46 protein-coding genes and 3 tRNA genes (2 of these 49 running past the window's edge) are annotated in these 57,671 nt (G+C 44.0%); 27 read left to right on the top strand and 22 right to left on the bottom strand.

Going from position 1 to position 57,671, the window contains the following annotated elements:
* Window positions 1-2,297, top strand: partial view of a hybrid sensor histidine kinase/response regulator gene (locus GD630_RS05240; protein WP_143864567.1) — the 3' portion only. The gene continues 370 nt to the left of window position 1, outside the view; 2,297 of the gene's 2,667 nt are visible here — the last part of the coding sequence; the start codon falls outside the window, past its left edge; its stop codon occupies window positions 2,295-2,297.
* Window positions 2,298-2,367: 70 nt separating this feature from the next.
* Entirely contained in the window at window positions 2,368-3,516 is a 1,149-nt protein-coding gene (locus GD630_RS05235) for an endonuclease/exonuclease/phosphatase family protein (protein ID WP_143864568.1), read from the top strand.
* 59 nt (window positions 3,517-3,575) lie between these two features.
* On the opposite strand, the gene GD630_RS05230 is transcribed toward GD630_RS05235, so the two are convergent.
* Both GD630_RS05230 and ettA read right to left on the bottom strand, forming a co-directional pair.
* Window positions 3,576-6,740 carry a TonB-dependent receptor gene (locus GD630_RS05230; RefSeq protein ID WP_143864569.1) on the bottom strand — a complete coding sequence of 1,055 codons (3,165 nt, stop codon included), beginning with the start codon at window positions 6,738-6,740 and terminating at the stop codon, window positions 3,576-3,578.
* Window positions 6,741-6,952: 212 nt separating this feature from the next.
* The gene (ettA, locus tag GD630_RS05225; protein WP_007753297.1) at window positions 6,953-8,644 is read right to left on the bottom strand and encodes an energy-dependent translational throttle protein EttA; all 1,692 of its coding nucleotides are present in this window, start codon (window positions 8,642-8,644) and stop codon (window positions 6,953-6,955) included.
* Between the two features lie 121 nt (window positions 8,645-8,765).
* On the opposite strand from ettA, the gene GD630_RS05220 reads away from it, so the two are divergent.
* Window positions 8,766-8,838 (top strand) — tRNA-Lys (locus GD630_RS05220).
* A gap of 88 nt (window positions 8,839-8,926) precedes the next feature.
* Here GD630_RS05220 and GD630_RS05215 read toward each other — a convergent pair.
* The gene (locus GD630_RS05215) at window positions 8,927-10,312 is read right to left on the bottom strand and encodes a GDSL-type esterase/lipase family protein (protein ID WP_143864570.1); all 1,386 of its coding nucleotides are present in this window, start codon (window positions 10,310-10,312) and stop codon (window positions 8,927-8,929) included.
* 90 nt (window positions 10,313-10,402) lie between these two features.
* On the opposite strand from GD630_RS05215, the gene GD630_RS05210 reads away from it, so the two are divergent.
* From GD630_RS05210 to mtgA, 3 genes are all read left to right on the top strand, one after another.
* The gene (locus tag GD630_RS05210; protein ID WP_143864571.1) at window positions 10,403-11,755 is read left to right on the top strand and encodes an MATE family efflux transporter; all 1,353 of its coding nucleotides are present in this window, start codon (window positions 10,403-10,405) and stop codon (window positions 11,753-11,755) included.
* 159 nt (window positions 11,756-11,914) lie between these two features.
* Window positions 11,915-12,631: an OmpA family protein gene (locus GD630_RS05205; protein WP_182505711.1), complete on the top strand. Its 717-nt coding sequence runs from the start codon at window positions 11,915-11,917 to the stop codon at window positions 12,629-12,631.
* On the top strand, window positions 12,609-13,361 hold the full coding sequence (gene mtgA, locus GD630_RS05200) for a monofunctional biosynthetic peptidoglycan transglycosylase (protein ID WP_143864573.1): 753 nt from the start codon (window positions 12,609-12,611) through the stop codon (window positions 13,359-13,361). The genes GD630_RS05205 and mtgA overlap by 23 nt, the downstream gene beginning before the upstream one ends.
* Before the next feature lie 56 nt (window positions 13,362-13,417).
* Here the strand turns inward: mtgA and GD630_RS05195 are convergent, their stop codons facing one another.
* Entirely contained in the window at window positions 13,418-13,921 is a 504-nt protein-coding gene (locus tag GD630_RS05195; RefSeq protein ID WP_007754006.1) for an RNA polymerase sigma factor, read from the bottom strand.
* A 268-nt stretch (window positions 13,922-14,189) separates the two neighbouring features.
* On the opposite strand from GD630_RS05195, the gene GD630_RS05190 reads away from it, so the two are divergent.
* Entirely contained in the window at window positions 14,190-14,681 is a 492-nt protein-coding gene (locus GD630_RS05190) for a DUF4251 domain-containing protein (RefSeq protein WP_143864574.1), read from the top strand.
* A 1-nt stretch (window position 14,682) separates the two neighbouring features.
* On the opposite strand, the gene GD630_RS05185 is transcribed toward GD630_RS05190, so the two are convergent.
* Window positions 14,683-15,306, bottom strand: coding sequence for a trimeric intracellular cation channel family protein (locus GD630_RS05185; protein WP_007759793.1), 624 nt, complete (start codon window positions 15,304-15,306; stop codon window positions 14,683-14,685).
* 92 nt (window positions 15,307-15,398) lie between these two features.
* Here GD630_RS05185 and wecB point away from each other — a divergent pair, with 92 nt between their 5' ends.
* The 4 genes from wecB to GD630_RS05165 all read left to right on the top strand — a co-directional run bounded on the left by wecB (window position 15,399) and on the right by GD630_RS05165 (window position 21,404).
* The gene (gene wecB, locus GD630_RS05180) at window positions 15,399-16,484 is read left to right on the top strand and encodes a non-hydrolyzing UDP-N-acetylglucosamine 2-epimerase (protein WP_007759792.1); all 1,086 of its coding nucleotides are present in this window, start codon (window positions 15,399-15,401) and stop codon (window positions 16,482-16,484) included.
* Window positions 16,485-16,567: 83 nt separating this feature from the next.
* Entirely contained in the window at window positions 16,568-19,144 is a 2,577-nt protein-coding gene (locus GD630_RS05175) for a DUF5686 and carboxypeptidase-like regulatory domain-containing protein (RefSeq protein WP_143864575.1), read from the top strand.
* A gap of 5 nt (window positions 19,145-19,149) precedes the next feature.
* Window positions 19,150-20,427, top strand: a complete 1,278-nt coding sequence (locus tag GD630_RS05170; protein WP_143864576.1) for a replication-associated recombination protein A — start codon at window positions 19,150-19,152, stop codon at window positions 20,425-20,427.
* Between the two features lie 23 nt (window positions 20,428-20,450).
* A complete protein-coding gene (locus tag GD630_RS05165) occupies window positions 20,451-21,404 on the top strand; it encodes a D-2-hydroxyacid dehydrogenase (RefSeq protein ID WP_143864577.1) in 954 nt (317 codons plus the stop codon).
* 114 nt (window positions 21,405-21,518) lie between these two features.
* Here the strand turns inward: GD630_RS05165 and cydB are convergent, their stop codons facing one another.
* From cydB to GD630_RS05150, 3 genes are read right to left on the bottom strand one after another with little or no spacing between them, the layout of a single operon-like run.
* Entirely contained in the window at window positions 21,519-22,661 is a 1,143-nt protein-coding gene (gene cydB, locus GD630_RS05160) for a cytochrome d ubiquinol oxidase subunit II (protein ID WP_143864578.1), read from the bottom strand.
* An 11-nt stretch (window positions 22,662-22,672) separates the two neighbouring features.
* Window positions 22,673-24,244, bottom strand: a complete 1,572-nt coding sequence (locus GD630_RS05155) for a cytochrome ubiquinol oxidase subunit I (protein WP_143864579.1) — start codon at window positions 24,242-24,244, stop codon at window positions 22,673-22,675.
* Between the two features lie 20 nt (window positions 24,245-24,264).
* Complete coding sequence (locus tag GD630_RS05150; RefSeq protein WP_007759778.1) at window positions 24,265-24,501, bottom strand: DUF4492 domain-containing protein; 237 nt, start codon at window positions 24,499-24,501, stop codon at window positions 24,265-24,267.
* A gap of 218 nt (window positions 24,502-24,719) precedes the next feature.
* Between GD630_RS05150 and GD630_RS05145 the strand changes: the two genes are divergently transcribed.
* The 6 genes from GD630_RS05145 to GD630_RS05120 are packed head-to-tail and all read left to right on the top strand — an operon-like array spanning window position 24,720 to window position 31,219.
* Complete coding sequence (locus GD630_RS05145; protein WP_182505710.1) at window positions 24,720-26,117, top strand: TolC family protein; 1,398 nt, start codon at window positions 24,720-24,722, stop codon at window positions 26,115-26,117.
* 38 nt (window positions 26,118-26,155) lie between these two features.
* On the top strand, window positions 26,156-27,385 hold the full coding sequence (locus GD630_RS05140) for an efflux RND transporter periplasmic adaptor subunit (protein WP_143864580.1): 1,230 nt from the start codon (window positions 26,156-26,158) through the stop codon (window positions 27,383-27,385).
* A gap of 8 nt (window positions 27,386-27,393) precedes the next feature.
* Complete coding sequence (locus GD630_RS05135) at window positions 27,394-28,140, top strand: ABC transporter ATP-binding protein (protein WP_007753972.1); 747 nt, start codon at window positions 27,394-27,396, stop codon at window positions 28,138-28,140.
* Window positions 28,141-28,174: 34 nt separating this feature from the next.
* Complete coding sequence (locus GD630_RS05130) at window positions 28,175-29,395, top strand: ABC transporter permease (protein WP_143864581.1); 1,221 nt, start codon at window positions 28,175-28,177, stop codon at window positions 29,393-29,395.
* A gap of 18 nt (window positions 29,396-29,413) precedes the next feature.
* Window positions 29,414-30,475 carry a sensor histidine kinase gene (locus tag GD630_RS05125; RefSeq protein ID WP_143864582.1) on the top strand — a complete coding sequence of 354 codons (1,062 nt, stop codon included), beginning with the start codon at window positions 29,414-29,416 and terminating at the stop codon, window positions 30,473-30,475.
* 45 nt (window positions 30,476-30,520) lie between these two features.
* The gene (locus GD630_RS05120; RefSeq protein ID WP_143864583.1) at window positions 30,521-31,219 is read left to right on the top strand and encodes a LytR/AlgR family response regulator transcription factor; all 699 of its coding nucleotides are present in this window, start codon (window positions 30,521-30,523) and stop codon (window positions 31,217-31,219) included.
* 444 nt (window positions 31,220-31,663) lie between these two features.
* On the opposite strand, the gene GD630_RS05115 is transcribed toward GD630_RS05120, so the two are convergent.
* The 3 genes from GD630_RS05115 to GD630_RS05105 all read right to left on the bottom strand — a co-directional run bounded on the left by GD630_RS05115 (window position 31,664) and on the right by GD630_RS05105 (window position 32,940).
* Complete coding sequence (locus tag GD630_RS05115; RefSeq protein ID WP_238482967.1) at window positions 31,664-32,065, bottom strand: type II toxin-antitoxin system HicB family antitoxin; 402 nt, start codon at window positions 32,063-32,065, stop codon at window positions 31,664-31,666.
* 89 nt (window positions 32,066-32,154) lie between these two features.
* On the bottom strand, window positions 32,155-32,340 hold the full coding sequence (locus GD630_RS05110; protein WP_143864585.1) for a type II toxin-antitoxin system HicA family toxin: 186 nt from the start codon (window positions 32,338-32,340) through the stop codon (window positions 32,155-32,157).
* A 126-nt stretch (window positions 32,341-32,466) separates the two neighbouring features.
* On the bottom strand, window positions 32,467-32,940 hold the full coding sequence (locus GD630_RS05105) for an RNA polymerase sigma factor (protein ID WP_143864586.1): 474 nt from the start codon (window positions 32,938-32,940) through the stop codon (window positions 32,467-32,469).
* Between the two features lie 77 nt (window positions 32,941-33,017).
* Between GD630_RS05105 and GD630_RS05100 the strand changes: the two genes are divergently transcribed.
* The gene (locus GD630_RS05100; protein ID WP_007753948.1) at window positions 33,018-33,230 is read left to right on the top strand and encodes a hypothetical protein; all 213 of its coding nucleotides are present in this window, start codon (window positions 33,018-33,020) and stop codon (window positions 33,228-33,230) included.
* Between the two features lie 19 nt (window positions 33,231-33,249).
* Here the strand turns inward: GD630_RS05100 and pgl are convergent, their stop codons facing one another.
* Genes pgl through gnd form a run of 3 tightly spaced genes read right to left on the bottom strand, consistent with a single transcriptional unit; the run spans window position 33,250 to window position 36,996 of the window.
* Window positions 33,250-33,969, bottom strand: a complete 720-nt coding sequence (gene pgl / locus GD630_RS05095) for a 6-phosphogluconolactonase (protein ID WP_182505709.1) — start codon at window positions 33,967-33,969, stop codon at window positions 33,250-33,252.
* Window positions 33,966-35,462, bottom strand: a complete 1,497-nt coding sequence (gene zwf / locus GD630_RS05090) for a glucose-6-phosphate dehydrogenase (protein WP_143864587.1) — start codon at window positions 35,460-35,462, stop codon at window positions 33,966-33,968. Before zwf ends, pgl begins: the two co-directional genes overlap by 4 nt.
* A 58-nt stretch (window positions 35,463-35,520) precedes the next feature.
* Window positions 35,521-36,996, bottom strand: a complete 1,476-nt coding sequence (gene gnd, locus GD630_RS05085; protein WP_143864588.1) for a decarboxylating NADP(+)-dependent phosphogluconate dehydrogenase — start codon at window positions 36,994-36,996, stop codon at window positions 35,521-35,523.
* A gap of 110 nt (window positions 36,997-37,106) precedes the next feature.
* Here gnd and GD630_RS05080 point away from each other — a divergent pair, with 110 nt between their 5' ends.
* From GD630_RS05080 to GD630_RS05060, 5 genes are all read left to right on the top strand, one after another.
* Complete coding sequence (locus GD630_RS05080; RefSeq protein ID WP_143864589.1) at window positions 37,107-38,291, top strand: dicarboxylate/amino acid:cation symporter; 1,185 nt, start codon at window positions 37,107-37,109, stop codon at window positions 38,289-38,291.
* Window positions 38,292-38,367: 76 nt separating this feature from the next.
* Complete coding sequence (gene gmd, locus GD630_RS05075) at window positions 38,368-39,438, top strand: GDP-mannose 4,6-dehydratase (protein WP_007753935.1); 1,071 nt, start codon at window positions 38,368-38,370, stop codon at window positions 39,436-39,438.
* 100 nt (window positions 39,439-39,538) lie between these two features.
* The gene (locus GD630_RS05070; protein ID WP_143864590.1) at window positions 39,539-40,609 is read left to right on the top strand and encodes a GDP-L-fucose synthase family protein; all 1,071 of its coding nucleotides are present in this window, start codon (window positions 39,539-39,541) and stop codon (window positions 40,607-40,609) included.
* A 234-nt stretch (window positions 40,610-40,843) separates the two neighbouring features.
* Window positions 40,844-42,502: an AMP-binding protein gene (locus tag GD630_RS05065; protein ID WP_143864591.1), complete on the top strand. Its 1,659-nt coding sequence runs from the start codon at window positions 40,844-40,846 to the stop codon at window positions 42,500-42,502.
* The gene (locus GD630_RS05060; RefSeq protein ID WP_143864592.1) at window positions 42,499-43,647 is read left to right on the top strand and encodes an LA_2272 family surface repeat-containing protein; all 1,149 of its coding nucleotides are present in this window, start codon (window positions 42,499-42,501) and stop codon (window positions 43,645-43,647) included. The genes GD630_RS05065 and GD630_RS05060 overlap by 4 nt, the downstream gene beginning before the upstream one ends.
* 194 nt (window positions 43,648-43,841) lie before the next feature.
* Here the strand turns inward: GD630_RS05060 and GD630_RS05055 are convergent, their stop codons facing one another.
* From GD630_RS05055 to GD630_RS05045, 3 genes are all read right to left on the bottom strand, one after another.
* Window positions 43,842-45,836: a fructose-bisphosphatase class III gene (locus GD630_RS05055; RefSeq protein WP_007753923.1), complete on the bottom strand. Its 1,995-nt coding sequence runs from the start codon at window positions 45,834-45,836 to the stop codon at window positions 43,842-43,844.
* Window positions 45,837-45,990: 154 nt separating this feature from the next.
* Window positions 45,991-47,655 (bottom strand): putative transporter, encoded by a 1,665-nt coding sequence (locus tag GD630_RS05050; protein ID WP_143864593.1) that lies wholly within the window; start codon window positions 47,653-47,655, stop codon window positions 45,991-45,993.
* Window positions 47,656-47,771: 116 nt separating this feature from the next.
* Window positions 47,772-48,218 carry a hypothetical protein gene (locus GD630_RS05045; protein ID WP_143864594.1) on the bottom strand — a complete coding sequence of 149 codons (447 nt, stop codon included), beginning with the start codon at window positions 48,216-48,218 and terminating at the stop codon, window positions 47,772-47,774.
* A gap of 632 nt (window positions 48,219-48,850) precedes the next feature.
* Here GD630_RS05045 and GD630_RS05040 point away from each other — a divergent pair.
* Window positions 48,851-48,937, top strand: a tRNA-Ser gene (locus GD630_RS05040).
* Window positions 48,938-49,003: 66 nt separating this feature from the next.
* Window positions 49,004-49,075: transfer RNA gene (locus GD630_RS05035), tRNA-Glu, on the top strand.
* A gap of 17 nt (window positions 49,076-49,092) precedes the next feature.
* Here the strand turns inward: GD630_RS05035 and GD630_RS05030 are convergent.
* Window positions 49,093-49,914: a DUF3845 domain-containing protein gene (locus tag GD630_RS05030; protein ID WP_182505708.1), complete on the bottom strand. Its 822-nt coding sequence runs from the start codon at window positions 49,912-49,914 to the stop codon at window positions 49,093-49,095.
* A 15-nt stretch (window positions 49,915-49,929) separates the two neighbouring features.
* Between GD630_RS05030 and GD630_RS05025 the strand changes: the two genes are divergently transcribed.
* Window positions 49,930-50,514: a Crp/Fnr family transcriptional regulator gene (locus tag GD630_RS05025; RefSeq protein WP_007759620.1), complete on the top strand. Its 585-nt coding sequence runs from the start codon at window positions 49,930-49,932 to the stop codon at window positions 50,512-50,514.
* Window positions 50,515-50,519: 5 nt separating this feature from the next.
* On the opposite strand, the gene GD630_RS05020 is transcribed toward GD630_RS05025, so the two are convergent.
* The 3 genes from GD630_RS05020 to GD630_RS05010 form a co-directional block, all read right to left on the bottom strand.
* The gene (locus GD630_RS05020) at window positions 50,520-51,422 is read right to left on the bottom strand and encodes a helix-turn-helix domain-containing protein (RefSeq protein ID WP_143864596.1); all 903 of its coding nucleotides are present in this window, start codon (window positions 51,420-51,422) and stop codon (window positions 50,520-50,522) included.
* An 88-nt stretch (window positions 51,423-51,510) separates the two neighbouring features.
* Window positions 51,511-53,256, bottom strand: coding sequence for a bifunctional metallophosphatase/5'-nucleotidase (locus GD630_RS05015; RefSeq protein WP_143864597.1), 1,746 nt, complete (start codon window positions 53,254-53,256; stop codon window positions 51,511-51,513).
* Window positions 53,253-55,184, bottom strand: coding sequence for a sensor histidine kinase (locus GD630_RS05010; RefSeq protein ID WP_143864598.1), 1,932 nt, complete (start codon window positions 55,182-55,184; stop codon window positions 53,253-53,255). Before GD630_RS05010 ends, GD630_RS05015 begins: the two co-directional genes overlap by 4 nt.
* A 119-nt stretch (window positions 55,185-55,303) precedes the next feature.
* Here GD630_RS05010 and GD630_RS05005 point away from each other — a divergent pair, with 119 nt between their 5' ends.
* A complete protein-coding gene (locus GD630_RS05005; RefSeq protein ID WP_143864599.1) occupies window positions 55,304-57,436 on the top strand; it encodes a Tex family protein in 2,133 nt (710 codons plus the stop codon).
* Here GD630_RS05005 and GD630_RS05000 read toward each other — a convergent pair.
* Window positions 57,408-57,671, bottom strand: the 3' end of a protein-coding gene (locus tag GD630_RS05000; protein WP_143864600.1) for a CPBP family intramembrane glutamic endopeptidase. 633 nt of this gene lie beyond the right edge of the window; only the last 264 of its 897 coding nucleotides appear in the window; its start codon lies off the right edge, out of view; its stop codon occupies window positions 57,408-57,410. The genes GD630_RS05005 and GD630_RS05000 overlap by 29 nt on opposite strands.

Below are 57,671 nucleotides of genomic sequence, written 5' to 3'. Positions count from 1 at the left end.
AGGCAAACCGCACGTTGCGCGAGATTCAGAAGGTGGCGCAGATCGGACATTGGACGTATAATACGGCGGAAAATGTGTTTCATTATACAGGATACACAGGAGTATTGTGCAAGGAGGGTGTGCAGCACATCTCTTTCGACACGTACAAGCAGTTGATAATGGAGGAGGATCGCCTGGCTTTCGAAGATTGGTGCGAAAAGAATGTATCGGAATTCAACTCGGAAAGTATCAGCTACCGGATTCGGCTCGACGGGAGCATTTTTTATGTGTGCATCCAGACTTATCTGCGGGAGGAAGTGCCCGACGGCAGTTTCAATATAGAAGGATATATTCAGAATATCAGTGATCTCCAACACCGGAGGAATGACATCAATACATTGACTCATGCCATTAATAATGCAACAGAAAGCATATTTGCCGCCCAACCTGACGGTACGATGATCTTTGCCAACCGACGTTTTCTACATAATCACGGTCTGGCGGATAATATGGACATCAGCCGGTTGAAAATCTATGATGTCACCGCAGATATGCCGACCGAAGAGGCTTGGCAGGAACGGTGCAGAAATGCGGTGCAAAACGGCAGCAATACATTTATCGCACATCGTCCTTCTAAAATTCATAAGGATATTCTGGCTTACGAATGTACGATGTACAACGTTATCAGTGATTCCGGTGAGGAGAGCTTCTGGTCGTTCGCTCATAACATCTCGGAAAGAATGAGGTATGAGGCGCAGATTAAACGACTCAACCGGATTATGGATACGACGATCAATAATCTTCCCGCAGGAATTGTGGTGAAAGAAGTCAATAATGATTTCAGATATGTGTATCGGAACCGCGAATCGTACAACCGGGATCAATTTAATGATAATCCGGTGGGCAAGAATGATTACGACTTCTACCCGCCGATTGTAGCGGAAAAGAAGAGGCAGGAGGATATTGAGGTAGCCGCTACCGGAAAAGGGCTGCATTGGATCGCTGAGGGAAAGGATAGAAACGGAAGTTTGATTATTCTTGACAAACGAAAGATTAAGGTGGATGGTGACGAGTTGTCCTCTCCTATCATCGTCAGCATTGAGTGGGATATCACGGAGCTGGAGATGATCAAGCGGGAACTCCAGGCGTCGAAGGAGAAAGCGGAGATGTCCGACAATCTGAAATCGGCTTTCCTCGCCAATATGAGTCATGAGATCCGTACACCGCTGAATGCGATTGTCGGTTTCTCGCATCTGATAGCCGAAAGTGATGACGCGGAAGAACGGAGAACGTATTATAATATTGTGGAAGCCAACAATGAGCGTCTGCTGCAACTGATTAACGAGATTCTCGATCTTTCGAAGATTGAGTCGGGAACGATTGAGTTTTCATTTGGACTTACGAGTCTGCATAGTTTGTGTCAGGAGATACATGATGCGCATATATTCCGCACGCCGGAGGGTGTGCAACTTGTCTATGAGCCTTCGGACGAGAGCCTGCGGATAGAGACGGACAAGAACCGTGTGTTCCAGGTGATTTCAAACCTGATCGGGAATGCGGTAAAGTTTACGAAGGAAGGCAGTATCAAGTACGGTTATGAGTTGGTGGATGGTCAGATCGTATTTCATGTAACGGATACGGGCACGGGAATCGAACCGGAAAAGGTGGGACGTGTGTTCGAGCGTTTCGCCAAATTGAATAATCACGCTCAAGGAACGGGACTGGGATTGTCTATCTGCAAGTCTATCGTGGAACGGCTCGGCGGACAGATTTCCGTCAGTTCAATAGTGGGTGTGGGCACAACGTTTACGTTTACTTTGCCGTATAATACACAGGAAACGCCCAAAGAAGTCGATTCGGAGATGAAGACAGTGCTCTACAAAGAGGAGATGCCGCAGAGTGAAAACGGTGGTTCTACGAATGAAGGAACGGGAAAGGGAAAGGGAACTGGAACAGGAACGGTCTGTATCCTGATTGCCGAAGATACGGACAGTAACTATGATTTACTGAACGCTATTCTAAGCAAGCAGTATCGTCTCGTCCGTGCCAACGATGGTATGGAAGCGGTTCTCTTGTACGATGAGGTGAAGCCGGATCTGATTCTGATGGATATCAAAATGCCGAATCTGGATGGACTGGAGGCTACCAAGATCATTCGCGAACTGTCTGCTACGGTCCCTATTATCGCTCAGAGTGCTTTTGCCTATGAGCATGATGTGAAAGCTGCGATGGAAGCGGGATGCAATGACTTCATAGCGAAACCGATAGCTCAGTCGAAACTGAAAGAGGTAATCAATAAGTGGTTGACGAAGAAGTGACTACGAAGGGGTGACGACGGAATGACTGTGCCTGAATCAGAATATTGTGTGAGAATAAAGTAAGATTATTATGAAAGCCTTTTATAGACTGTTCTACTATTTTTCTATCCTGCTGACAGGTGTTTTGGCAGGTGTTACCCTAGTGGGTGCCTTTGCCGGAAGTGCCACACCGGAGAGTTTCAAACTTATCCCCTTTATTGGTCTAGGGTTGCCTGTACTTTTATTGGCTAATCTGGCTTTTGCCATTTATTGGACGATCCGCTGGCGGTGTTGGGTTTTCCTTTCTCTCATTGCTTTATTCGGTAATTGGGGGTATATAAGTTGCGTCTTTCAGTTTCCTCTTTTCAGCCCGGCTTCGGAGCCGATAGCCAAGCTGGGAACCTATACACCCGGAATATTGACCGTAGCGACTTACAATGTGGATGCTTTCAACCACGAACATATGGGGTATTCCTGCAAAGGTATCGCTACTCAAATGCAGAATCTGCAAGCGGATATCCTCTGCTTGCAGGAGGTCGGTATCAATTCCTCATTTAACATTGACAGTGTATGTGCCGCTTTTTCTAACTGGCCGTATCAGTATATTCCTTCCGCTCCCGAAGGAAAGGAGCTTTTGCAACTGGCTGTTTTCAGCCGTTATCCTATCAGGGAACAGAGTCTTATCACCTATCCTGACTCTAAGAATTGCAGCCTGTGGTGTGACATCGAAATACCCGGTCGCACGATCCGCCTGTTTAATAATCATCTGCAAACAACGGAAGTGACGCGTAACAAAAGAAAACTGGAAAAAGAGCTTTACAAGGAGGATACCCAAAAAGCGGAACGTGCCGCTCTGACTCTGATAGACGGTCTGCACGAGAACTTCCGGAAACGTGCCGGACAAGCTGATGTCCTCAAACAACTGATAGCCGACTCCCCCCATCCTACCCTCGTCTGTGGTGACTTCAACTCTCTACCGTCTTCTTATGTCTATCACACCATAAAAGGTAACAGGAAAGGTGATAAGAAAGGTGATAAGAAAGGTGACAAGAAAGGTAACAAACTGCAAGATGGCTTCCAGACAAGCGGACATGGCTATATGTATACTTTCAAATTTTTCAAGCATTTACTAAGAATTGACTATGTCCTCCACTCTCCGGAACTGAAAAGTACGGATTACTTTTCACCGGACTGGAGTTATAGCGATCATAATCCGGTGGTGATGAGGATGAAGCTATAAAAAAAGAAAGCCGAATAGACTTATTCATCTATCCGGCTTTTCTTATGGAATATTTCGTCTTAGAATATATATCTTAAACCAAGTTGACATCTCCATCGAGAGCTTATGTTTGAGATCTCTTTAAATGGATCGTATTTATCTCCTTGAGTATATTGAAATTCACCTCCACCGGAGTATGAAATAGGAGAATATGAGTTATTGGACATATAACTTTCAAGTCCCCATTTTCTATTAAGCAAGTTACCAACATTCATTATATCAACAGAGAATTGCAAAGTATGTGTTTCTTTAGCTACTCTGAATTTAAAATCTTGCAAGAAACGGAAATCAAAATGATGCTCAAAAGACATACGATCAGAGTTTCTTTCATAATACTCACCACGATGGTCTTTCAGATACTTCGCACTGCCCAAGAATGCTTTCAAGTCTGCTTTTTGCTGATCCGCATCCAAATTTCCTTTTGCTTTAAACTGCATCGCATCAATCTGCTCATCTGTAGGAATAAAAACCAGATCATTACCGTTACTGCCGTCACCATTCAAATCACCGTAATAAGTTATATTATATGGAGCACCCGACTGACCTGTATATACCAGACTGACCGTTGATTTAAAACGTTTAGCATATTCCTTTCCATAAGATAGAGATGCCACAATGCGATGCGGAATACTATAATCGGAGACACTCAGCTCCGGCGCGTTCGGATTACCTTTTGTCTCGTTATATCTCCAGTTTGAATAGGCTACAGAAGAAGTCGCGGAGTTGATAGACTTACTTTCTCCATAAGTGTAGGCCGCCATTACATCCAGACCGAAGTTAAATGACTTTTCCAGTTTCAGAGATACATTATAGGTATAACCTTTACTTGTATTGTCCAACAGCATTATGTCAGTATATTTGTCATTCTGTTGTTTGAACATAGGTCTGTTATCAAACGAAAGTGAGGAATAAGTAGAACCGACAGTAGCGTCACCATCCATCTCATAATTCAAATTGCGATAATATATATCATTCAACGTCTTTGAATAAAGGCCTTCCAATGTCATCTTTACATCGCCCGGAAGCATATATTCGAAAGCTAAATTAGCACGAAGGTTCTGGGCGAATTTAAAGTCTTTAGAAAAAACATCTACCTCTGTTGTAGATGCCGTTGCATTTTGTAACATTTCAGCTTGTCCTTTGGGATCAGTATTGAAATAGAAAGCATTACCCAATTTCTTTATATCCTTACTCTTTAAGGAATATTTCTCAAATTCCATACCTGTATTTGAAAAACTATTGCTTAACCACACAAAAGGTATACGACCTGTGAAAACACCGAGTCCACCACGCAGCAAGGCTCTTCCATCATCAGTCAATTTCCAACGGAATCCCAAACGCGGAGACCACAAGGGAGTACTACTCAGTTTACGATTAGTATAAACACTATAATTTTTAGCTATATCCGTATTGTTAAAATCATCGTTTTTTGTAGGAGTATCCAAGAAAATGGGGATATCCATACGAATACCATACGTCAATGTAAACCGGTTGGTAGCATTCCAAGTGTCTTGAGCATAAAATCCTAACTGCATAGCTCCGAAACTAGGCGCCCAATCGTCCCTACCCGTTACATCAACCTTTGAACGACCATAGTAATAGTTATTAATGACTCCATTTTCTAAGTCATCAATACTGTTAAAAGTATAAGCACCATAGAGATTCTGAATAAACAGATTCTCAAATTGATACATCTCATTATGAGTACCGAATATCAATGAGTGATTGCCTAACAATACGGAGAAGTTATCTGATAATGTGAAAATGTCCTGATCCAAACGATTTGCACAAGAAGAGTATTCTGTACCCAAAAGCATTGAAGATGCCCCTTTCTTTACGGTAATTGCCGGGAATATATCTCCCTGAGGCTCACGGTTATCGCGTACACGTACATATGAAAAACGAGCTTCATTATTCATATTATCGCCAATGCGGGAATTTAATTCGGCTGTCAGTGAATGTGTCTTATTAGTAAAAACAAACGCTACATCGGAAGCATTCAGTTTTGAGTATGAACGAGAGAAATTATAACGTTGTGCTCCTACAAAACTATAACGAGCCGTAAATTTATTACGATCATTTATATTCCAGTCTATTTTTGTTCCTACTTTATCTGAACGTGTATAGATGTCTTTCGGATCAAAATTCGCATTGTATTTACCACCTGTTTTATCCTTCAAAATATCCAATACACGCTGCGTCTCCTCAAGTGTGAAATCGGAACCATCACCAACATTATATGCTGTCGGATAAGATTTATCCGTTTTTTCGTAATTGGCAAAGAAGAAGAGTTTGTCCTTAATAATAGGACCACCAATCGTTACACCCCATTGATAATCATGCTGTTTATCTAATTTTGTACGTTTCTGTCCTTCTTCCATCTCTCCGGCAGTAGTTCCGATCAAAGCTTGTGTATTTCCAAAGAAATATGCGGAACCGTGAAACTTATTTGTACCGGACTTAGTAATTGCATTAATTCCACCACCAGTAAAACCTGACTGGCGAACGTCAAAAGGCGCAATATTTATCTGAATCTGTTCAATCGTCTCTAATGAAACCGGTTCAACGCTAGCTTGTCCTCCGTTCGTTCCATTGGAAGTAAGGCCGAACACGTCATTATTCATTGCTCCATCAATTTGGAAGCTATTATAGCGGTTGTTGGCACCTGCAAAAGAAATCGCACCATTGGAATTTACAGTAGCCTGCGGAGTCAGACGGGTGATGTCATTCAGACTACGGCTCATTGTCGGCACTGATTCTATATTCTTTAAAGAAAAGCTAGTTGCAGCTCCAGTACGACTGGCTGCCACACCTTTCTGACCTGTAACAACAACCTCATCCAATAATTCTGAGGATTCTTTTAACTGAATATCTAACTGGTAGGTTTCTCCTAATTGAAGATTAATCTTATTGAAAACCGCAGTGCTATATCCCACGTAGGAAACTTCAACTTTATAAGGACCGCCGGCACGCATACCTTGCATCGTAAATCGCCCGTCTATATTTGTTATTGCTCCATAACGGGTTCCGGAGGCCTCATGTATAGCTACTACCGTCGCGCCTATGATAGGTTCTTTCTGTGCTGTTACCTTACCCGCTATACTGGAAGTCGTAACCTGTGCATTTACTGTAGCAATAAGCATCAGCATCGCTACTACTAAAAAAGATCGCATTCTCTTTTGCATAATGTAATTGATTAGTTAATACTAATTGTTTGATCTTAAAACTGTGGCAAATATAATTAATATTATTTAGAACTACGTTACGATTATACTACAAAATTTTAAGAGAGATAAACATTTTATTGCGTTATAAAACAATAAAGGCTCTACAATGCTTGTAGAGCCTTTTATTTTGAAACTGAAAGTATTAGAATTATTTCAGTCTATTACTTTCTCTAGTCAGTCATTAACTTTCTGTAACGAACACGCTTGGGTTCTTCATTGCCTAAACGTTTCAATTTATTTTCCTCGTATTCGGAATAAGAACCCTCAAAGTAGAATACATTGGAATCGCCCTCAAAAGCAAGGATGTGCGTACAGATACGGTCGAGGAACCAACGGTCGTGGGAAATAACAACTGCACAACCGGCGAAATCTTCCAATCCCTCTTCTAATGCCCGCAATGTATTCACGTCGATGTCATTGGTAGGTTCGTCGAGCAACAGCACGTTCCCTTCTTCCTTCAGTGCCATCGCCAAGTGCAGACGGTTTCTTTCACCACCGGACAACACTCCGCAAAGTTTTTCCTGATCGGCTCCGGAGAAATTGAAACGTGAAAGATATGCACGCGCATTCACATCACGTCCACCCATACGAAGCAATTCATTGCCACCCGAAATAACCTGATAGACACTCTTATTCGGATCAATATCCTTATGTTGCTGGTCGACGTACGCCACCTTTACAGTCTCTCCTACTTCAAATTCGCCTTTGTCTACCGATTCCAGCCCCATGATCAGGCGGAACAGCGTTGTTTTTCCTGCACCGTTAGGACCAATCACACCGACAATACCATTGGGGGGCAGCATAAAGTTCAAATCGTCAAACAACAGTTTGTCTCCGTATGCCTTAGCCACGTGCTTGGCTTCAATGACTTTGTTGCCCAAACGAGGACCGTTAGGAATGAAGATTTCAAGTTTTTCTTCCTTCTCTTTCACATCCTCATTCAAGAGTTTGTCGTAAGAGTTAAGACGTGCCTTACCCTTTGCCTGACGGGCTTTAGGAGCCATACGTACCCACTCCAACTCACGTTCCAAGGTCTTACGACGTTTGCTGGCTGTCTTCTCCTCCATTTCCATACGTTTGGTCTTTTGTTCCAACCAGGAAGAGTAGTTACCTTTCCAAGGAATGCCTTCACCACGATCCAGTTCGAGAATCCATCCGGCAACATGGTCGAGGAAGTAACGGTCGTGCGTCACTGCAATAACTGTTCCCTCATACTGCTGGAGATGTTGTTCCAACCAGTCGATAGACTCTGCGTCCAAGTGGTTGGTAGGCTCGTCAAGCAACAGAATATCAGGTTTTTGCAACAACAAGCGGCAGAGGGCAACACGACGACGCTCTCCTCCGGAGAGATTTGCCACCGGCTGATCTTCGGGCGGACAGCGGAGAGCGTCCATCGCACGCTCCAGTTTGCTATCCAGATTCCATGCGTCTGTCGCATCAATGATATCCTGCAACTCTCCTTGACGGGTGAAAAGAGCATCCATCTTATCCTGATCCTCATAGTATTCAGGCAGAGCGAATTTCTGGTTGATTTCTTCGTATTCCGTAAGTGCGTCCACAATAGGTTGAACGCCTTCCATTACTACTTCCTTTACCGTTTTTGTGTTGTCCAGATAGGGTTCCTGTGCCAGATAACCCACAGAATATCCCGGCGAGAATACAACTTCTCCCTGATAGGATTTCTCCAAACCTGCAATAATCTTCAACAAGGTAGATTTACCGGAACCGTTCAGACCGATTATACCGATCTTAGCTCCATAGAAGAATGACAGGTAGATGTCCTTCAACACATTCTTATTGGGCTGGAAAGCTTTGCTTACTCCAACCATCGAGAAGATAATTTTTTTATCGTCAGCAGCCATATATTAATAATGTATATTGTTGATAATGGCACAAAGATAAGAAAAATGTTTGAAATCTTTTGGAGTTATAAAAAAATGTTCTACCTTTGCACCCGCATTCGAAAGAAAGCAGATAAGGATTGATTCAGTAGCTCAGCAGGTAGAGCACAACACTTTTAATGTTGGGGTCCTGGGTTCGAGCCCCAGCTGGATCACTGAGAAGTAAAAATCCCTTGATAATCAGAGATTTATCAAGGGATTTTTTTATGCATCAAATTGAAATGAACCATTGCTTCCTTTATCTCATTCTTTCAGAGCTTGATAAACTGCTTTTGCCATTACCTTTGCTCCTTCTTCATTCGGATGAACTTTATCCGGGAAAAATTCGGGCATTCCATCCATTGCCGAGTGAAGGTCAATAACCGGCAAATGATTTTTCTTGGCAACTTTCTTTATCATCGGAATAATTTCTTTGGAAATTATATCGTCATTGATATTGTCTCCAGTCCGATAGGATTTGGAAGGATAGCAGAGATAAATCTTCGGCTGGGCAGGCAGAGCTTTGAATGCGTCTACCATTGTTTGCAAATCTTTTGTGAAATCCGCCTTATACTTCCAATTGAATGATTTGCTATCGTTTGTTCCAAGTTTGATCACTACGATATTGGGATTGAAAGCCAACGCATCCTGATAGGCTTTCTCTTTCATATATGGATGATCTCCTTTATTTAATAAGGTACGGGCACTGACTCCGAAGTTCTTAACCCAATAACCGTCACCCAGCATACGTCCCAACACGGAAGGATAGCTGTCACGATTACGATTCTTAATCCGGGCTCCATAAGTAATGCTGTTGCCAATGCAAGCAACACGGACCGCATCTTTACGGGGAGCCTTGAAGCTGCGCAACCAAGCTGTCAGTTCATCCAGCATTTCATTTTTATAAAGGAAACCTTCGCGGATTCCCCATCCATGCCCGCCGGAAGGATAAATATGAAGAACTGCAGGAACTTTATTCTTATTCAATGCCAGATAGTAGTTAACGCCATTGGCAGGAGGAACGGCATTATCATCATCACTATATACGATGAAGGCACGCGGTGTCTCTTTTGTCACCTGTTTTTCATTGGAATATTCTTTCTCCAGCTCGGCAGAAGCGTCTTTCCCTAACAGATTATTGCGAGAGCCCATGTGGGTATACGATTTATCCATCGTAATCACCGGATAGAACAGGATCTGGAAGTTAGGGCGAAGCTCGGGTTTGGCATGGGTAGCAATCGTCGACGCCAAATGACCACCGGCAGAAGATCCCATAATACCGATGTCATTGGGATTCAGATTCCATACATCAGCACTGTCACGCACAATCTTCATTGCAGCTTCGGCATCCGAAATAGGAAGTGTGCGGTCGCCTTTCGGCATTCGATATTTCAGCACAATAAGAGCAATGCCTTGTTTGTTGAAGTATGGAGCCCAATCGTAACCTTCGTGGTCAACTGCCAGATGGGAATATCCCCCTCCGGGACAGGCTACTACCGCCCGCCCCGTAGCTAATTCCGGTGCCGGTAGGAATACACGAAGTGAAGGTTGTTCAATATCAAAAGGGCCGGGAGCCTTCTGGGCTACCACCTGCAGACCTGAAAACAGGAAAAGCAACAGGAAAAAAAGAGTAGAAAATTTCTGTTTCATAGTATCTATGTACTTTGATTAATGAATAATTAGATGTGCGAAGATAGTAATTTTCCGTATCTTTGCACCTCATTTTGATTATAAAAAGATATGCAAGGAATAAAGAATCTGACGCAAGGGCCTATCAACCGCCAACTGTTCAATCTGGCAATGCCTATCATGGCAACGTCATTTATACAGATGGCGTATAGCCTCACGGATATGGCATGGGTAGGACGACTGGGAAGTGAAGCTGTAGCTGCCATCGGATCTGTCGGAATTCTGACATGGATGTCGGGGTCCATATCTTTATTGAATAAGGTAGGCTCGGAAGTCAGCGTCGGTCAATCTATCGGTGCACAGAACCAGGAGGCCGCCCGGAACTTTGCATCCCATAACATCACAATCGCACTTATCATTTCTCTTTGTTGGGGTGGATTGCTTTTTGTTTTTGCCGATCCTATCATACGCATCTACGAACTCGAAGAGCATATTACCGCCAATGCTATCCAATATTTACGGATTGTCTCTACCGGACTGCCTTTCGTCTTTCTGTCGGCAGCTTTCACCGGAATCTATAATGCAGCCGGACGTAGCAAGATTCCTTTTTTCATCAGTGGCACCGGACTGGTATTGAATATCATTCTCGATCCTTTGCTGATATTTGGTCTTGGACTGGGTACTAACGGCGCAGCCTACGCTACCTGGATTGCAGAAGCAAGCGTTTTTCTTATTTTCGTCTATCAGTTGCGTTATAGGGATGCACTGCTCGGCGGGTTCTCTTTTTTCACGCGACTGAAGAAACAATACACACGGAGAATCTTAAAACTAGGATTACCCGTAGCAACATTAAATACTCTTTTCGCCTTTGTCAATATGTTCCTTTGCCGCACCGCTTCCGAACAAGGAGGGCACATCGGATTGATGACTTTTACGACCGGAGGACAAATCGAAGCTATCACCTGGAATACCTCACAGGGATTCTCTACCGCGCTAAGTGCTTTTATCGCCCAAAACTATGCAGCAGGACGGATCGAACGGGTACTCAAGGCCTGGCATACTACACTATGGATGACTGGTATCTTCGGAACATTCTGCACATTATTATTTGTTTTCTTCGGAAATGAGGTGTTTTCTATTTTCGTCCCCGAACAGGCTGCTTATGAAGCCGGAGGTGTTTTCCTTCGCATCGACGGATATTCACAGCTCTTCATGATGCTCGAAATCACCATGCAAGGAGTATTCTACGGTATCGGCCGGACGATACCTCCTGCCATTATCAGCATTGCCTGCAACTATATGCGTATTCCGCTTGCTATCGTGTTCGTGCAAATGGGCATGGGAGTGGAAGGTATCTGGTGGGCTGTCTGCGTCACTACCGTTGCCAAAGGATTGGTACTTTTAAGCTGGTTTGTGATTATTAAAAAGAAATGTCTGAGTATCCCTTCTGTAACAAAAGAATAACTCATAATTCTCCTTCGTTAACAGACGGTCGGAATTCCACTCGTTATTTTAACTTAAAAAGTACACCTTTGCTAAATAATATATATCTTTGCGGTGTTATTCATCATACGATATGATTCGTATGAAATTATTTTTTTACTAATTAAAAACATCAACATTATGAACAAGATGAAGTTTATGGTTCTCTTTATGAGTGTTGCCATGATATTCAGTGGCTGTGCGAGTATGAATAACACCGGTAAAGGTGCGGCTATAGGTGGAGGTTCGGGCGCTGCTTTGGGTGCTATCCTGGGAGGCGTTATCGGTAAAGGTAAAGGTGCGGCTATCGGCGCTGCCATCGGTACGGCAGTAGGCGCAGGTACAGGTGCTCTCATCGGAAAGAAAATGGATAAAGCTGCAGCCGAAGCAAAACAAATAGAAGGTGCGCAAGTAGAACAGATTACGGATAACAACGGACTGAAAGCCGTAAAAGTAACATTCGACTCGGGTATCCTTTTCACAACAGGTAACGCAAGTTTGAGTCCTGCCGCTAAATCCGCATTAAGCAAATTCGCAAATAATGTACTTAACCAGAACCGTGATATGGACGTATCTATCTATGGATATACCGACAATCAAGGATGGAGAAACAGTACGGCTGAACAAAGTCGCCAGAAAAACCTGAACTTGTCACAGGAACGCGCACAGAGTGTGGCAAGCTATCTGTTGAGTTGCGGTGTGTCCAGCAACCAGATCAAAGGTGTGCAAGGTATGGGTGAAAGCGATCCCGTTGCAAGCAACGATACAGCAGCCGGCCGCGAACAGAACCGCCGTGTAGAAGTATATATGTACGCTAGCGAACAGATGATCAGAGATGCACAGGCAGCTGCTAATTAAAAAATTACTGCGCTATACACGCAACCTGCTGATTTTTTTCTTCGCATCGACCTTACTGACGGTCATTGTCTATCGGTTTATGCCGGTTTATATCACTCCGCTGATGATTATTCGAAGTGTTCAGCAGATTTTCTCAGGAGATAAACCCACGTGGAAACACACGTGGGTTTCTTTTGATAAGATATCCCCTAACCTCCCGATGGCGGTGATAGCTTCCGAAGATAACCGTTTTGCGGAACACAACGGGTTCGATTTCGTAGAGATCAGGAAAGCAATGAAAGAGAACGAAACACGTAAGCGAAAACGGGGAGCAAGCACCATCAGCCAGCAGACAGCCAAAAATGTGTTCCTATGGCCTAAATCTTCATGGGTACGAAAAGGGTTTGAAGTATATTTCACCTTTTTGATCGAATTATTCTGGTCGAAGGAACGAATCATGGAGGTTTATCTCAACTCCATTGAAATGGGAAATGGTATCTATGGTGCACAAGCTACCGCCCAGATAAAGTTCGGAACAACAGCCGCCAAACTGACACGGGGACAATGTGCGCTTATCGCCGCTACCCTCCCTAACCCGATACGCTTCAATTCTGCGAAGCCTTCGCCATATATCCTAAAACGTCAAAAACAGATATTACGATTAATGAATCTGGTTCCCAAGTTCCCACCGGAAGAAAAGACCATAAGAAAGCAACAAGGTAAAAACAAGAAAACGAAGAAGGAGCAATGAGAAATCTCTCTTGCTCCTTTCACTGATAAACTTGTCCGACTGTGTGCTATCCCCATTTATACAAAATCTTTCAACTCTTGCTGTAAACGCTGACGTGTGAAAAAGATACGGCTCTTCACCGTTCCCAATGGCAATCCTAACTTCTCTGCTATTTCACGGTATTTGAATCCCGACACATGCATGGAGAAAGGTACCTTATATTCTTTTGGCAATGCATTGACTACACGATGCATCTCTTTCAAATCATACGCGCCCTCCGTACTGTCAAATCCGGAATCTTGCGGCAAATTCAAATGATAATAATTATCGGTAGTGTCTACAAAGGTCTGGTCACGTACTATTTTTCGGTAGTTATTAATAAAGATGTTGCGCATGATGGTGTACATCCATCCTTTGAAGTTTGTGTCCGGAACATATTTGTCCTCATTATCTAATGCTTTTAAAGACGTTTCCTGCAATAAATCATTTGCTTCTTCACGGTTAGCCGTTAATTTATAAGCAAAACGAAGCAACTCCTCCTGAACTCCAATTAAATCTTTTCTGAAACTTAAACTTTTCATACTTTAAAGGTTTTAATGGTTAATATTCGTTTTTCTCGATGTTTGCAAGTTTAAAGGTATTTTTCCTCTTCGGAAGGGTAATTTCCGTTATTTATGAGGGGAAATTCTATCAAATGATAGTTTTTAGGTGCTTTTTGATAGTTTTTGGGTGGTGCAAATCGGGGAAAAGCCGAATTTTCTATTTAATTTTCATTAAAGAAAACAGAGGAGTTCCCGACTTTTTAGTAAATTTGGTTGTTATACTTATATCAACCTAAATACAATTGATATGAAAAAGAAGAAACAAATCTTTATGTTATTGCTAGCCTTGCTAGTGGGACTCCCTACCCTTTCCGCTCAAAGTAAACAAGAGAAGAAAGAGCAGAAAAAAGAAGCTGTCAAGAAGCTCATCGCTTCTGAGAATTACAAGATAGATGTCAGGACCGCCATGCCGATGCGCGGGCGCTCCATTCCCTTGACATCTCCCTACTCATTGGAAATCAGAAATGACTCGGTTATCTCCTACTTGCCTTATTTCGGACGGGCCTACAGTATCCCGTATGGTGGAGGTGACGGACTCAATTTCAGAGCTCCCCTTAAAGAATATGATATGAAAATGGATAAAAAAGGAAATGCCGTTATCGAATTCGTTGCCCGGAATCCGGAAGACAGATATGAATTCAGAGCCAAAGTATATACGAATGGTGAGGCAAGCATCAATGTGAATATGCAGAACCGTCAGTCTATCAGTTTCCAAGGCGAACTGGAGATGGAAGATTAGCCTAGTCTTCCCCCTCTTCTCCCCCTTTTAATATAGGCAGGCAAATATGATATTTCACAGCTAAGATGCGGGTTAGAAAGACTACTAATCCGCCTATCAGCTGACAACCGTATGATTCGATCCCTACTAGGTCACAAATCCAATAGGCAATGCCTCCTACCACACAGGCCATCGCATAAATTTCTTTTCGGAAGATGAGGGGGATCTCATTGATAAACACATCACGAATCACCCCACCGGCTGCTCCCGTTATACTACCCATAATGATAGCTACCCAAAAAGGGTATCCCAAAGCGATACTTTTTCCCACACCTACCACAGTGAACAAAGCGAGCCCGATAGTATCAAAAATGAAGAAGGTATTATTGAGCCGGATCAGCCAACGGCCGAAACAAATAACCCACAGCAAAGCAAGTCCCGTACATATCAGATAAATAGGATTTGTCATCCAGCCGGGAGTAACATCAAGCAGAACATCACGGATAGTACCACCACCGATCGCAGTAGCAAGACCTACAACATAGGCTCCAAACCAGTCGAAACGCTTAGCCGACGCAAGCCGGATACCACTGATGGCAAAGGCAAATGTGCCTATAAAATCAAGAATTTGAACGAATGTGGGCATATATTTGTTATTTTGTATGCAAAGTAACGAATAAATTCCGTAAGAAAATGTACTTTTGCTTCACGAATTAAACCGAATAAGATAGAAACAGTATGAAAATAACAATTGTTGCCGGGGCACGCCCCAATTTCATGAAGATAGCCCCCATTACACGCGCTATTGAAGCCGCACGGGCGCTGGGTAAAAGTATCTCGTACCGATTGGTATATACAGGCAAGAAAGAGGATACAAGTCTGGATGCTTCTCTCTTTTCGGACCTCGACATGAAAGCTCCCGATGTTTATCTGGGAGTGGAAAGTAGCAATCCTACGAGCTTGACAGCCGGAATCATGATAGCTTTTGAACAGGAACTAACCGAAAATCCTGCTCATGTAGTCCTTGTAGTGGATGATCTGACAGCAACGATGAGTTGTGCCATCGTCGCTAAAAAACAAGGAATCAAAGTGGCGCATCTGGTGGCGGGAACCCGTTCCTTCGACATGAAAATGCCGAAAGAAGTAAACCGTATGATCACAGACGGGCTATCCGACTATCTGTTCACTGCCGGTATGGTTGCCAACCGTAATCTGAACCAGACGGGAACAGAAAACGAAAACGTATATTATGTAGGTAATATCCTCATAGATACTATCCGATATAATAGAAACCGGTTACTCAAGCCGATATGGTTTTCCGTATTGGGACTGCAAGAAGGTAATTATCTCCTACTTACCCTGAATCGGCGTGTACTGCTCAATAATAAGGAGAATCTCCGACAACTTTTGCAAACATTAATCGAAAAGTCTGCCGGTATGCCTATCGTAGCTCCAATGCACACGTATGTACGCAATGCCATTAAAGAATTAGGAATCGAAGCACCGAACCTGCATATCATGCCTCCTCAGAATTATCTGTTTTTCGGTTATCTGATAAACAAGGCAAAAGGAATCATAACGGATTCAGGCAATGTAGCCGAAGAAGCGACATTCTTAGGCATTCCATGTATTACACTCAATACATACGCCGAACATCCGGAAACATGGCGGATGGGAACAAACGAACTTGTCGGTGAAGATCCTGTTCTTCTCGCCAAAGCAATGGACACATTAATGAAAGGCGAATGGAAAAGAGGCGAGCTTCCCGAACGTTGGGATGGGCGCACAGCGGAGCGTATCGTACAGATCCTTACGAGTAAATAACCAACAATGATGGGTAAAAAAAGTTATATATTCAACCATCCTCAGAGTTATTTGTTAACTTTGCAGCCCTACTAAGAACGTTTATGAAACAACGATATAGCAAAATACTTATACTGATCTTACTCATATTGGCGGCCTCAAACGCTTTTGCGCAGCAGATAAAGGGAGTAGTTACAGATTCGGTGACTCATGAGCCATTGATGTATATATCTGTTTACTACCAAGAAAAAAAGGATATGGGTACGATCACCAATATTGACGGAGAATACAGTCTCGAAGCCCGTAGAAACGGGGGGACACTTGTATTTTCCGCAGTGGGCTATATCAGTAAGACAGTAAAAGTGAGCTATGGCAATCAGACGGTCAATGTTCAGTTGGCTCCGGATAACGTGATTCTGAATGAAGTCGTTGTAAAGCCTAAGAAAGAGAAATATTCGCGCAAGAACAATCCGGCAGTGGAGTTCATGAAGAAAGTAATCGAACATAAGAAGGCGCAAGCCCTCGAAGTGAACGAATATTATCAGTACGATAAGTACGAAAAGATGAAAATGTCTATCAATGACCTTACTCCGGAAAAACTAGAGAAGGGTATCTACAAAAAATATTCTTTCCTTAGAGATCAGGTAGAAGTGTCGGAAACTACCAATAAATTGATTCTCCCGATCTCTGTACAAGAAACGGCTTCACAAACCATCTTCCGCAAAAATCCCGAAAGTAAGAAAACGATTATCAAAGGAAAAAACTCCAATGGTATCGAAGAATTCTTCTCTACAGGAGATATGCTCGGCACTGTATTGAAGGACGTCTTTGCAGATATCAACATCTATGATGACGAGATCCGTCTGCTTCAGCAGCGTTTCGTCAGTCCTATAGGTAGCAATGCGATTTCTTTTTATAAGTATTATCTGATGGATACGTTGATGGTGGACAAGCGCGAATGCGTACATCTGACATTTGTTCCACAGAATTCGCAGGATTTCGGATTTACGGGACATCTCTATGTATTGAAAGATTCTACCTATGCTGTCCAGAAATGTACAATGAACCTGCCTAAAAAGACCGGAGTCAATTTTGTGAACCGTATGGATATCGTCCAACAGTATGAACAACTACCAAATGGTAATTGGGTATTGGCAGATGACGATATGACCGTAGATCTCTCGTGGAGTTCAAACAAAACGGTGGGGGGATTGCAGGTAGAGCGGACTACAAAATATAGCAATTATAAGTTCGACCCTATAGAGCAACGGCTTTTCCGTTTGAAAGGCAGTGTGATAAAAGAAGCCGATATGCTCTCGAAAAGCGATGAATACTGGGCTAGTGTTCGCCAAGTACCACTGACGAAAACAGAAAGCACAATGGATGTATTCGTCAACAGACTCGAACAGATTCCGGGATTTAAGTATATCATCTTCGGTGCGAAAGCTGTGATCGAAAACTTTGTAGAAACAGGGAGCAAGAAACATCCGAGTAAAGTGGACATAGGTCCTATCAATACGATGATTTCGAGCAACTATATTGATGGAACCCGTTTTCGGTTAAGTGGCATGACAACAGCTCATCTCAACAAACACTGGTTCTTGAACGGCTATGGAGCCTACGGTCTGAAAGATAAACGATGGAAATACAGCGGAACACTGACATATTCATTCAACAAACGCGATTATGTGGTTTGGGAGTTCCCGAAGCATTATATCTCGGCAACTTACAGTTATGATGTAATGTCTCCGATGGATAAATTCCTGTTTACAGATAAAGATAACATTTTCCTTTCATTAAAAACAACGACAGTAGACCAAATGTCGTATATGCGCGATGCTACCATCAACTATGAACTTGAAACACTTACAGGATTCGGTATAAAAGCAATGCTCCGCCACCGTAACGACGAGCCTGCCGGAAAATTGGAGTATTTGCGTAACGATGCCGCACAAACCCGTGTGCATGACGTCACTACTGCCGAAGCAAGCCTGACACTACGCTATGCTCCGGGCGAATCATTTGTCAACTCCAAACAGCGTCGTATCCCCGTGTCATTGGACGCTCCTATCTTCACACTCACTCATGCCATGGGATTCAAAGGAGTGTTGGGCGGCGAATATAGTTTCAACCGTACGGAAGCGAGTGTATGGAAACGTTTCTGGCTTCCATCTTCGTGGGGAAAGATAGATTGCAGTATAAAGGCAGGGGCCGAGTGGAACACCGTTCCTTTCCCGTTACTGATTCTGCCGGAAGCCAACTTATCATACATCACCCAACGCGAGACGTTCAACCTTATTAATAATATGGAGTTCTTGAACGACCGTTTCGCTTCAGTTTCATTGTCTTACGATATGAATGGCAAACTATTCAATCGTATTCCCCTTATCAAGAATCTGAAATGGAGGGAAATGTTCCGGGTCCGTGCCTTATGGGGTACTCTGACAGACAAAAACAATCCGTTCAAAAGCAGCAACCCCGATTTGTTCCGCTTCCCGATGCGTGATGGAAAATTTACTAGTTTTGTCATGGATCCGAAGATTCCGTATGTTGAAGCAAGTGTGGGTATCTATAATATATTCAAGTTGCTGCACATTGAATATGTACATCGTTTCACCTACCGTGATAATCCGGGTATCAATAAAAACGGTGTCCGCTTCATGGTATTAATGGCATTCTAAGAATTATGCAACCTTTAGCAGAGCGATTACGCCCCAAAACATTAGACGAATATATCGGTCAGAAACATTTAGTAGGACCGGGTGCTATCTTGCGAAAGATGATTGACGCAGGACGCATCTCCTCCTTTATCCTCTGGGGACCTCCCGGAGTAGGCAAAACTACATTGGCACAAATCATTGCCAATAAGCTGGAAACCCCGTTTTATACTTTAAGCGCAGTGACTTCGGGGGTAAAGGATGTGCGTGAAGTGATAGACCGTGCCAAAAGCAACCGATTCTTCTCCCAGTCCAGCCCTATACTATTCATCGATGAAATCCATCGATTCAGTAAATCACAACAGGATTCTTTGTTGGGAGCTGTAGAGAACGGAACCGTCACACTGATCGGAGCAACAACGGAAAATCCGTCGTTCGAGGTTATCCGTCCGCTTCTGTCCCGCTGCCAGCTCTATGTACTCAAATCGCTGGAGAAGGAAGATTTGCTGGAACTCCTGCAACGTGCCATCACTACGGATACTGTACTGAAAGAACGTAAAATCGAACTAAAAGAAACAACTGCCATGCTGCGTTTCTCCGGTGGAGACGCACGCAAACTCCTTAATATATTAGAGCTGGTCGTTGAATCCGAAGCTGAAGACACCGTTGTGATCACTGATGAAATGGTGACCGAACGATTACAACAAAACCCGTTGGCATACGATAAAGACGGGGAAATGCATTATGATATTATCTCAGCCTTCATCAAGTCTATTCGCGGCAGTGATCCGGACGGAGCAATCTATTGGCTTGCCCGTATGGTGGAAGGCGGTGAAGATCCGGCTTTCATTGCCCGCCGACTGGTTATTTCGGCCTCTGAAGATATCGGCTTGGCAAATCCCAATGCCTTGCTTCTTGCTAATGCCTGTTTCGATACATTGATGAAAATCGGATGGCCCGAAGGAAGAATTCCTTTAGCTGAAACAACCATATATCTGGCAACCAGCCCTAAGAGCAATTCAGCGTATAATGCCATTAATGATGCACTGGAGTTGGTTCGCTCGACAGGTAATCTACCTGTCCCATTACACTTGCGCAATGCACCTACGAAGCTGATGAAGCAATTAGGCTATGGACAAGAGTACAAGTATGCTCACAATTATGAAGGGAATTTTGTGAAACAACAGTTCCTTCCGGACGAATTGAAAGACAAACGTATCTGGAAACCGCAGAATAATCCGGCAGAACAGAAACATGCCGAACGGATGATACAACTGTGGGGAGACAAGTTCAAAAAAGACGTATAACATATTATTAATATAAAATCGAAATGAAAATTATTATTTTAGATGGTTTTGCAGCCAATCCCGGCGACTTGTCTTGGGAAGGGATAAAAGCCTTAGGAGAATGCGTGATTTACGACCGTACTGCTCCCGAAGAAGTATTAGAACGTGCAGCCGGAGCTGAAGTACTCCTGACTAATAAAGTAATCATTAATGCAGAGCACATGGCTGCACTGCCCGAATTGAAATATATCGGTGTATTAGCTACCGGATACAATGTAGTTGATACAGTTGCAGCTAAAGAACGGGGTATTGTTGTCACTAACATACCTTCATACAGTACAGCTTCCGTTGCCCAAATGGTATTTGCGCACATATTGAATATCAGCCAGCAAGTGCAACACCATTCGGAAGAAGTGCATAAAGGCCGTTGGACGAACAGCAAAGATTTCTGTTTCTGGGACACGCCGCTGATAGAATTGAGAGATAAGAAAATAGGTCTGGTCGGATTGGGAAATACCGGATATACAACAGCACGTGTTGCCATAGGTTTTGGTATGCAAGTGTATGCGTTGACTTCAAAGTCTCATTTCCAGTTACCACCTGAAATCAAGAAGATGGATTTAGACCAACTTTTCAGCGAATGTGATATTATCAGTTTACATTGCCCGCTTACTCCGGAGACACATGAGATGGTTAATGCCCGTCGTCTTGCCATGATGAAGCCAACAGCTATCTTAATCAATACCGGGCGCGGACCGCTAATCAATGAACAAGATTTGGCAGATGCTCTGAACAGTGGTAAGATTTTTGCAGCAGGAGTAGACGTACTCTCAACCGAACCTCCCCATGCTGATAACCCGTTGCTGACAGCCAAGAACTGTTACATCACTCCACATATTGCATGGGCAACCCTAGAAGCCCGCGAAAGATTGATGAACATTGCAATCAGCAATCTACAAGCATACATCGCCGGAACACCGGAAAATGTAGTCAAATAGGTAAGAATAAAAAACCGTTTTTCTATCCAGTCCGACATTAAAACAAAAAGTCGGCTGCGCAATAATATTACTATTGCGCAGCCAACTCTCAATTCTCAACTTTCAACTCTCAACTTAATAAGAGTGTCCTCCCTCGTCCATCTCTTTTTCCGTTATCTTATGACGGTCGATACTACGCCAAGCATAGAATATATAAGCTATCACAAACGGGACAAGTATAGAAACATAGGCCATCGTCTTTAAAGTAAACTCACTAGAACAACTGTTAGCCAAAGTCAATGAGCTTTGCAGGTCCGTATAAGACGGATAATAAGCAGTATTATTATATCCTGCCACCAACAGCAAGGACAAAACAGTCAATACCGTCCCAATTCCTGTAAACCAGATACCCTTATCAAAAGTCTTTCTAAGCAACGTCTTGCCAATACCGAAGAGTACCAACACCACTCCTATCAGGAATAAGATCAAAACTACGGGCATTTCGATAAAGTTCATGAAATATTTAAAAGGTTGCATATAAACCTCCTGTGTATCCGGATTCACGGCAAAGCCATCAGAAACCAATGTACGAATCACAAATGTCAAGAAGAATACAAGAAACAGAATCGTATTATTCTGCACCGCACGACGACATTTATCCGTCAGTTCCTTGTCCGCAATATTATTAATGAAGTAAAGCGCACCCAGCACACGGGCAAGGAAGAATACTGCTAATCCAAGAATAACATTCCAGATATTTGTCAGTGCATCCAATCCATGCCAGCCATTCCCCCAATGACTGATTACCGGCATAACAGTATCCGTCATATTAGCTTTATTGATATAGAAATCGGAACCTGTGAAGAAAGTCGCCACAGCTCCGCCAAGCAACAACGGCCCTACTACTCCATTAATCACCAGAAAAGTCTGATATGTCTTTTTGCCCAACAGATTTCCCGCCTTGCTCTGAAATTCATAACTGACAGCCTGCAATACAAAGCTGAAAAGAATAATCATCCAAAGCCAATAAGCTCCACCGAAACTTGTACTATAAAACAATGGAAAAGAAGCAAAGAAAGCCCCTCCGAACGTGACCAGTGTAGTAAATGTAAACTCCCACTTACGACCGGTAGAATTCACCATCATTTTCCGGTGTTCTTCCGTCTTACCGAGACAGAACAACAAAGAATTACCTCCTTGCACAAACAATAAAAACACGAGGATAGCTCCCAGCAAGGAAACGACAAGCCACCAATATTGTTGTAGAAATATATACATAGCCTTTACAATTAATGATTAGTATTCATATTATCTCCCGTATCCGGTCCTTTCTTGATAGCCTTCACCATAATTCCGGTACCGGCAATCAACATTACAGTAAACAGGAACAGGAAAATAAAGAAAGTAGTCTGTACGGAACCCACATCAAGTTTGGAAATAGCAGCCGTCGTAGGCAGCATATCACGAATCGCCCAAGGCTGACGGCCACACTCGGCAACCACCCATCCCGCTTGTCCGGCAATGTATCCCAAAGGAATAGTAAGCAAAGCGACCCAATGCATCCAGCGCATCTTACTCAAATCTTTCTTATAGACAAAGAACAATACTACAATAAAGAACAAAATAAAATATCCTCCGAGAATTACCATGACACGGAACGCATAAAAATTCAAAGGAACATTCGGAACCAACTGATTCACATCTTTAATATACCCATATCCAAAATAGGGGATATTCTCCTGCAACACTTTATATGCCACTTGCGCGTCCTCTTCATGACCTGCACTCTTTGCCGCACGATAGGCTGCCAATGCCCCAATAGCCGTTTTCCCGCGTTCTATCTTCTCGGCTGCCGAGAGAGCCGTCGTACCGTCCTTCATTTGATAACCGCCTTCAATAATGTTTGTGATTCCCGGAACGTAACCATCCGCATCACGTTCCGCCAGAAAAGAAAGCAGACTCGGTATCTCAAAACGGAAGAGGAAAGGTTCTTTCCCATCATCATAAGTTTCCTTTTCAGGGTTAAGCACTCCTATTCCTACCAGTCCTACATTCGTTCCACCCTCATACAGGCCTTCCACGGCAGCCAGCTTCATCGGCTGTGTCTGTGCAATCTGATAACCGGAACCGTCTCCTGTCCAAGCGGCGAGTAACGATGCCACTAGTCCGAAGATAGCACCGATTTTTATGCTCGCAAGTGCAAACTCACGATTACGTTTCTTCAACAAATACCAGCAACTAATGCCGACCACGAACACACCGCCCAACACCCAACCGGACAATACGGTATGGAAGAACTTGTTGACAGCCACAGGTGATGTAGCCACAGCCCAGAAATCTACCATCTCGTTACGCACCGTATCGGGATTGAACTCCATTCCTACCGGATGTTGCATCCATGCATTGGCCACCAGAATCCACCAAGCGGAAATAGTTGCTCCCAATCCCGTCAACCAGGTAGAAGCCAGATGGAAGCGTTTGCTCACTTTTCCCCAACCGAAAAACATCACAGCTATAAATGTGGCTTCCATGAAGAATGCCAAAATCCCTTCAATCGCCAACGGTGCTCCGAAAATGTCACCAACAAACCACGAATAATTACTCCAGTTTGTACCGAATTCAAATTCCAGAATCAAACCGGTCGCTACACCAATAGCGAAGTTGATACCGAAAAGCTTCATCCAGAACTGAGCAGTCTTTTTCCAGAATTCATTTCCTGTTTTATAATACAGCGTCTCCATGATTCCCATCACCACTGCCAGTCCAAGTGTAAGCGGAACAAAAATCCAATGATACATAGCTGTCATCGCAAATTGGGCTCTCGACCAATCGATCAGCGAGGTGTCAATACTTTCAATCATAATCTTATGTTGTTTAAGAGTTAAAAATCAATCGGTTTCTCCGGAAGGGCACGTTCTATCAGTTCATTGCCCACATACGCTCCTTTTTCAGCCTCCGTAGGGTGATCACCAAGAAAATTCGGGAAAAAGAATAATTTGAGGATAAAGAACATGACGAATAATTTCAAAAGGATAATAACCCACAATGTACGACCAAGTGTCATACTGCGGAAACCTTCCAAATAAAAGTTCCAAACGGCAAGCAGTGCATTCTTCATATATCGTCGTTAGAATTTGTAATGAGTACAAATATACAATATTTATAATAAAAACAAACAAATCCCCCGAATTGTTGCGAGATTTATTGTGTTTTTCCCGGCTAATCTCCCTATCGACAGAAAAAAATCATTTAACGGTAAAATTCAATGATCCGTCTATCACTTTTGCCGCTAATATAATATGTACGTACCTTCGTTACCAATAAATCAATAGAAGTATGAATATGATAAATGTAAGAAGATTGGCAGTGATGACATTTCTTGGTGCAGGTATGCTTTCCGACATATCTGCACAAGATTTTTCGTTGCAAGCCGATACGTTAAATGAAGCCAGACTCCCCGCTCAATGGGATTTGCAATCTTGCATCGACTATGCTTTGGAACAGAATATTACGATTCGCAAGAACCGTGTGACTGCGGAAAGCACACAGATTGACGTAAAGACTGCCAAAGCGGCTTTATTTCCCAGCCTTTCGTTCTCTACCAGCCAGCAAGTAGTGAATCGCCCCTATCAGGAGACGAGCAGCCGGGTGAGTGGCAGCGAAATCATCAGCAGCAACAGTAAAACAAGTTACAACGGCAACTATGGCCTGAATGCCTCGTGGACCATATACAACGGCAGTAAGCGACTCAAAACTCTCAAACAGGAACGGCTGAACAACCAGGTAGCCGAATTGGATATAGCTACTTCGGAGAATACGATTAAAGAGTCGATTGCACAAATTTATATCCAGATTCTTTATGCCGCCGAATCCGTCAGGGTGAATGAAAACACACTGCAAGTCTCCATTGCCCAACGTGATCGCGGACAGGAACTTCTCAATGCCGGAAGTATTGCCAAAAGTGACTTCGCACAGTTAGAGGCTCAGGTAAGCACAGACCGTTATCAACTTGTCACAGCGCAAGCCACCTTACAAGATTACAAATTGCAACTGAAACAATTGCTCGAACTAGACGGAGAGAATGAAATGAACGTCTACCTCCCTAACCTGTCCGATGAAAACGTACTGGCTCCGTTACCTGCCAAAAAGGATGTCTATGTAAGCGCCCTTGCCATCCGTCCCGAAATCGAGGCAAGTAAGTTGAATGTAGAGGCTTCCGAACTAGGCATTGATATTGCCAAATCGAGTTACTTCCCCACTATCAGCCTCAGCGCAGGCATCGGCACAAACCATACAAGTGGAAGCGATTTCACTTTCGGCGAACAAGTGAAAAACGGATGGAGTAATTCTATCGGATTGTCTGTCAGTGTACCTATCTTTAATAACCGCCAGACGAAAAGTGCTGTACAAAAAGCTAGACTGCAACGCGAAACGAATATGCTTTCCTTACTTGACGAACAAAAAGCCCTCTATAAGACCATCGAAAGTCTTTGGTTGGACGCAAACAGCGCACAACAACGTTATGCGGCAGCCAACGAAAAGCTGAGAAGTACGCAGATCAGCTATGACCTGATCAGCGAACAGTTCAATCTGGGTATGAAAAATACAGTGGAACTCCTCACCGAAAAGAATAACCTGCTACAAGCTCAACAAGAGCAACTTCAGGCTAAATATATGGCCATACTGAACACACAGTTACTGAAATTCTATCAAGGAGACAAATTGACATTATAAATCAACAAACGTATATTAATTAAAAGCATCATAAACGAATGAAAACGAAAAAGATTATCCTAATCGCCGTGGCAGTCATTGTGGTAGTAGGTATAGGAATCTGGTTCTTCACCGGTTCACCCGCCAAGCATAAAGTCACGTATGCTACCGTCGCTGTCAGCAAAGGCGATATTTCAAATTCGGTAACTGCTACCGGAACGATAGAGCCGGTGACGGAAGTCGAAGTCGGTACACAGGTATCGGGTATCATCGACAAGATTTATGTAGATTATAACTCGACAGTCACCAAAGGACAATTGATTGCCGAAATGGACCGCGTCACACTGCAAAGTGAATTGGCTTCACAACAAGCGACATACGACGGTGCGAAAGCCGAATATGAATATCAGAAGAAAAACTATGAACGTAGCAAAGGCTTGCACGAAAAATCACTCATCAGCGACACGGATTTCGAACAAGCCCTCTACAACTATCAGAAGGCTAAGAGCAGCTATGACAGCAGTAAGGCTTCTCTCGCAAAGGCAGAGCGTAACTTATCATACGCTACCATCACTTCGCCTATCGACGGAGTTGTTATCAGCCGTGATGTGGAAGCCGGACAGACTGTCGCTTCCGGATTCGAGACACCTACCCTGTTCACTATCGCTGCGGACTTGACGCAAATGCAGGTAGTGGCCGATGTGGATGAAGCCGATATAGGTGGCGTAGAAGAAGGACAGCGTGCCAGTTTTACGGTGGACGCATATCCTAATGATACCTTTGAGGGCGTTGTGACTCAGATTCGTTTGGGCGATGCAAGCAGTACCAGCAGTACAAGTACCAGCAGTAGCACGGTGGTTACTTATGAAGTGGTAATCTCCGCTCCCAATCCCGATTTGAAACTGAAACCACGTCTGACGGCCAATGTCACCATCTATATCCTTGACAAAAAAGACGTACTTTCCGTACCGAACAAAGCATTGCGTTTCGTACCCGAAAAACCCTTAATCGGTGCTAATGACATCGTAAATGACTGTGAAGGTGAACATAAACTTTGGACACGCGAAGGAAATACATTCACTGCCCATCCGGTAGAGATAGGAATCAGTAACGGTATGTCGACGGAAATTATCAGTGGTATCTCCGAAGGCACTAAAATTGTGACGGAAGCTACTATCGGTGCCATGCCGGGCGAAAATATGGAAGCCGGACCCAACCAACAGAGCGGAGGAGAAAGAAGCCCGTTCATGCCTGGCCCTCCGGGAAGTAAGAAGAAAAACAACAAGTGACAAACACCATGAAGAAAGTAATTGAAATACAAAATATCAAGCGTAACTTTCAGGTAGGTGACGAAACCGTCCATGCGTTACGAGGTGTTTCGTTCACCATTCACGAAGGGGAGTTTGTCACTATCATGGGTACTTCCGGTTCGGGAAAATCTACGTTACTGAATATTCTGGGTTGTCTGGATACTCCGACGAGCGGTGAATATCTGCTCAGCGACATACCCGTCCGCACTATGAGCAAGCCTCAACGTGCGGTCTTGCGGAACAGGAAAATCGGATTCGTGTTCCAAAACTATAACTTGTTGCCCAAAACAACGGCTGTAGAAAACGTAGAACTGCCACTTATGTACAACTCTTCCGTCAGTGCCGCCGAACGCCGTCGCCGTGCCATCGAATCTCTGCAGGCCGTAGGATTAGGTGACCGTCTGGAACACAAATCAAACCAGATGTCCGGTGGACAAATGCAGCGGGTGGCCATTGCACGCGCATTGGTCAACAATCCGGCTGTGATTCTTGCCGATGAAGCAACCGGAAACCTCGACACCCGTACCTCATTTGAGATACTTGTCCTCTTTCAAAAGCTTCATGCGGAAGGACGCACCATCATCTTCGTAACGCATAATCCGGAGATTGCGCAATATAGCAGCCGGAATATCCGCCTGCGCGACGGTCATGTCATAGAGGATACCGCTAATCCGGAAATACTATCCGCCGCCGAGGCATTGGCTGCATTACCAAAAAATGACGAAGAAGGATAGACCGCGTTTAACGAAATAACTAATTACTAACAACATGAATGGAACCAATTTATTCAAGATAGCTCTCCGCGCATTGGCAAACAACAAGTTGCGTGCATTTCTCACCATGCTCGGTATTATCATCGGTGTCGCTTCCGTCATCACGATGCTTGCCATCGGACAAGGTTCGAAGAAAAGTATCCAGCAACAGATTTCCGAAATGGGATCGAACATGATTATGATTCATCCCGGAGCCGATATGCGTGGAGGTGTGCGCCAAGATCCGTCTGCCATACAAACGTTAAAGCTCACCGACTACGAGGCTTTGCGTGACGAGACCAATTTCCTGTCAGCCATCAGTCCCAATGTCTCTTCATCGGGGCAGCTTATTGCCGGCAACAACAACTATCCTGCCTCCGTGAACGGGGTTGGAACGGAATATCTCGATATCCGCCAATTAACGGTGGAGAACGGTGAGATGTTCACGGAAGCCGATATACAAAGCTCGGCAAAAGTATGCGTGATAGGAAAGACAATAGTAGACAATCTTTTTCCCGACGGAAGCGATCCGGTGGGAAAAATTATCCGTTTTAGCAAGATCCCTTTCCGAGTGGTAGGTGTGCTCAAGTCAAAAGGATACAATTCTATGGGACAGGATCAGGATGCAGTAGTACTTGCTCCCTACACAACGGTGATGAAACGTCTGCTTGCCGTTACCTATCTGCAAGGTATCTTCGCCTCCGCCCTCACCGAAGATATGACAGAATACGCTACGGATGAAATCAGCACGATTCTCCGCCGCAATCATAAGTTGAAGACCTCTGACGATGATGATTTCACCATTCGTACACAACAGGAATTGAGTACAATGCTCAACTCTACCACCGATTTAATGACCACCCTGCTTGCTTGTATTGCCGGCATCTCATTGGTTGTAGGCGGTATCGGAATTATGAATATCATGTATGTATCCGTCACGGAACGAACCCGTGAAATCGGTCTGCGAATGTCGGTCGGCGCACGAGGAATCGACATTCTGAGCCAATTCCTTATCGAAGCCATCATGATCAGTATCACAGGAGGAATCATCGGAGTGGTCATCGGCTGCGGAGCCAGTTGGATAGTCAAAAGTGTGGCGCATTGGCCTATCTACATCCAGCCGTGGAGCGTATTCCTCTCTTTTGCCGTCTGTACCGTCACCGGAGTCTTCTTTGGATGGTATCCTGCCAAAAAAGCAGCAGATTTAGACCCGATTGAAGCTATCAGATACGAATAAAGAGCTATCTTTGTCTTTATGAAACAAACCTTTACATCCGCACGTCGTCCCCTGGAGATACTGATACACATTATCAGCTGGGGGATTATGTTCGGTTTCCCGTTCTTTTTCGTAGAACGCGGAAACGGGAACATTAACTGGATGGCTTATATACGCCATTTTGCCGTACCGCTTTCTTTTATGATTGTGTTCTACGTCAATTACTTCTTTCTGGTCCCCCGATATCTTTTTCAGAATCAATCAAAAAGATATATTGTCTACAACATTATCTTGTTGTGTATCATCGGGATACTGCTTCATCTCTGGCAAAGTCTGACATTCGATCCGTCATTTGAAAACAAGCCCAGACGTCCGGGTATGCCTCCGGGATGGTTGTTTTTCCTGCGAGATATGCTAAGCCTTGTTTTCACTATCGGATTGAGTGCCGCTATCCGTATGAGCGCACGATGGACGCAAAATGAGGCTGCCCGCAAGGAAGCGGAACGGAATCGCACGGAAGCCGAACTGAAAAATCTGCGCAATCAGTTGAACCCTCACTTTTTGTTGAATACTTTGAATAATATTTATGCTTTAATCGCATTCGATTCGGACAAAGCCCAACAAGCCGTGCAGGAACTGAGCAAATTGCTTCGATACGTATTATATGACAATCAGCAGACGTATGTCCCGCTCTGTAAAGAGGTTGATTTCATCCGTAACTATATCGAACTGATGCGTATCCGCCTGTCGGCTAATGTACAGATGAGTACTCAATTCGATATTCACCCAAACAGCCAGACACTGATCGCCCCGCTAATCTTTATTTCATTGATAGAAAATGCCTTCAAGCACGGTATCTCCCCTACCGAAGCTAGTTTCATCCACATTCATATTTCCGAGAACGATCAAGAAGTGATCTGCGAAATCCGCAATAGTAATTTCCCCAAGGAAGTGTGGGATAAAAGTGGTTCGGGCGTGGGGTTAGAACAAGTCAGCCGACGGCTGGAGATACTTTATCCGGGGGCTTACACTTGGTCGAAAGGCACTTCACGGGACGGGAAGTGTTACGAATCAAAATTGAGCATTAAGATCAAAGAGTAGAGAGAAAACGTTAAGTATAGAATTTTATATTAATAGAATAGTAGTATGGTATTACGTTGTGCAATCGTAGATGATGAGCCTTTGGCTCTCGGCCTTTTGGAAAGTTATGCAAACAAAACCCCGTTTCTACAACTCGTAGGAAAATACTCCAGCGCTGTTCAGGCAATGAAAGAACTGCCTGGCGAGGAAGTTGACCTCTTGTTTCTGGATATCCAAATGCCCGAACTTAACGGACTGGAATTCTCAAAAATGGTGGATTCCCGTACCCGTATCGTATTCACTACCGCCTTTGGACAGTATGCCATCGATGGCTATCGTGTCAACGCACTTGACTATCTATTAAAGCCGATTTCATACGTTGATTTTCTACAGGCAGCCAACAAAGCGCTTCAATGGTTCGAACTGGTTCAGAAACCGGAGGAGATAGACAGTATTTTTGTAAAAAGTGACTACAAATTGGTACAAGTGGAATTAAAGAAAATCATGTATATCGAAGGATTAAAAGATTACATTAAAATCTATACGGAAGACGCTCCCAAGCCAATACTGTCCCTTATGAGTATGAAAGCGATGGAAGAACTTTTGCCTTCCAGTCGTTTTATACGTGTGCATCGCTCTTTCATCGTTCAAAAGGACAAGATACGTGTAATAGATCGTGGACGCATTGTTTTTGACAAAACATACATCCCCATCAGCGACAGTTACAAACAGGTTTTCCAAGCATTCCTTGATGAAAGGAGTTGATGATTCCCTATTTTATCGGTAAAAACGAGATTTTTGTCGATTATAGTTTGCCAAAACCTGTTTTATCCCTACCTTTGCAACGAACAGAAAGGGATTGTGAAATTCCGAGAATAGAATAGTTTAGTTAAGTCTAGTTTAGTTTTTGTGTTGAAGTGCTTCCTCGTCGGCGGACGAACAAGGAAGCACTTTTTATTGCTAATCAATAACTTATAAAATCCTTGTTTTATATAGAAAAAGCCAACCAGTTTTCCAATTGGCTAAATTCTTGAAAATCGCACTTTGTTAAAATGTAATATAACTATTTGTTTTTCAGTATAATAATTAGGACTTTCTGTATTCTCAATTTTGCAGATTAATACCTTCATAAAAAAGCTCCGAACCCAGATAAGGAACGGAGCCTGTCTTTGTCTTAAAACGGTCTCGCTTCACAGCGGTACACTATCTTTAAAAAGTAGCAACAGACAGCTCTTTCGATATACGTTCTATTGCTACCCGTATCTTATCATATTGTTTTTGTCCGGCTACTGTAACCCCGGAAGTATATTGTCGCATCAATGAAGCATTGATACCCGCCAACTCTGCAACCTTAGTAACATTCAGAAATGAGAAATAGTTGAAAAAGGATTGCATATCATATTTGTAGGTAAATTCCAATTCCGGCACTTCCTTGCCTTCTTCTACCTGCATCTCCTTTATTTCCTCATACGCTTTCATCATATCCTCTTTGGCGGCTTCTGCCGTATCTCCATAGCCAGCCAGCCCGAAGTCGGGCAAATCTTCCTCGACAAAGCATGAGTAATACCCATCGCTCGCTTTTTCCATGATCACAGTTACTTTCATATCCATTTCATTAAAATAGGAGTACGGCACTATTACCGTACCCCATTGCCTCAACAATAACAGCCTCTAACTATGAAGCGCAAAAGGTTGGGGGATTACTCCCCCAAAAGAACCTTTCTTGCTTTACGTTCCATTCCGGTAGGTACTTCTTGTTTGCCGTGCCTTGACAGGGCAAATTTGTTTCCTGTCTTAGGGCTGTACCAAATATCATGATTAGCCCCATGCCTAAGAATGTAACAACCTGCTGCGGTAAGTTCCGCAAAAAACTGATTGTACTTCATAATTTAAAAGACCGTTTATTTAAGACGACACAAATATAGCGTTTTTGCTATAAACCACCAAATAACAACATAACTATTTTGCTATATTTATGAAAAAAGTTATTTCCATACACTTTTAATCGATCATTAATATCCAATTTCGTGAAGCAGAAACTTCCGGCCGGAAGAAATACGGCTTCTTACAGTTCCAACCGGTATATTTAATATTTCGCTTATTTCTTCATAAGAATATCCTTCTGCATAGTACATCACACTGTCAATACAACACGTCTTCTGCGCACATCTGCCAATCGTCAATAATAGATCATTAAACAATACAGATTCGTAAGTACAATCAAGTGTTACATTTTCCTTTACAGAATCATACCCAGTGAAATGAATAAGAGAATTACGATTATAACGAGTGATGTAGGTATTCTGCATAACGGCAATACACCAAGGTTTCATAGGTTTAGAACAATCAAACTTATCTTGGTTCTGAAGTATCTTATACACTGTATCACCCGCTAAATCTTCAGCGTCCTGTACAGAGGAGCAAAATCTTCTCGCAACACGGAATATCCAAGGATATATCTCTAATAAAGCCTGCTCAAAACTCATGGATTCTAAAAGGGAATTACTTATTGCACAAAATATTCATAATTTCCATAACTTTGCAACAATAAAATCTCACATAAATGGAATTTAACGTAGAGGAATTAAAAAGTGCACTTATTGAGAAGTGTAAAAGTGAAGGTATCTTGTATGCAATGGTAGCAGTAGACAGGCGAACCAAAGAGATCATTCTTCCTGATACTTTGCAAGGAGCCTTGAAGCACCCGGAGTACTTTGTATGTACTTGTAAAAAAGTAGAAGATAAATACATCGTGGAGGAGATTACAAAAGTGTAACTCTCCTCCGAACTCTTTATTATTTACGGTCGCCAATGTATAGCGCAGCTCCTTCATCCATAAACAGTTCCACATTCTGCGCATGATGAGCTACATAGGCTGCGGGCCCTACATCTCCCGACTTACAGATTTCTTCTACCACATCAGCTTTACCCTTTCCGGTTATCAGGAAAATAACGTGACGGGCATTCAATATCGGATAACCGGTCATTGCGATGCGCTTCTGCCCGTTACGGGGATTAACACTGACTACATAAACAGAAGCGGAAGTCAACAACTCTTCTTGTCCGGGGAAAATGGAGGAAGTATGACCATCGTCTCCTGCACCCAACAGTATAATATCAAACTCTGGCCATCCCTGCTTGGACGGTACTTGTTGCTTGACCAATTCCGAATAACGGGCCGCTTCTTTCACCGGTTTGACTTCACCACGAATACGAAAAACATTCTCATAAGGAATGGGAGCCATTCCTAAAAGTAGATTACGCATCATTCCGTAATTGCTGTCCGAATCATCGGGGGGGACACAACGTTCGTCTACCCAATAAATACACATACGCTCCCAGGGGGTAATTTCCATATATTCGTTCGCCCACAAATCGAACATTAGAGCAGGAGTACTGCCGCCGCTAACTGCGATATTGAATATTCTGTCCGGTTCATTATTCATGATTTCCACCAGACGGAGTATCAGTCCACGTGAAGTTTCAATGGACGAGGGAAAAACAGTTACTTTCATAATTCACAATATTGGTCTGTATTCGTCAAATTCTTACAAGGATTGGTCCAGTCAGCCCCGTGCTCATGCATCATCGCTTCACTTTCCAAAGGTCCCCACGTACCGACCGGATAACCGTAAAGCGGTGCGTCGGGATTCTCTTTCCAATAGCGAAGTACCGGATCGAAGAATGTCCATGAAGCCTCCACGGCGTCACTCCGGGTGAATAAAGTCGGATCGCCCTGAATGCAATCGTCTATCAGACGTGCGTAAGCGTCACCACTCGGCACTCCACCCAACTGGGCATAACTGAAATCCATTGTCACCTGACGGACTTCGAAGCCCGCACCAGGCACTTTCATGCCTATCTTGAGCACAATTCCTTCATTCGGTTGCAAACGAAGAATCAATTTATTCGCACGTGGACAATTGCCACCTGAACAACGGAACATCTGATGAGGTGTCTCGCGGAAATGAACCACGATTTCCGTCACTTTAGTCGGCATTTGCTTGCCGGTACGGATATAAAACGGGACGCCGCTCCAACGCCAGTTACTGATACCAAGCTTCATGGCAATGTATGTTTCCGTACGCGAGTCGGGAGCTACCCCTTTCTCTTCACGATATCCTTTTTTAGTACCGGAGGAGGTATATTGCCCGCGCACAATATGCTCATTCAAATCTTCTTCATTCAGCGGTGTCAGAGACTCATATACTTTCACCACCTCATTACGGAAGTTATCCGCATTGAAGATAGCAGGAGGTTCCATAGCAGTAAGAGCTACAAGCTGAATCAGATGATTCTGTACCATATCCCGCAAAGCTCCCGCCGTTTCGTAGAATCCGCCACGTTGCTCGATTCCCAGATTCTCTACAGCGGTAATTTCTACGTAGTCGATATAATTCCTGTTCCAGAGAGGCTCGAAAATACCATTGGCAAAACGGAAAGCCAACACATTTTGCGCTGTCTCTTTACCGAGAAAATGATCAATACGGTAAATCTGATGTTCTTCGAAAACAGAAGCATAAATTTTATTCAATTCACGTGCCGATTCGAGGTCGTAACCGAAAGGTTTTTCAACGATGATACGCGAATGGGGAGTATTCAGTCCTGCAGCTTTCAGATGCAAGGGAACAACACCGTAAAGTGAAGGCGGAGTGGCAAGGTAGAACAGCAGATTATCCGGATCCACCTCATTGGTCAACTCCACCAGACGTTGGCGGAGCATGGCATATCCTTCTTCCTTTGCCGGATCCATGGGCAAGTAATACAGATGCGAGATGAAAGCCTCCATCAGTGCCGCATCCTGTTCTTCGGATTTCACGAAAGTCCGAAGTTCACCTGATATATACGAGCGATAATCCTCATCAGAATAAATCGTACGTCCGATACCCAGTATATGAAAATCACCTGTCAACCGTTTTTCACGGAAGAGCGAGTAAAGGGCAGGCATCAACTTACGTTTGGTAAGGTCGCCTGAGGCGCCAAAAATTATCATTGCGAATTTATCCATTGTCGCTTTTTATTTCTTAATTTATAAAATATTCTTATTACCCCGAAAGACATCCTACTTACACATTATATGTGCCCGATTTCGTGTCACCGCCATGTCCTGTCCAATTTTCGTGGAAGAACTGTCCGCGCAATTCGTCTTTACGCTCAAAGGTGTGCGCACCGAAATAATCGCGCTGTGCCTGCAGCATATTAGCGGGCAGATCGGCAGAAGTAAGCGAATAGAAGTAATTCAAGGCAGAAGAGAAAGCGGGAACAGGAAGTTCTTCTTTCATGGCTTCGGCTACAAGGCTCTTCCATCCGGAGAGTGACGCCTTCATTTCTTCCCTGAAATAAGGAGCCATCAACAAGTGTTTGGGCTTGTCGGTGGCTTCGAAGGCAGCGGCAATATCGTTCAGGAAAATACTGCGGATGATGCATCCGCCACGCCACATACGGGCGATGGAAGCCAGATCGAGCTGCCAGCCGAATGTATCGGAAGCACGTTGCAGCACGGCAAATCCTTGAGCGTATGAGACGAGTTTGGAAGCATAAAGGGCAGAGAAGATATCCTTCACGAGCTCCACCTTATTATATATAGGTTGTGTATGTTGACGCGGAAATTGGTGGGAAGCTTGATGGCGTAATTCCTTTTGTGCGGAAAGACTGCGCTCAAACACCGCAGTAGCAATCAGTCCCAACGGCATTCCGAGTTCCATAGCGTTGATAACCGACCATTTGCCGGTTCCTTTCTGTCCGGCCGCATCCAAAATCTTATCAATAAGATAACCTCCGGTCTTGTCTTTATGACGCAAGATGTTGGCGGTAATTTCGATGAGGTAACTGCGGAGTTTGCCCTCATTCCAACGGGAAAAGACATCCGCCATCTCCTCATTATTCAAGTCGAGCAGGTTTTTCATCACCCAATATGCTTCGGCAATCAACTGCATATCACCATATTCGATACCGTTATGGATCATCTTTACAAAGTGACCGGATCCCGCCGGCCCTACCCACTGACAACAAGGAGTGCCGTCAGACGCTTTCGCCGCAATGCTTTGAAGAATAGGCTTCACTTCCGGCCATGCCTTTTCCGAGCCGCCGGGCATAATAGACGCTCCGTTCAAAGCTCCCTCTTCACCACCGGACACACCGCTGCCGACGAAAAGAAAACCTTTCGACTCGGCCAGTTTGACACGACGGTTGGTATCTTCGTAATTGGAGTTACCTCCATCGATAAGAATATCTCCGGGTGAAAGCAGAGGAAAAAGCTGTTCCATCAATTCGTCTACCGGACTCCCGGCACGAACCATCATCATTATTTTACGGGGAGTAGCGATTGAATCTACAAAGTCCTTTATATCTGTGAATCCTTCAATGTTTTTGCCCTTCGCACGTCCGTTCATGAAACGATCCACCACTCCTTCTTCAACTCCCGGAACGGTACGGTTATAAACCGATACATTCCATCCTTTACTCTCCATGTTCAAAGCAAGATTCTCGCCCATTACAGCCAAGCCTATAAGTCCGATATCTGTTTTATTCTGATTTGCCATAACTTGTATATTTTGTAATATTGTTTACCATAGTAACAATTGAAATAGACATTTGTTCGCTATATTTAGATTAAAATATTATTTTTGCAGCTAACTATATAGAAACAAGGATGAAGAAAATCAAAATCGGTTTATTAGCCCGCATTATTATCGCTATTATTCTAGGTATCGCCATCGGCACTTTTTTCCCGGCTCCTCTTGTCCGGATATTTGTAACATTCAACGGCATTTTCAGTGAATTTCTTAATTTCTCCATTCCGTTGATTATCATCGGATTGGTCACTGTGGCTATTGCCGACATCGGTAAAGGCGCAGGAAAGATGTTGCTCGTCACCGCTCTTATCGCTTATTTCGCCACCCTGTTCTCGGGGTTCCTCTCCTACTTCACCGGAGTCACGGTATTCCCGTCATTGATTGAACCTGGCGTGCCGCTTGAGGAAGTGAGCGAGGCAAAAGGCATTCTTCCTTATTTCTCCGTTTCCATTCCTCCATTGATGAATGTAATGACAGCTTTGGTTCTCGCTTTCACATTAGGATTGGGATTGGCTTCGCTGAACAGCGATGCTCTGAAAAACGTAGCACGGGATTTTCAGGCAATCATCGTCCGCATGATCAGTGCGGTAATTCTCCCCTTGCTTCCGCTTTATATCTTCGGTATTTTCTTGAATATGACTCATTCGGGACAGGTGTACTCCATTCTGATGGTATTTATCAAGATTATCGGAGTCATTTTCATTTTACATATCTTCCTGCTGGTCTTTCAGTATTCTGTCGCAGCGCTGTTTGTACACAAAAATCCGTTCAAACTATTGGGGAAGATGATGCCTGCCTATTTCACGGCATTGGGCACACAATCATCGGCTGCCACTATTCCCGTGACACTGGAACAGACGAAAAAGAATGGTGTTTCGGCGGATATAGCCGGTTTTGTGATTCCGTTGTGCGCCACAATCCATCTGTCGGGAAGTACACTGAAAATCGTAGCCTGTGCTCTGGCACTGATGATGATGCAGGGAATGCCGTTCGACTTCCCACTCTTTGCCGGTTTTATCTTCATGCTGGGAATCACGATGGTAGCCGCACCGGGAGTTCCGGGCGGAGCCATCATGGCGTCTTTGGGAATCCTGCAATCCATGTTGGGTTTCGATGAATCGGCACAGGCATTGATGATTGCTCTTTACATCGCCATGGATAGTTTCGGGACGGCCTGCAATGTGACCGGTGACGGGGCTATCGCACTGATTATCGACAAAATGATGGGAAAAACTGTGCTGAATAACCATGCTGAAAAATAAATAGAATGTGGCTTGCATGGGTCACAAAAAATACCGACATTTGCATCCATATTTTTGATTTATTAAATAATAGCGTATGAAAAAAGCCCTAATATCAGGCATTACCGGGCAGGATGGTTCTTATCTTGCCGAGTTTCTATTGCAAAAAGGTTATGAAGTGCACGGTATTCTCCGTCGTTCTTCTTCGTTCAATACCGGACGTATTGAACATTTGTATTTTGACGAGTGGGTACGCGACATGAAACAGAAACGTACGATCAATCTGCATTATGGGGATATGACAGATTCTAGTTCGTTAATCCGAATCATTCAACAGGTGCAACCGGATGAAATCTACAATCTCGCTGCTCAAAGCCACGTGAAAGTTTCATTCGATGTTCCGGAATACACAGCCGAGGCGGATGCTGTCGGTACGTTGCGCATGCTCGAAGCTGTACGCATTCTGGGATTGGAAAAGAAAACCCGCATCTATCAGGCTTCCACTTCCGAATTGTTCGGTAAGGTGCAGGAAGTTCCACAGAAAGAGACAACTCCGTTCTATCCCCGTTCTCCGTATGGGGTAGCCAAACAATATGGTTTCTGGATTACCAAGAATTATCGTGAAAGCTACGGTATGTTTGCCGTAAACGGTATTCTGTTCAACCACGAGAGCGAACGTCGCGGTGAGACTTTCGTTACCCGTAAAATTTCTCTGGCTGCCGCACGTATCGCGCAAGGCGAACAAGACAAACTGTATCTGGGTAATCTGGATGCACGCCGCGACTGGGGATATGCCAAAGATTACGTGGAATGCATGTGGCTGATTCTGCAGCATGACGTTCCGGAAGACTTCGTGATTGCTACCGGCGAGATGCACACCGTGCGCGAATTTGCGACATTGGCATTCAAAGAAGCCGGTATCGAACTTCGTTGGGAAGGTGAAGGCGTGAACGAGAAAGGTATTGACGTGGCTACCGGAAAGGCTTTGGTAGAAGTAGATCCTAAATATTTCCGCCCGTCGGAAGTCGAACAACTACTTGGTGACCCCACAAAAGCTAAGACTTTGCTGAACTGGAATCCGCGCAAGACTTCATTTGAAGAACTGGTAAGTATCATGGTACGCCACGATATGGAGAAAGTAAAACGAATGATTGCTACCAAACATTAAATGAATTTCATTTCACCACAGAGGACACGGAGGGCACAGAGGAAAATATAAAATCCTCCGTGTCCTCTGCGTCCTCTGTGGTGAACAAATAAAAGATAGAATGGAAAAGAATGCAAAGATATATGTAGCAGGACATCACGGTCTTGTGGGATCTGCTATCTGGAAAAATTTGCAGGATAAAGGATATACCAATCTGGTAGGCCGCACCCACAAGGAACTCGATCTATTGGATGGTGTAGCTGTCCGTAAATTCTTCGATGAGGAACAGCCGGAATATGTTTTCCTTGCCGCTGCTTTCGTAGGCGGTATCATGGCAAACAGTATCTACCGTGCCGACTTTATCTACAAGAATCTGCAGATTCAACAGAATGTAATCGGTGAGAGCTTCCGCCATAATGTAAAGAAACTGCTGTTCTTAGGCAGCACGTGCATTTATCCGCGTGATGCGGAACAGCCGATGAAAGAGGATGTATTGCTCACTTCTCCGCTGGAATATACCAACGAGCCGTATGCAATCGCCAAAATCGCCGGATTGAAGATGTGCGAAAGTTTCAACCTGCAATATGGCACGAATTATATCGCTGTCATGCCGACGAATCTCTACGGACCGAATGATAATTTCGATTTGGAACGCAGCCATGTACTGCCTGCCATGATCCGGAAAATCCATCTGGCACATTGCCTGAAAGAGGGTAACTGGGAAGCTGTACGCAAGGATATGAACCTGCGTCCGGTAGAAGGTGTCAACGGAGACAGTCCGAAAGAAGAAATTTTGGCCATTCTGAAGAAGTACGGCATCAGCGAAACGGAAGTGACGCTTTGGGGTACCGGAACTCCGCTTCGCGAGTTTCTTTGGAGCGAGGAAATGGCTGATGCCAGCGTCTTCGTAATGGAGCACGTAGACTTCAAAGATACCTATAAAGAAGGTAGCAAAGATATCCGCAACTGCCACATCAATATCGGCACCGGTAAGGAAATCACCATCCGTCAGCTGGCCGAGCGTATTGTAGAGACTGTAGGGTATCAAGGAAAACTGACCTTCGACAGCAGCAAACCGGACGGCACTATGCGCAAGCTGACCGATCCTTCGAAACTGCACTCTTTGGGGTGGCACCACAAAATTGAAATCGAGGAAGGCGTACAAAGAATGTACGAATGGTACTTGAAATAGGGAATTCCAAGAATCCGTCAATATGCTATAAGCAGAATTATTTTTGATTATAGCATATTTTTTTTTGATTATAGCATAATAAAATTAGCTATAACCATAATCTTTTCTCCTACCAGCCTGTCGCAATCTCACTACATCCCACCTCCCCCATTTTCAAAAATTCTTCCCTCTTAATTCTTCATTCTTAATTTAATTGCTATATTTGCACAATTTAATATCAAATGTGCAAAAACAATGGAACAAAGTTTTATAGCTTACATTGAGAATAGTATCAAGAATAATTGGGATCTGGATGCCCTGACCGATTATAAGGGCGCCACCTTACAGTATAAAGACGTAGCTCGCAAAATAGAGAAACTCCATATCATTTTCGAGGAAAGCGGAATCCGCAAGGGAGACAAGATTGCCGTTTGCGGAAGAAACAGTTCGCATTGGGGTGTGACGTTCCTCGCCACACTGACATACGGAGCGGTTATCGTCCCTATTCTTCATGAATTTAAGGCGGACAACGTCCACAATATCGTCAACCATTCCGAAGCGAAATTACTGTTTGTAGGCGATATGGTATGGGAAAACCTGAACGAGTCGGCAATGCCTCTATTGGAAGGTATTCTGATGATGAATGACTTCACTTTGCTGGTTTCACGCAGCGAACGTCTGACATACGCCCGCGAACATCTGAACGAGATGTTCGGTAAGAAATTCCCTAAAAACTTCCGTAAAGAACACGTCGCTTATCATAAGGACGAGCCGGAGGAGCTGGCTGTCATCAATTATACTTCGGGAACAACAAGCTACTCCAAAGGGGTTATGCTCCCCTACCGCAGTTTGTGGTCAAATACGAAGTTCGCCTACGAAGTACTCGACTTGAAGGCCGGAGACAAGATTGTGTCTATGCTTCCGATGGCGCATATGTATGGTCTGGCATTCGAATTCCTTTATGAATTTTCCGTCGGTTGCCACATCTACTTCCTGACCCGTATGCCTAGTCCGAAGATAATCTTCCAGGCTTTCGAAGAGGTAAAACCGAATCTGATTGTCGCTGTTCCGCTTATCATCGAAAAGATTATCAAGAAGAGTGTACTTCCGAAACTGGAAACTCCGGCAATGAAGATTTTGCTGAAAGTGCCTATCATCAACGATAAGATTAAAGCTACGGTACGCGAAGAGATGATTAAGGCGTTCGGAGGAGAATTTAAGGCGGTAATCGTAGGAGGTGCCGCTTTCAATCAAGAGGTTGAACAGTTCCTGAAAATGATCGATTTCCCTTATACCGTAGGATATGGAATGACGGAATGCGGTCCGATCATCTGTTACGAAGACTGGAGGAAGTTCAAACCGGGTTCTTGCGGAAAAGCCGTACCCCGTATGGATGTACAGGTCCTTTCCTCCGACCCGGAAAATATCGTTGGCGAAATCGTTTGTAAAGGTCCTAACGTAATGCTGGGATACTACAAGAATGAGGAAGCTACCAGAGAAGTGATCGACAAAGACGGTTGGCTGCATACCGGTGATCTGGCTTTGATGGATGCCGAAGGGAATGTTACCATCAAAGGACGTAGCAAGAACCTTCTGTTGAGCGCCAGTGGACAGAATATCTATCCGGAAGAGATAGAAGATAAATTAAATAATCTGCCGTATGTATCCGAAAGCATTATCGTTCAGCAGAATGAGAAACTTGTCGGTTTGGTTTATCCGGATTTCGATGACGCTTTCGCACACGGTCTGAAGAATGAAGACATCGAGCGGGTGATGGAAGAAAACCGGGTGGCATTGAATGCCATGTTACCGGCGTACAGCCAGATTTCAAAGATGAAGATATACCCGGAAGAGTTTGAAAAGACACCGAAGAAGAGTATCAAACGATACTTGTATCAGGAGGCTAAAGGATGAAAATGAAGAAAACAATACTCACGGCAGCTATACTGATGGCTGCCGTTTGTCTGCCTGCACAGAACAAAAGTGCCGGTATTAATCTTTCTATCTGGAAAGATATTTGTACGCAACCGTATGACAGTACACAGACGACTTATGTGAATATCGGTCTTTTGTCTACTATGAATCGTCTGAATGGTGTAGGCATCAATGCGCTGGGAAGTGTTGTTCATGGGGATATGAACGGTGTACAGATAACAGGACTGGCTAACCTGGCAGGTGGGACAATGCGAGGCGTGCAGATAGCAGGTATAAGCAATATCAGCGGTAACAATACGATCGGACTCTCTGCAGCCGGACTGGTAAATATTACCGGAGACGGGACACAGGGGGTGGTTATATCCGGACTGACCGGTATCGGTGGAGATAACACCGCAGGAGTCATGATGAGCGGTTTTATGAATGTTACCGGGAATATGGCTTCAGGCTTACAGTTTTCCGGTGCGGCGAATATCACCGGACAGAGTTTCAACGGTATGATTACTTCCGGTCTTCTGAATGTGGTAGGTGAAAATATGAATGGCCTGCAGATAGCAGGGATCGCCAATATAACCGGGACACAGCTACGTGGAGTTCAAATGGCATTGTGCAACTATGCCACACAAGTTCGCGGCCTTCAGATCGGTCTGGTCAATTACTATAGGGAAGACTTGAAAGGTTTCCAGCTGGGGCTGGTTAATGCCAATCCCGACACCAAAGTACAGATGATGGTATACGGGGGAAATGTGACTCCTGCCAATATCGGGGTACGTTTCAAGAATCAGTTGTTTTATACGATTCTTGGAGTCGGATCTATGTATCAGGGATTAAATGATAAGTTTTCGGCGAGCGCTTCCTATCGTGCCGGATTGTCTTTTCCTATCTATAAAGGATTATCCATTAGCGGCGACTTAGGTTATCAGCATATCGAAGCTTTCGACAATAAGGATGAAGTGATTCCCGGACGTCTATATGCGCTACAAGCACGTGCCAATCTGGAATATCAGCTAACCACGAAATTCGGTATCTTCGCAACGGGCGGTTATGGCCTAACTAGATTCTATAATAAATCCGGTAATTACGATAAAGGAGCCATTATAGAGGCAGGCATTGTCCTTTTCTAATATAAATCCTGCATATATAGCATTTATTCTCTTGCTTTACTAAAAACATTTCGTTCCATAATTGTTTCCCTTTCGTTCCATATCTGTGGAACAAAAGGGAAACAACTGTGGAACTAAAAGATAATAACTATGGAACGAACCACTCGTTGCAGTGAAAATTATTGAATGTCACATGGCAAAGAAGTAACCTTCATTCAGACCTTTTCCTTTATCAGACCGGTACGATAAGCAACGAGCAACTTCTTCAAGTCCTGTATTTGAGTTACCAATTCTTTTCCCTTATCGGTGTCTTTCACCATCATCCGTTGTGAATTGAATTCCAATACGAAATTGGTAGATTTGATATCCAATCCCTCTTCGATAGCTTTCTGACGAGACTGGAACGGTTCGTGCTGTACAAGCTGCATACCGTGAGAATGGTAGACAAGTGTATATCCGGCAATTCCCGTTTCAGGCTGATAGGCTTTGGAAAATCCTCCGTCGATAACGAATAGTTTGCCATTGGCCTTCATCGGCTGTTCTCCTTGAATAGTCTTCACAGGCACATGACCGTTTATTATATGCGAATGAGGACCTAAAGCTCCAAACTCGGCCAGTATCTGATCACAAATATCCTCCCGATTGCGCAATGTATAATAATATCCTTTCTTCTCTTTATGCATTTCTTTGTCTTCCAGGAAATAGCGTTCAAAAGTAGCCATCTTATCCTTATCAAACAAAGGCGCATCCGGACCACACCACATATACCAGATATAATCCATCGCAAATTCCTTATCCTCCTCTCCCTCTTCGTCGAAGTAGGCGGTACGGATCAGTTGATCGGCCTTATCCAGAAGTTTGTGTCCCCAATACTCTTTTCCGCGTATCTTGACATGCTTAAAGCTACCGTCCTCATTCAAAGGCACGGAAGCGTGATAAAGAAGATTGGAGTTGGATACCAGATACATCCCGCCGTAAGTAAACAGGCAACGCATATGCTTCTTCAATTTCTCACTATTCATAAATGAATAATGAATCTTATCCACAAGCTCACGTTCTTCATCCGTCAAGCGGTAAGGATTGGCGGGATCTACCGTCGGAAAGTTCGTGTCACGAAGGGCATACTCCTTACCTTCGTAGACAAAGACACCACGCTCAAAATCTATCTTCTCCAACAATTTACGATTTGCCATTCCAAACTCCGGACGGCGGTCGATGATCTCGGCTTCCAGCTTAAACTGGATAATAGTGATCGCCTTGTGCATCTGAGTAATCAAGCGCAACGTTTTCTCATTATAATGAGTATCGGCAAAATTCATTTTCGGCATGAAAATGGTGCAAGGATCATCAGCATAAGTATCCATAGCAAAGGTAGCAAGTGGCAGCAGATTGATTCCGTAACCGTCTTCAAGTGTAGCCAGATTACCATATCGCATAGACATACGTATCACATTGGCTATGCAACTGTCATTGCCGGAGGCGGCGCCCATCCACAGAATATCGTGATTGCCCCATTGAATATCGAAATTATGATAATTGCACAAGGTATCCATAATGATATGCGCCCCCGGTCCGCGGTCGTAGATGTCGCCTACGATATGAAGTGAATCGATTGTCAAACGCTGAATCAGATTACACATGGCAATGATAAAATCATCGGCACGCTTTGTCGTGATAATCGTACTGATAATCACATTGATATAGGCATGCTTGTTCGGCTCGATAGATGACTCGTGCAACAATTCCTGTATGATATACGAGAATTCGGCAGGCAACGATTTACGTACCTTGGAACGGGTATACTTGGAAGATACGTTCTGACAGACTTTTACTAACTGGTTCAGAGTGATCAGATACCAATCGTCCAAATCCTTCTCACGGGCCTTCACCAGTTGAAGTTTTTCTTCGGGATAGTAAATCAACGTACAGATCTCTTTTTTCTCGGCCTCGCGAAGCGTATTGCCGAATATCTCATTTACCTTACGTTTTACTGCACCGGAAGCATTCTTCAGCACATGTTGGAAAGCTTCATATTCCCCATGTACATCTGTCAGGAAATGCTCCGTCCCTTTAGGTAGATTCAAGATAGCCTCCAGATTGATTATTTCCGTACTTGCATCGGCAATAGTAGGAAAACTTCGGGAAAGCAGTTGCAGATAACGCAGATCGTTCACAATGCTTTCAGGAGTTATGTTACTTTGAGCAGTCATTTCTATTTAATTACAAATTACTAAAATCAAATTACCATTTATCGACTTACAATCCATTGTTCTAATCTCCAAACTTACGTTTTTTGATTATTCGCGATAAATATAATACTTTTTTATTTATCCGGTTATTATTTTTTATTCAAAGTTTCATTTTTCAGCCCAAGAAGAACATCAGAAGTACTTGTGCGATAATCACCCGCAGGAACATACAGAGCGGATATACCGTCGCATAAGCCACAGAAGGGTTATCACCGGGTATTGTATCATTAGCATAATTCAACGCCATCGGATTGGCCATACTTCCACACAACATACCGGATACCGTACCAAAATCGATCTTCATCATTTTGAAGGCGACAAAACCTACCAATACTGTCGGGATGATAGTCAGTCCGACTCCCAAAGCAATCCACAGCAGACCTTCCGGACGGAATACGGTGTCGAAAAAGTGAGCTCCGGCATCCAATCCCAGACAGGCGAGATACAGGGAAAGTCCTAAGGCACGCAACATCAGATTCGCGCTGCGGGTAGTGTAGGTTATCATGTGTATCCGTGGTCCGAATGTCCCCAAAAGAATGCCAACAATAATCGGTCCGCCGGCCAGTCCCAGTTTCACGGGAGTACTGACACCCGGTATTGAAAAGGGAATAGCTCCCAATGCCAATCCCAATACAATTCCGATGAATATAACAACCAGATTGGGTTCTTTCAAGCTTTTAATGGCATTACCCAATACTTTTTCCACATTCAGGATGGCAGCTTTCTCCCCTACTACTGTCAGCCGGTCGCCCAACTGGAGTATCAACTCCGGAGTAGCGAGCAGTTGCACACCCGAACGATAGACACGGCTGATATTGATGCCGTAATGATTTCTCAATCGGAGTGATCCCAGCTTCTTTCCATTCAGTTCGGGACGAGTGATGACGATACGCTGTGAAACCAGTTCGCTGTCAATCGCATTCCAGTCAATGTCCTCTTTGTTCCAATCCGTATTTTCCTGTTCACCGAAAAGTACAGTCAACGCCAAAGCATCTTTCTCCGCAGTGATAACCAACAGACGGTCTCCCTCTTTCAGCACCTTGTCGGAAGTCGGAATGCTGACGTGTCCGTCCCGCCATAAGCGGGAGATGACAAACTTCGGGTAGCTCATATGTGCTATGTCTTTAATGCTCTTATTGAAAATAGCAGGATTGTGTACTTGAAACGCTGCAATATAAGTTTTGTTCGCATCATCTTTCTCTTTTATTTCCAAATCTTCTTTGCGAACCAATGCTTTACGGATTAACAAGACGGCAAGTATCACACCGACGACTCCCATCGGATAGGCTACCGCACATCCCAAAGCAGGTGTGCTACTCTCCAGCCCCATCTGTTTCAGAGTTTGCTGAGCAGCTCCCAACGCCGGAGTGTTCGTTGTCGCTCCACAAAGGATACCGACCATATCGGGAAGTGAGACACCTGTGGCATAGCTGGCTACGACCGTCAACAATGTTCCCAACAGGACGACTCCCAATGCCAGCATATTCAGCGTTACTCCTCCTTTACGGAAAGAACTGAAGAAACCGGGACCGACCTGTAAACCTAAAGAATAAACGAAAATCACCAAGCCGAAACTTTCCGCATAATTCAACATCTGAGGATCTACCGAAAGTCCGAGATGTCCGGCAAGGATACCTGTAAAAAAAACAAAAGTGACTCCTAAGGATACTCCCCAGAAATGCACTCTTCCCAAGCCTAAACCTACCGCAGAAATCAACGATAACACCACAACCGCCTGTAAGGCAGAATGTTCGAGAAACAGACTATATAACCACTCCATGTATTTTCAAACTAATAGGGCGCAAAGATAAAAACTATTTAGTCCCATTCAAAACTTTTATGCTTTCATTTTACGCCCTACTCATGCCTCGTGCTGATATTCTTCTATCATCTTTCTTATCTTCTTCCCTGATATTCCACAAAATTGTTCCGCCCGTCCAAATAGCCGCTCAACCTGTTGCCTCCAATATATACGTCGTCCAGGTAGGAAACATCATTGGGCCCATACGACATACGGATGGAAGTCTGCGCGAAATTTTCCCAACTCCAACGGAACTTATATTCAAATTCTTCCACATATCCGTCCGGATATTCCACCCGTATGTAATCTATTCCTGTACGATCTAAAAAGAAATCCAGTTCCTGACGGCAGTAGTTGTTGTCTATATCCCGATAAAAACTGACCCAGGTGCGGCTACACAAATCAGCCGAACGGTTGTAATAACCCGGTCCGTTATTATCATCATCGTAGAAACTGTCTATCTCCACTTCGCAAGAAGTAAGACCGACCATCAATACAGCCATCAAAGCCAGACCTAAATATCTAAATGTGTTCGTTTTCATATTCCTTTATTTTTAATGGTTCGTTTATTAATATTTATCATTTATCTTTCGATATGACAAAAGTATAGAATGAATTTTCCCCTTAAAACTGAAAAATCCTACTTTTCGGGAGGAAATTACCTACTTATAGGGGCAAATCCCCACGCTTGAGATTTAATGGTATAATACCGTGAACAGCTCATTCCAAACATATAGAATCTTAATAAAAATAGAATATAAGAAGTAAACATTTAATCAATGTTATAAAACATCCGTTTTTTCTTGTATTATTTGCAGATACCACAAAAGTCCGTATATTTGCAATGTGTTTTTCATAGTATTAGATTTAAGGTTAACAAAAGATTGGCTGTCTGGGATAGATAGCCTTTTTTTATACACCTACATTATCTCCCCTCTTTTATTCAATAAATCCAATACATCTTTTACTTATAGCGGCATTTTATGAACGTTTCTGAATAGAAATGAAACAGGCTCTAAAAAACTTCGAAAAAAATTATTTCGTTTAACATTTGAAACATAGAGGGTTATCTCCATTATTGAAAAACAAGTAAAAAAAATCTTGCTAAAAGATTTGCATAGTCAAAAACTTCCCCCTATCTTTGCACCGCATTTGAGAGAGAATGCGGGTTCAAGGAAGTTTGGGTGAGTGGCTGAAACCACCAGTTTGCTAAACTGACGTACTCGTAAGGGTACCGGGGGTTCGAATCCCCCAGCTTCCGCAAAATCTCAAAATAAAAAGAGCTAAGTATTTTAAGACTTAGCTCTTTTTAAATCAATCAAAATCCGGTGGGTTCGTCTAACGGTTAGGACACATGCCTCTCACGCATGTAATACGAGTTCGATTCTCGTACCCACTACACAACGAGGAAATGAATCAATTCATTTCCTCGTTTAATTTATACACCTCAAAAAAAGATTCTTTATCAATCCTCAACCTAATTCTCTCTTCCCGTTTCTGTCCTGCCAGATTCAAGAATAAATTGAAATATAACTGACTGAAAGAAAGACCGGAACGGTTATAAGTAATATCAAATGTCCAAGTCCTACGGAAAGAGTCAAAAGCAGCAAATGGCTGCTCACCACCTTTACACATAAACACTTCGGGAAAGGACGCAGGCGGATAAGGTTGAAATAAGCCAGCCAATTGCACATAAATGTAATCAATCATCCATTCTCCCGCCAAAGCAAGCTCCCCTTTTAAACGGAGTTTAACCGCATACGCAGCAGTTATATCAGGAGAAGTATAAACAGGTATCTGGCTCTCCGACGGATAGTCACCATTTTTATATCCCAGACTCATTGTCAATCCCGATTTACCGATTCCGTTAAATCCGTCAGCTTCCTGTCTCGCCAACTGATTCTTCAGATCAATCATAAACGTCAGTTTGCCAAGAGTTGGATCTCCCGGATACTGCGCCAGCGTATCCAGCACATAATCCTCCTCATTATAACTCCCGGCTACCAATTCTCCCTTTCCATCTTCCAGAGCGACACCACCCCTTTCAATATCTACATTGCCTACCGGATAATAAATCGCATCATCATCCTTCGCACAGCCAAAAACGCATAGCAGCAATACTGCCAATCCTATTATCTTATTCATAATCTTTTCTATATCTTGATTTAATAACAAATATACATCTTTTTTGTGCTGCAATTGATTTATATCAACCGTTTTTAGTATTTTTGCACACACCAAAACAAAAAAGACATGGATACATTGTTAAGAGAAACTGTAAATGCCGTTGTAAATTCCCGCTTTCCGGAAATGAGTATAGAGGGAAGACGGCAGATAGAAAGTATACTGATCCGTGAAGAGTTTCCCAAAGGAGCCATTGCATTGAATGAGGGAGAGGTCGCTCACGAGATTGTATTCGTCGGTAAAGGTATGCTCAGACAATACTACTACAAAAACGGGAAAGACGTTACCGAGCATTTCTCTTACGAAGGATGTATCGTGATGTGCATTGAAAGCTTCTTGAAGCAAGTACCTACCCGGCTTATAGTGGAGACACTGGAACCTTCCATTATCTACCTTTTCCCCCGCGACATGATACAGAAGCTGGCGAGAGAAAATTGGGAAATCAATATGTTCTATCAGAAAATATTGGAATACTCTTTAATTGTATCACAAGTCAAAGCTGATTCCTGGCGCTTTGAATCCGCCCGCGAACGCTATAATCTCCTGCTCGAAACGCATCCGGAAATCATCAAACGCGCTCCTTTGGCATACATAGCCTCTTACCTGCTGATGACACCGGAGACCTTGAGCCGCGTACGCTCCGGAGTTTTGTAAACACATTATCGGTTCTTCCGATATTCTTTGGGAGACATCCCCGTATAATGCTTAAAATATTTCCCGAAGAAGGACTGGTTGGCAAAGTTCAAGCGATCGGCTATCTCCTGTATATTCATGCTTGAGGAGTTCAAAAGTGCTTTTGCTTCCAAAATCACAAACTCATCGATCCACTCGCCCACAGTCTTTCCACTCACCTCCTTCACAACTCCGGAAAGATGTTTCGGTGTCAGACACAGCTGGTCAGCATAAAACTTCACACTACGTTCTGATTGATAAGATTCTACCAGCGTTTCATAGAAACGTTCAAAGATATACTCTTTCCGGCTTTTCGACTTCACCGAAGCAGTGGCTGCAGGCGCATGATTGTTAAAGATATTGCACAGTTCAAAAAAGAAACCCTGCATCAGTCCGAGCACGACCTCCCTGCGATACAGATCCCCTTTACTCCTCAACCTCTTTCTGATAAACGTATGATATTCCTGCACCGTGCGCTGCTCGTTCGGAGTCAGGCTAAAACAAGGATAATCTTTCAGATAGAAAAACAATGCAAGCAGATTGCCTACTTTAGGCAATGTCTCCAGCAAACTCTTGGATACCGCAAAGAAGATTCCCTTGAAGTCGGGACTAAACTGCCGGTGTTCTATAATCTGACTCGGCAGGGCTATCACCATCCCTCCCGAAGATAATTGAAAATCCTGCAGATTAATATTAAAAGTACCCTCACCTTCCAGGCAAAGTCCTATTGTCAATACCTCCAACTTGCTGGGACCACTATATAAGGAAATAACGCTCTCCGAATCGAAGAGCGCTATATCATTATCAATGACATCAATGCTATCAACATCTATATGCTTAGAATGAACTACAGAAGAAATACCTACTTTAGGAACATTTTGAATATCCATACTCTCTCTTTTTGCGACAAATATACCAGCAATAAATCAGATATACAAGCCAAAACAGAGTATCACCAGACAAAATGAACATTTTTGGCTACTTATTGACCACCCCGAACAGATACTCAGCGTCACGCCGGGCAGCAGGAACAGTCCACTTCTCCGGAACGAATTTCCACTGATTCAACGCTTTCGGATTCATTCCCCCCTTCTCCTCGATGTAATTCATCAGGTAAAAACGAAGATCCTTATCAGTAGAGAAAATGATACGGTCTTTCAATTTCTCTTGAGGAATGCCCGAACCTTTTGTCAACAATTCACCGCCACCATTACCACGATAAGAATTCAACGCCACTTTATAAATCTTATTTATATCGAAAGGAGAGCCATCTGCCATACTGACAATCGTAATCTTCTCCCCTTTCGGTTTAGTAACATCCACCGTATAGATTATGCCGGAAGCCGAATCAAAGTTAAAACTGAAATTCTGGAAAGAAGTCCTGTCCTCCGCACCATCCCGACGTTTTTCCTTGAACCACAGCAAATGGTCGTCCGGTGATTTCATCCGGTTAGTCCACATGAAATAAGACATCTCCAGAAAATCCTTGATTTCTTTACCGGACAAAGTCATCACGTACAGCATATTTTCATACTTATATAAGTTGAACATATCACTGACGAACACATCCCCTTTCTTAATTTCCGCATCGAATGAAAGCGGCGCTGCAAAAGAAATGTCGGCTCCCGTGATATCGAGCTGCAAAGTATGTATCAGATCGATGAAAGCGGAAGGACCAAAGAAAGAAGGATGCGTAGAGATATCCTCAGTAAACGTACCGATTTTCTTGGACACAAACTTCCGCACAGCCTCATACTGCGGAGCGAAACGTTTCATAAAATCCTCGCTGACACCATACTCCTTTGTCTCCGTCAATACCCCTTGAATATCCTTGCTCAGTACCTTGCCATCCTTCAACTTCAAAGTGATGTCGACATTGGACAGCACCACTCCGTTGCTTGCCGGATCAATAACCAACACCGAATCTCCGGCAACATTCATCACCTTCTTACATTCGCGGGCATGATCATGTCCCATCAATACCACATCGAATCCCGGAATATTCTTTGCCACATTCAGAGACGCATTCTCATTATATTTACCGGACATCTTAAACGCATCCTGTCCGGCATGGAACAACCCGATTACCACATCCGGGTTCTCCTTTGCACGGATTATCTTCATCCATTTGCGAGCCGTCTCCTCCATATCGTCAAAACGAAGCCCTCTCCACAGATTTTCCGAAAGCCAGGCAGGAATGGCCGGTGTTATCATCCCCAAAACGACGATCTTCACCCCGTCCCGTTCCAACATTTTATAAGGAGGAAGATGAGGTTTCCCCGTAGACGTATCAATGATATTGGCTCCCAGTACGGGAAAGTCACAGGTTCCAATCCAACGGTCGAATACGGCACGTCCAGTTTCCACATCATGATTCCCCATATTGCCCGCATCATATTTCATATAATTCATCATCTCGGCGCAAAGATGCGGAGACACGGTATCTATATAATTATAGTAATAAGCGGTAGGTTGTCCTTGCAGAATATCCCCATTATCCAGCAATATCAGATTATCCTTATACTCCCGGCGTTCCTTCTCAATAAATGAGTATATCCGGGCCAGACTCCCTTTCCATTCCTGACGGGTTATAAAATTGTAAGGATAATAATTTCCGTGTACATCACTTGTCTGTACAATCTTCAACTTCACTACCTTTTCCTGTGCCGCAACGGACAGTGCCAGACAGAAAAGCCAAGCATAAATCAATGTTATTCGTTTCATTCTTTTTCTATTTTTAGAGGATGCGAGAATATAAATCGTGCCCCGCCTGTATAGTCGGGATCAATCCATATTACTCCTTTCCATTTAGATACGATTAATTTACAGATAGACAACCCCAATCCGGTTCCCTGAGCATACTCATTCAGTTTCTCAAAGCGTTCGAACACAAGTTTCTGTTTTTCTTTCGGGATACCGCATCCGGTGTCAGTTACTGAGAAAACCGCCATTCCCGTTTTCTCATCGACAGAAAAGTCCAATGTAATCTTCCCCTTTTTCGTAAACTTATCAGCATTCGACAAGAGATTGATAATCACCTGCTGCATACGTTGTATATCCGTCTCCATCCGATACGTCTCAAAAGAAGTGGTAAACAGAAACTGATTATCCGAAGATTGCCGTGAAAAACTAACGGAAGCAACCACCTGCCGACACAACAGTACGATATCACACTCCTCCCAAGTCAGCGTCACCCGGTTAGCCTCCAGTCGCGAAAGGTCAAGAATATCATTAATCAGGCGGAGCAGTAAATCTGAATTAGTCTTGATAATCTGAAAATAGGACTGACGTTCCTCCTCCGTACTTCCTTCCACAGCCAACACATCCGAGAATCCGACAATTGAGTTCAGCGGTGTACGTATCTCATGACTCATGTTCGCCAGGAAAGCACTTTTCAAACGGTTGGACTCTTCCGCCCTGTCTTTCGCCACACGCAGATCTTTGTCCGATCTCAACAGTTCGTCTTTCAACCGCTTCGTACGGAAATAATAAAAGAGAGAAATAAACAGCCCCAACACCAAGACAACAAACAAAGTGCAAGCAGACCATATCTGATACGTATACTGCTGATAGAATGAAACCGGCTGATTGATGAGCTCCACGCCAAAAGGCAAAGCCTTCGGATCCAGTCCCCATTCTTTCGCTTTCCGACTGTCCATCACAGCCTTAGATTCCATAATCTGCAGATGTTTCTCCGTGCTGCCGGACTGATTATCCATCCGGACAGATTCCATAGCCATCTCTTCTCCCACTTTTCGATAATCGGGCAATACGCCTCCTATCGCCCAATGTCCCAGACTCACCGATGAAGGTGTAAAGGTAGGAATGGCAGGAGCCGCTTCCATCATCGCATACGTGGCGTTCCGCATAAAATACCCCTCATTCATGTCCACCCTCCAAGTACCCACCATAATAACAGTATGCTCCGGCAAATGCCGCAATTCCTCTACAATCGTATAAATGGTATGTTTTCTTCCGTCCAACAGAACAAGATCCAGATCGGGGAAATTTTTCATTTCCTTTCGCACCAACGCTTGCATCGTGACGCCGCCATACGTATTATCCGAGATAAAAGCAATATGTTTTGTTTCGGGATAGAACGCACGAATCATACGCACATTATCTCCTATATTATAATGATTGATAAATCCCGACTGCAATTCAGGAATATCCATATGATCTTCAAAGATATCTACAGATTCGGGCAACCAGCTATCCAAACTTCCGACAGTATCTTCCGGCAATATCACGACATTGCTGCTGACCAGACTACACATTACCGGAACTTTCACCCGCATCGAATCCCTCTGAGACAGATAAGCCGCCCACGCCTCCTGTCCTAACAATATAATTTGTGCCGGTTGCTGCTTTCCCCCCTGATATTTAGCAAGGATTTGTGTCATCATACCACTCCATAAAGGAGCTTCCGAGAAACTCTTGCAGTTCATATTCTCAATAATAATATCACGTTTCCCTCCCAGTTTGGTATATCCCTCCATATAATCGGAAATAGTAACTGAAGTCTGATGGGCAGCCGGATTATAGGAACAAATAATTAGAATAGGATTCATATCCTTAGAGGTTGCAAAGACCTCCATTGACAGGGATAGCCAAAGGAAGAAAGCAAAAAGACATCCTGAATATCTGGGCATAGTTATGCAGTTTTGATGTGCTTACTTATTTATTTAGGTTGCAAATATAGTAAAACTTGTCGGTTTTAACGGATTAATGTGTATTTTTGTCGCTCATTTATTCTCAAAAAATACAATTTATGGAATTATTTCACAAGATGATTTCCGGACTGTCAGGCATATCGGAAAAACAAATAAGCAGTACCCTCCACCTTCTGGGTGAAGGCGCTACGATTCCTTTCATCAGCCGCTACCGCAAAGAAGTTACAGGCGGACTGAATGAAGTTCAGATAGAACAGATCAAAGAGCAACATGATAAGTTGTGCGACATAGCCAAACGGAAAGAGACTATTCTCGGCACCATCACCGAACAAGGAAAACTCACCGCCGAGCTGGAGAAACGTATCAACGACACCTGGAATCCGACAGAACTGGAGGATATCTACCTCCCCTACAAGCCCAAACGTAAGACACGTGCCGAAGCCGCCCGTCAGAAAGGGTTGGAGCCGCTTGCCACCCTAGTGCTATTACAGAGGGAAAACAACCTGAGCGCCCGTGCCGCCTCATTCGTCAAGGGAGAGGTAAAAGACGTGGAAGACGCGTTGAAAGGGGCTCGCGATATCATAGCCGAGCAAGTGAACGAAGACGAACGTGCCCGTAACGCCGTCCGCAATCAATTCAGCCGCCAGGCGGAAATCAACGCTAAAGTAGTTAAAGGCAAAGAAGAAGAGGCCGCCAAATACCGGGACTATTTCGATTTTTCCGAACCTTTGAAACGCTGCACTTCCCATCGCCTGCTTGCCATCCGCCGCGCCGAAGCCGAAGGGCTGCTGAAAGTGTCCATCACTCCGGACGACGAGGCGTGCATCGAACGTCTGGAACGCCAATTCGTACGTGGTAACAATGAATGCAGCGAACAAGTGAGCGAAGCTGCTATCGACGCCTACAAACGTCTGCTTAAACCTTCCATCGAAACGGAATTTGCCGCACAATCAAAAGAGAAAGCCGATGACGAAGCCATCCGCGTCTTCACGGAGAACCTCCGCCAACTACTCCTTGCCGCCCCATTGGGACAGAAGCGGGTACTCGCCATCGATCCCGGTTTCCGTACCGGTTGCAAGGTTGTTTGTCTCGACGCTCAAGGTAATCTGCTGCATAATGAAAACATTTATCCTCATCCTCCGGTCGGCAAGACCGGTGAAGCTGCTTCGAAACTCCGTAAGATGGTCGAAGCCTACCAGATCGAAGCTATCTCCATCGGCAACGGAACGGCCAGCCGCGAAACGGAGGACTTTATCAACCAACAGACATTCGACCGTCAGATTCCTGTATTTGTAGTCAGCGAACAGGGGGCTTCCATCTATTCGGCTTCCAAGATCGCCCGCGACGAATTTCCTGACTACGACGTGACGGTCAGAGGAGCCGTTTCCATCGGCCGCCGTCTGATGGATCCATTGGCGGAATTAGTCAAGATAGATCCCAAGTCCATCGGAGTCGGTCAGTATCAGCATGATGTAGACCAGACGAAATTAAAGAAAGCGCTCGACCAGACCGTAGAGAATTGCGTAAACCTCGTAGGAGTGAACCTGAATACAGCCAGTAGCCATCTGTTGACTTACATTTCCGGATTAGGTCCTCAACTGGCGCAAAATATCGTCAATTATCGTGCCGAGAATGGAGCCTTCAACTCCCGCAAAGAACTGATGAAAGTTCCGCGTATGGGCGCCAAAGCTTTCGAGCAGTGTGCCGGGTTCCTCCGTATTCCCGGAGCAAAGAACCCGCTCGACAATACGGCCGTGCATCCGGAAAGTTACCATATTGTGGAACAGATGGCAAAGGATTTGAAATGTACTGTCAATGAGCTGATAGCCGACAAGGACCTCCGCCGGAAAATCAATATCTCCGATTACGTCACTCCCGTCGTCGGCCTGCCTACCTTACAAGATATTATGCAGGAACTCGAAAAACCCGGACGCGACCCACGAAAAGCCATCAAAGTATTTGAGTTCGACAAGAATGTACGTACCATAGCCGATTTACGCGAAGGCATGATTCTTCCGGGCATTGTAGGAAACATCACCAATTTCGGAGCTTTCGTCGATATAGGTATCAAGGAGAACGGTCTTGTACACCTCTCCCAATTGGCGGAACGTTACATTTCCGATCCTACGGAAATCGTTTCCATCCACCAGCACGTCATGGTCAGAGTGATGAACGTAGATACCGACCGCAAACGGATTCAGCTTAGCATGATCGGTGTACCGCAAGACTGATCGCCGTTCTTTTCTCACCCCACCAGATAATAAGAACAGTAAACAGAATCATCAGTACCGTGCAAATGAGCGAGCCTTCAAAACCGAAGGCTCCGCCATTCAGCACATTATTTTCGGGCATATTCAGTTTCAGCATAGTAGACACAAAATTGTTGCCGCTCACCTGATAGCCCAGAACCGGACCTTGTATCCAATTCCAGAAAAGATGGAGGGAGATCGGGAAACAAAGGTTCCG

It is taken from the genome of Bacteroides zhangwenhongii, from assembly GCF_009193325.2.
Taxonomy (GTDB): domain Bacteria; phylum Bacteroidota; class Bacteroidia; order Bacteroidales; family Bacteroidaceae; genus Bacteroides; species Bacteroides zhangwenhongii.
This window is presented reverse-complemented; position numbering and strand designations above follow the sequence as displayed.

Excerpts from the sequence above, each read along its gene's own strand:
- GD630_RS05020 (WP_143864596.1), bottom strand. The coding sequence starts at position 51,422 with ATGGATATTCAAAATGTTCCTAAAGTAGGTATTTCTTCTGTAGTTCAT.
- GD630_RS05165 (WP_143864577.1), top strand. The coding sequence starts at position 20,451 with ATGAAAATTATTATTTTAGATGGTTTTGCAGCCAATCCCGGCGACTTG.
- GD630_RS05080 (WP_143864589.1), top strand. The coding sequence starts at position 37,107 with ATGAAGAAAATCAAAATCGGTTTATTAGCCCGCATTATTATCGCTATT.
- GD630_RS05050 (WP_143864593.1), bottom strand. The coding sequence starts at position 47,655 with ATGGAGTGGTTATATAGTCTGTTTCTCGAACATTCTGCCTTACAGGCG.
- pgl (WP_182505709.1), bottom strand. The coding sequence starts at position 33,969 with ATGAAAGTAACTGTTTTTCCCTCGTCCATTGAAACTTCACGTGGACTG.
- GD630_RS05100 (WP_007753948.1), top strand. The coding sequence starts at position 33,018 with ATGGAATTTAACGTAGAGGAATTAAAAAGTGCACTTATTGAGAAGTGT.
- GD630_RS05175 (WP_143864575.1), top strand. The coding sequence starts at position 16,568 with ATGAAACAACGATATAGCAAAATACTTATACTGATCTTACTCATATTG.
- GD630_RS05055 (WP_007753923.1), bottom strand. The coding sequence starts at position 45,836 with ATGACTGCTCAAAGTAACATAACTCCTGAAAGCATTGTGAACGATCTG.
- GD630_RS05215 (WP_143864570.1), bottom strand. The coding sequence starts at position 10,312 with ATGAAACAGAAATTTTCTACTCTTTTTTTCCTGTTGCTTTTCCTGTTT.
- GD630_RS05185 (WP_007759793.1), bottom strand. The coding sequence starts at position 15,306 with ATGCCCACATTCGTTCAAATTCTTGATTTTATAGGCACATTTGCCTTT.
- GD630_RS05125 (WP_143864582.1), top strand. The coding sequence starts at position 29,414 with ATGAAACAAACCTTTACATCCGCACGTCGTCCCCTGGAGATACTGATA.
- zwf (WP_143864587.1), bottom strand. The coding sequence starts at position 35,462 with ATGGATAAATTCGCAATGATAATTTTTGGCGCCTCAGGCGACCTTACC.
- mtgA (WP_143864573.1), top strand. The coding sequence starts at position 12,609 with ATGCACAGGCAGCTGCTAATTAAAAAATTACTGCGCTATACACGCAAC.
- GD630_RS05145 (WP_182505710.1), top strand. The coding sequence starts at position 24,720 with ATGAATATGATAAATGTAAGAAGATTGGCAGTGATGACATTTCTTGGT.
- GD630_RS05115 (WP_238482967.1), bottom strand. The coding sequence starts at position 32,065 with ATGGATATGAAAGTAACTGTGATCATGGAAAAAGCGAGCGATGGGTAT.
- wecB (WP_007759792.1), top strand. The coding sequence starts at position 15,399 with ATGAAAATAACAATTGTTGCCGGGGCACGCCCCAATTTCATGAAGATA.
- GD630_RS05195 (WP_007754006.1), bottom strand. The coding sequence starts at position 13,921 with ATGAAAAGTTTAAGTTTCAGAAAAGATTTAATTGGAGTTCAGGAGGAG.
- GD630_RS05235 (WP_143864568.1), top strand. The coding sequence starts at position 2,368 with ATGAAAGCCTTTTATAGACTGTTCTACTATTTTTCTATCCTGCTGACA.
- GD630_RS05070 (WP_143864590.1), top strand. The coding sequence starts at position 39,539 with ATGGAAAAGAATGCAAAGATATATGTAGCAGGACATCACGGTCTTGTG.
- GD630_RS05140 (WP_143864580.1), top strand. The coding sequence starts at position 26,156 with ATGAAAACGAAAAAGATTATCCTAATCGCCGTGGCAGTCATTGTGGTA.
- GD630_RS05135 (WP_007753972.1), top strand. The coding sequence starts at position 27,394 with ATGAAGAAAGTAATTGAAATACAAAATATCAAGCGTAACTTTCAGGTA.
- GD630_RS05150 (WP_007759778.1), bottom strand. The coding sequence starts at position 24,501 with ATGAAGAATGCACTGCTTGCCGTTTGGAACTTTTATTTGGAAGGTTTC.
- GD630_RS05190 (WP_143864574.1), top strand. The coding sequence starts at position 14,190 with ATGAAAAAGAAGAAACAAATCTTTATGTTATTGCTAGCCTTGCTAGTG.
- GD630_RS05120 (WP_143864583.1), top strand. The coding sequence starts at position 30,521 with ATGGTATTACGTTGTGCAATCGTAGATGATGAGCCTTTGGCTCTCGGC.
- gmd (WP_007753935.1), top strand. The coding sequence starts at position 38,368 with ATGAAAAAAGCCCTAATATCAGGCATTACCGGGCAGGATGGTTCTTAT.
- GD630_RS05065 (WP_143864591.1), top strand. The coding sequence starts at position 40,844 with ATGGAACAAAGTTTTATAGCTTACATTGAGAATAGTATCAAGAATAAT.
- GD630_RS05170 (WP_143864576.1), top strand. The coding sequence starts at position 19,150 with ATGCAACCTTTAGCAGAGCGATTACGCCCCAAAACATTAGACGAATAT.
- GD630_RS05005 (WP_143864599.1), top strand. The coding sequence starts at position 55,304 with ATGGAATTATTTCACAAGATGATTTCCGGACTGTCAGGCATATCGGAA.
- GD630_RS05230 (WP_143864569.1), bottom strand. The coding sequence starts at position 6,740 with ATGCAAAAGAGAATGCGATCTTTTTTAGTAGTAGCGATGCTGATGCTT.
- gnd (WP_143864588.1), bottom strand. The coding sequence starts at position 36,996 with ATGGCAAATCAGAATAAAACAGATATCGGACTTATAGGCTTGGCTGTA.
- GD630_RS05015 (WP_143864597.1), bottom strand. The coding sequence starts at position 53,256 with ATGAAACGAATAACATTGATTTATGCTTGGCTTTTCTGTCTGGCACTG.
- GD630_RS05130 (WP_143864581.1), top strand. The coding sequence starts at position 28,175 with ATGAATGGAACCAATTTATTCAAGATAGCTCTCCGCGCATTGGCAAAC.
- GD630_RS05060 (WP_143864592.1), top strand. The coding sequence starts at position 42,499 with ATGAAAATGAAGAAAACAATACTCACGGCAGCTATACTGATGGCTGCC.
- GD630_RS05110 (WP_143864585.1), bottom strand. The coding sequence starts at position 32,340 with ATGAAGTACAATCAGTTTTTTGCGGAACTTACCGCAGCAGGTTGTTAC.
- cydB (WP_143864578.1), bottom strand. The coding sequence starts at position 22,661 with ATGTATATATTTCTACAACAATATTGGTGGCTTGTCGTTTCCTTGCTG.
- GD630_RS05025 (WP_007759620.1), top strand. The coding sequence starts at position 49,930 with ATGGATACATTGTTAAGAGAAACTGTAAATGCCGTTGTAAATTCCCGC.
- GD630_RS05155 (WP_143864579.1), bottom strand. The coding sequence starts at position 24,244 with ATGATTGAAAGTATTGACACCTCGCTGATCGATTGGTCGAGAGCCCAA.
- GD630_RS05210 (WP_143864571.1), top strand. The coding sequence starts at position 10,403 with ATGCAAGGAATAAAGAATCTGACGCAAGGGCCTATCAACCGCCAACTG.
- GD630_RS05045 (WP_143864594.1), bottom strand. The coding sequence starts at position 48,218 with ATGAAAACGAACACATTTAGATATTTAGGTCTGGCTTTGATGGCTGTA.
- ettA (WP_007753297.1), bottom strand. The coding sequence starts at position 8,644 with ATGGCTGCTGACGATAAAAAAATTATCTTCTCGATGGTTGGAGTAAGC.
- GD630_RS05010 (WP_143864598.1), bottom strand. The coding sequence starts at position 55,184 with ATGCCCAGATATTCAGGATGTCTTTTTGCTTTCTTCCTTTGGCTATCC.
- GD630_RS05205 (WP_182505711.1), top strand. The coding sequence starts at position 11,915 with ATGAACAAGATGAAGTTTATGGTTCTCTTTATGAGTGTTGCCATGATA.
- GD630_RS05105 (WP_143864586.1), bottom strand. The coding sequence starts at position 32,940 with ATGAGTTTTGAGCAGGCTTTATTAGAGATATATCCTTGGATATTCCGT.